Source organism: Sphingosinicella sp., assembly GCF_041916975.1.
GTDB lineage: Bacteria > Pseudomonadota > Alphaproteobacteria > Sphingomonadales > Sphingomonadaceae > Sphingosinicella.
Genome location: NZ_JAYRYK010000001.1, coordinates 561923 through 619593 on the forward strand (window position 1 = coordinate 561923; position 57671 = coordinate 619593).

The following is a 57671-nucleotide window of genomic DNA, read 5'->3' on the forward strand; positions in this document are numbered from 1 at the left end:
CATCGAGGTCAGCGAGCGCCGGATCCGTGGGGCAAGGATCGTAAGAAATCCCCGGTCGGCTGACGGCCGCGCCATAGTAACCGTTGCAGAAGTCCTGGAACTTCGCGTTGAGATAAGCAGCATAGGCATTCAGTGTGAGGTTGTCGTTCACGCGCCCGCTGAGTTCGAGTTCAGCGCCATAGTTCTTCGCCGCACCTGCATTGATCGTTTCGACAATGCTCTGAGCGTTAACAAACCCGACCTGAAGATCGGTGTAATCGTAGTAGAAAACCGCACCGCTCAACAGGATGCGGTTGTCAGCAAGCTGCTGCTTGAAGCCAGCTTCATAGTTCCACACGAACTCGGGATCGATCACAGAGTTCGCGCTGCCCACGTTGATGACGCCGGATTTGAAACCACGGGTGACCGTGCCGTAAATCAGTGTTTCGTCTGCCGGGCGCCACTCGACGAGCAGTTTCGGTGTCACTGCGCCCCAGCCCTTTTTCCTATCGGTGGGAATATCGATCCCCGCTGCCTCGAACGTGAACTGTCCGACACCCTTGCGCCGTTCATAGCTGTAGCGCGCACCAGCTGTGACACGCAGCTCGGGCGTCAGGTCGAACGCCGCCTGTGCGAAAACTCCATAGGACTTGGTGTCCACCGTGCCACGCTGGAAGTAATTGCCATCATCGAAGGTATCGGCCGGGAGCCCAAAGAGGAGGCCAAGATTAATCGTTGGCACCTTGACTTCGCCGTACAACTCCTCCTCAAAATACATTGCACCAGCGAGAATATCGAGCCCGCCGCTCTTGTAGTTCAGCAGAAGCTCCTGACTGAACGATGTTGCATCTTCCACGTAGTTGTTCTGACCGTACATCCAGACGTCCGAAACGTCGAGATCAGTCCGATTGAAGCGTTTGAAATCGCGATATGCCGTGATTGACTTCAGATTGAAATCGCCGGAATTCCATTCGATGAGGCCGGTATAATTCTCACCGTTCCGCGTGTTGATCGGATCTTCATCCGAATAAATATTGCGGAGGTTCGGCTTCTCACCGCGCGCTGCGTAGTAATCGAAGATGGTTTCGCCGCCCAGCAGCTTGTGCGGCAACGAATCGGCAGGAACGATGGTCGGGCCGAAATAGTGGAAGGCGTAATTGTTGTCGTCTTCCTCATAGTGCTCGACGATCAGCGAGGCCGTGAGTTCGGACGACAGGCGCGCTTCCAGGATGCCGCGAACCGCATAAGCTTCGCGATTATCGACATCCGAGCCCGTGAACAGGTTCTTGCCGTATCCGTCGCGATCCTCCTTCTTGCCGGAAACACGGAACAACAGCTTGTCCGGCACAATCGGACCGCCGACCGCGCCTTCCAGCGTGATCGCATCGTAATTGCCATAAGTGCCACGGATGTAGCCCGAGAAATCCTCGGTCGGCTTCGCCGTGATGAGATTGATCGCGCCGCCCGTCGCGCCACGTCCGTACAGCGTGCCCTGCGGTCCGCGCAGCACTTCGATCTGTGCAAGATCGTAAAAACCCGCGAGCTGTGCCGCCGGCCGCGAGATCATCGCCCCATCCTGCAGGAATGCAACAGCACCGTCGGCACCAAGATCGATACTGGTCATGCCGATGCCGCGGATGAAGGTGCGGTTCACTCCGAACTGGTCTCCGATCGAGACGTTTGGCACAGAGGATTGCAAGTCCCCGATGTCCTGTATGCCACCCGGTCCAAGATCCTGAGAGGAAATGGCCGAAACCGCCGCCGCCGTATCGGCGAGCGACGTGTTCTGACGCGTTGCCGTGATGACGATTTCCGAGCCCTGCGGCTCGTCGACGCTATCCGCGCCGCCGGCCTGCTGCGCTAAAGCGAGGCCGGAGAACGACGCCGTCGCCAGAAGGCTCACACCGAACACAAATACACATGAGTTCCGTCGCATAATAACACCTCCCCGATCGTCTTATGACTTATGTTGGCAATGAATATACTTATGAGTAGTTTTTTGCAAGCACCTTCGGCGTGCTGAGGGTTTCGCGCGTCATACGGAACAAACGTCCGAAAACGGCCATTATTTTTGAATATTTCGCCGGGCTGGCATACCTTGGCCAGCACACCACATACTGTTGAGTATGCATTTAGAATGCGCGCGTTGACGTGGCGTCAGCCGTTACCCACCCGATCTTCTTTGAAATTGAAATCGGCCGGATTCGCTGTTCGGGTCATCCGCCAGAAGGCATCGTTTCGCCACGGCGTGATCGCAACAATACGGCCCCGCGCGTTCCGATACCAGTTTTCCGTACCTGGATGCGTCCACACAAGCTTTTCGTGCGCAGCGTCCACACGGTCAGAATAGTTGGTATAAACCTGCTCCCTGACGTCGACAGCCACAGCATTCTGCCGAACCATTTCCTCAACGATTCGCAGTGCGTAGTGCGTCTGGTTCTCGATCGAGCGGATCATGCTGCCACCATGACCGGACCCGACATTCGGCCCAAGCAGGATGAAAAAGTTCGGAAAACCGGCAACCACAGTACCGAGATAGGCCGCAGCGTTATCACCATCCCAAAAGTCGCGCAAAACGCGGCCACCGCGACCGACAACATCGTAAGAGCCCAGGACATTGGCCGCCTGGAAGCCGGTAGCGAGGATCAGCACGTCCGCTGACACCCCCTCCCCACTGTCGGCAACAAGCCTATCACCGTGAATTTCCGCAAGCCGTTCCGGGATAAGGCGAACGTTCTTCCGGCGAAGCGTTCGGTACCAGCCATTATCGAGTAGCATGCGCTTTGCGAACGGCGGGTAATCGGGCAAAACATGCGGTAGCAGGTCCTGCCGATCGCCAAGTTCTTCCATTACGTAGCGGGTGAAATACTCGCGGTGGCCATCATTGATCGCGTTGACCGCACGTTCGGGGTGCTCCCACGCCGGATCACGGAACAACGTGCCATGCACACGGTCGTTGAACGTCCAGGACAGACGCTGCTCGTACCAGGCCCGATACAGAGGCACGATTTGCAGCAGGTAGCGAACACCATCTGGCACGGACTTCCTGAACTGCGGAAATGGCGCCGCCCATTGCTTCGAGCGCGCGAAAATCGTGAGTTCGGAGACACTTTCCGCGATCGCAGGCACAACCTGCATGGCAGATGCGCCGTTACCCACAACCGCAACGCGCTTTCCCGTCACGTCCAGATCTTCCGGCCAATCGGACGTGTGCACAACGCGCCCAGCGAAGCTTTCGAGTCCTGGAATCTTGGGCACCAGCGGAATATTTAGTATGCCGACCGCGCTGAATACGAGATCGGCGTAATGCTGCTCCGTACGGCCATCCTTGTCGGTTACGGACACCTTCCAGCGATTTTCACTTTCGATCCATTCAGCCTTCTCAACCGTCGCCTCGAAGCTGACGCGATCATGGAGTCCATATTCAATAGCAGTTTCAATGAGGTAGTTGGAAATCTCATCCCGAAGCGGGAAGTATTTGGACCAGTCAGCTCCGCGGAACGAGAAAGTGTAGGTGAGGTTCGGCGTGTCGACACCGCAACCTGGATAGCGGTTTTCCCACCATGTACCGCCGAACTGCGTGTTCTTCTCGAAGATCCTACATTCTATACCCATCTCGGCGAGCTTTATTGCTGCGCATATTCCGGAAACGCCCGCGCCGATCACGATCGCACTCAAAGGCCGCTGGGGCCGAGGCTGCGACACCTCTCCTTCAAGCTTCATCGTCGATGCGATGACATCGCCATATTCATCCGGCACATCTTCGGTCATGGCGACACTCAGCATGTGCGCAAGCTGAGTGTTGGAAGGGCGAGGCAGAACAAGCTCCCTCCCTTTCAGCCAAGCCACTATCGCCGCATAGGCCGCATCTCGAATTTGCCGCTGAAGGGCATCTGAAAGCCCTGCCGAATCATTGTCATCAAGGCCTTTGCCGCGCTTCGGTGCAAACGGCGCATCCAACCATTTGGCATCGCCGGTCATCTGGAAGAGACACATGAGAAGAGAAGGAATATTTCCCTCGTCGACACCCTCACGAAGCTTGGCATAGTCGATGTCCATGCCCGTCGAAGGCCTGTCAGCCATCTTTTTCAACGCCTTTTCCTCTCGCGGAGCCGCCATCATAGGTGGCAATAATACGAATTTAATATACTTTCCAGTATAATTTTTGCCAACGCGTGCGGCGCGGCATAGACTCAGTGGAATACCAATTGGTATATTTAACTTAGAAGCACGCAGATTCTGCGCTCCGTATGCGGGATCGCACGACCGATGATGACATGGCTATTTAGGAAACAATCATCTGCGGCACGCGCCTTGGATGATGCATGCCCGGCACGACCTCTCCGTCGCTCGGCCACACAAACTGAAACATGTTAGCGAAGCAGACAATTGGTGGACGAAAATGAATGTCCACGGACGGTCTCTGGTGCCCCGGTCGGACTCGAACTTACCTCTGAACGGCGCAGAAAATCAACAAACTTACATATATGCAAATTAACGATACCATGACCGATACCAAGGGACTTTTTATCAAAATGGTTCGAGTCCCAAAGGCTCCAGTTCATCAACTCACATCGCTGATTCGTTACCCCCTTACATTGGGCCCTCCTTGATGATTCGATATGATCGAGTGCTGTTTCTGCGCGATAAGAACGTCTTTTATAAATCAAATAATTATGATATTTGATCGATAGAAAGGCGTGCTATCGATCATGCTTTGGAACTGGCAACAACCCGACTGGCCAAACTTCGCCTACGATGTGAAGCGCCTGAGAAGCCGTGAGGACAAGTTTCTGAAGGGCGCGGGTATCCTGGTCGGCGTCATGGCTCATCTCGATTCCGATGATCGTCAGAACCTTTCCATCGAACTGATGGCACAGGAAGCTGTCGACAGCTCTGCCATCGAGGGCGAGATCCTCGATCGCGCTAGCGTGCAATCATCTGTTGCGAAGCACCTGGGCATCAAGGCCGACCATCGCCGCGCCAATGCCGCCGAGGCGGGCGCTGCAGAACTCATGGCGAACCTCTTCTACAGCTATCGCGAGCCGATCAGCGACGCCATGTTGTTCCATTGGCATGCCTTGCTCCTGAACGGCAGGCGGGACCTCGCCGACATAGGCCGATATCGAACACATGCGGACCCCATGCAGATCGTCTCGGGAGCCATTCACGCGCCGAAGGTGCATTTCGAGGCTCCACTATCGCAAGCGGTGCCAGCCGAGATGGAGGCATTCATTGCCTGGTTCAATGATACCGGGCCAACCGGCCCTTCACCGGCGAGCGCATTAACGCGAGCGGGTATTGCTCATCTATGGTTCGAGTCCATTCACCCCTTCGAAGATGGTAACGGGCGCATCGGCCGCGCTATTGCGGAAAAGGCCTTGGCCCAAGGGCTTGATGCGCCCGCTATCACCGCTTTCGCAGAAACCGTCCAACGCCATCGCAGGGATTATTATACCCAGCTTCAACGCGCGAGTCTGTCAAACCGGATCGACGATTGGCTTGAATGGTTCTCCGACATCGTGCTTGCGGCCCAACAGCGCACACTTGATCGGGTTCATTTCCTTCTGGCCAAGGCGAAGCTGCTCGGCCGCCTGCGCGGCGGGATCAACGCACGGCAGGAGAAGGCCCTACTCCGAATGTTCGTCGAAGGCCCAGATGGATTCAGGGGTGGCTTAAGCGCGTCAAACTATCGAACGATTACCGACGCAACATCCGCCACAGCAACACGCGATCTCGCACAGTTGGTGGAACAAAAGGCCCTGCTCAAGAAAGGAGAGCTGAAGCACACGAGATATTACCTGAACCTTGACGAGCGATCATAAAGTTTGATGGCTGCTATTCTGGCACGTTACGGTGAGAAAGCCGAAGCCTGTGCATTTTGGTAGCATCCAGAATCTACAACCGTAACAGCTTTCAGGATTAATCTATTGGAGACCGTCCGTAGCAAGCGCGCAAGAAGCTGAACCATGCCGGAACACCTGCGGTCAGGTGGGTTTCCAACGGGATGATCTCTGTCGACACTTGCAAGCCCGGCAACGGATGAAGCGTGGTTTGTGAAAGGAGTTCGGTTGTGCTGCGAGCCACGAGCCATTGGTAGATGGTTGGCTGTGTGAGTTCACGCGCTGCGATCGTGACGTGCAGTCGCCGACCAGAATAGTCCTCTTTTGAATCGACAGCCTGTTGGTACAGCTTGAAGATCTGGCTGTTTTCGATGATGCCCGGACTGCCCGCGCCTATGCGCTTGAAGAGGTCCGACCGCTTGATCGCGACATAGGCCGCAAACAGCCCGCCATAGGAATCGCCCCAGAGACCGACGTCATTCTCATCCATTCTGAACGTGGCCGCCAACGCCGGATGAAGCTCGCCTTCCAGAAAACCGAGGAATTTGTCGGCGGCGGGCTTGCCAAACATGGCAAGATATCGGTCGCCCTTCTCCTTGGGCAGCAGCCCGGCCTGGACCGAATACTCCACCGCCTGAAGCATTGCTTCCGGAATGGGTTCATCCGGTGGGAGCAGATCGCGAACACGCAGCCACTGCCAATCCTGACTTTCCGCGTTGGAATAGCCGACCGAGACGAGGATGAAAGGAACCAAGGGCGATAGGCTGTCGCTCGGCATGGCCTGATGAAAGGGCGCCGTCGCCGGGAAAAAGAGATTTCCATCGACTTGATAGACCACCGGGAAACTCTGTGCCTTGTCGGCGTCATACTGCGCTGGAAGCGTGACCCATGCGGAAAAACGTACGCCGGCTATTCTGGAATCAATCTCGAAATAGCGGGTCGACGGAAATAGAGAGCCGAAGGAAGGCGCGGACTCGGCAAGTTCGACTGAGTTATCCATGCATTTCTCTTTCATCCTGTTTTGACTGGTAATCTCGATACTTACACCGTCGAGCGAGATTATTCCCTTCGGCGCGATTTGGCCAAATTTAAAGACCTTCCGGCAAGGTCTGCTCACCTTCTCGAAACAGCCGTCGGCGCATATTCTGGAGCGCCGCCCAGACGGCAAGGACGATCAGGGGCGCAGCAATCCCCAATAGCGAGGTCGGAGAAACGCCGCCCCAAACATGCTCGGCCGCCTTGACTGGATAAGAGATCAAACCCAGCAGATAATAGCTGATCGCGACCGCAGACAGGCCTTCCACCAGATGCTGGAGCCGCAATTGCATCCGCGCGCTCCGATCCATCGAAGCGAGCAGCCGTCCATTCTGATTTTCAATATTGGTTTCGATACGGGTGCGCAGCAGACCGGTGAACTGCCCGGCCCGCCCGTTCAAAAGCGCGAGACGTTGGGACACGGCAGCGCAGGTCCGTATGGCCGGGTTGAAACGCCGGCTCGTGAAATCCGTCAGCGACTGAAACCCCTTGACCGGCTGCGCCTTCAGTTCGTGCAAGCGATCGGCGACGATGACAGCATAGGCGGCTGTCGCGCTCATGCGGAACTCCGTCTCGGCTGTGATCGAAAGCAACTCCTCGCTGTGCGTCGTAAGTGCCTTCAGCAAGTCATCGTCACGCTGATCACCAGTGAGCAGAACCCGCCCCGTTTCGGCGAGCGCCCGTTCGATCTCGTCGAGCCGCGCCCAGGTCGTCCGTGCCACGGGCAGACCGAGCAAGGCAAGATTACGATAATTGCCCAGTTCCTGAAGCCGCTGAACACAGCTCGCCAGTTCAACGGGGGGCAAACCGTTGGCCGCGATCACGAGCCGCCCATAGCCATCTTTGTGGATCCGGAAATCGCTCCAGATGCGCGCGCCATCGGCCACATGGCAGGAAACGAGGTGCGATTGCGTGAAATCGGCAGTCTCGACAAAAGGCCCGGCAGCCTCGTCGCTCGCCACGACGATAAGGAGGGTCGCGCGGATGACATAACCCGGCGCTGTTTCCGCCCATTCGAGCGCAGCGGCGCCATCGATGCTATCGGGCCGCCCCCAGCCGATGCCCTGTGCGGCCGCCCCGGTCATCGTGACGGTAATCGTGCTCGCCTCGCTATGTCGCTCCCAGGATGCCCGGACATCGGACGACCAGCGACCTTCGCGATGCCGCTCGCCGGTTATCCCGTATAGGTCCGGAAGAGCCGCGAGCGACAATTGTTCATCTGCATTCTGGCTCTGCTCGACCGTCCGCACAAGCTGGATCACCTGTGCCGGCAGTTCGAAAGCCGGAAAACGCCGCAGGTGCATCTCGCCAACGATTTCTGGGCGTTGCGGATGCTCGATGAAACCGGGCGCTTGCGTCATATCAGGCGCGCCAAGGCCGGCCTCCAGCTACGCGCTCGAATACCCCGACGGGACGAACCCGTCGGAATTGAAGTCTCCATCGCCATGGCCAGGGCCAACGATCGGGTCGCATCTCAGAATGAGAAACGGAGTTCCGCGCCGACGGTGCGCGGCGTCAACGTATGCACACGCAGTGCCCCCGTCTGTCCAACGAGCAAGCCCGTTCCCACCGCGTCGAGTTGCCCCAGTGTATTGGTCAGATTGTCGACAAAAAGGGTCAACGTATAGTCGCCGAGCTTGACCCCGCCCCGCACGTTGATCGTGACAAAGTCATTGAGCGTCTGCCTCGTGGTAGGCTCGATCACCTCGTCGCGGAATATGATATCAGCGCGTCCGAAAGCGGAACTGCGATCTGACAAGGGAGCTTCGTAAGCAATACCTGTCGAGACCGTCCAAGGCGGTGCGAGCGGCAGGCGGTCGCCCTTGAACGCGTTCGCCTGCGGCGTGTCCTCGGCGACGCGCGCATCAAGATACCCCAGCGACAGGTCAACCGAAAGGCGCTCGGTCGGGCGAAGCGTAGCCGCGAGCTCGAAGCCTTCGATCTTCGAACCTCCGATATTTGCGCCGAGGTTGAAGCCGCACTGAGGAAGGAAAACGTTCTGCTGCTGATTCTTCCAGTCGATACGAAATGCCGCCGCGTCAAAGCTGAGGGCGCCGTTTCCGACGCTTCCCTTGGTACCGACCTCATAATGCCAGAGATTGTCGGATTCGAACGTTGCGGGCGCGCTCGTATAGCCCAGCGCCTGAATTTCGGCGTCGCACGATGAAGGGATCGCAATGATGTTGTTCGCACCGCCCCGACGGAAGCCCTTGCTGGCCGAACCGTAGAAGAGCAGATCGTCGCTGGGCTTATAGGCCAGGGCGAACCGGGGATTGATCCCGTCGTCGTCCGCCTTGAGATTGCTCGTGGGCGCTCCGAACAGACCCGCGCGTACATCGGTGTTCTTGAACTTATTCTTGAAGTACCGCGCACCCGCGGTGAAGGTCAATTCGCTCGTGATGTTCCAATCGATCTCAGCGAAAGCGCCGAATTCGCGGGTCTTCGATACACCATACTGATCGACCAGGATATCACTTGTCGCGTAGGGAAAGCCGAGTGCGTCATTGATTGCATCCGCTACGCCCGGCGAGTTCCAATAGAAGGTGCCGGTTTGACGGGTATGTTGATAAAACAGACCAGCCTGCCAATCGATCGCATGGCGGCCGATCGACGACAACCGCAACTCTTGCGTGAAAACGTCGCGATCGTTCTTGTAAATGTTCAGGCTCGGCGTGTTCCAGTCCGCCCCGAAGCTCACCAGCGTCGATTTCAGAAAGTAGGTCAAATCTTCAATATTGAGGACTTTGTACCACGTTCCCGATGTGTTGCTGGTAAGATTTGCAAAGTCGCCGAAGTCATAGCTGACCGTCAGCGAGGCATTTCTGAATTCGGCCTCGCTGGGTTCCGCCGCAAATCCGCCAGTGGTGAGAGGCCGGTCAAGCGCATCGCTGAGAGGCACATCCCAATCTGACCGCGCGTCCAGCTTGGCTTTCTCGTAGATATAGCCCGCAGTTATCCGCAGGTTACCGTCCGGTGAATAGACAAGCGAGGCGCGCCCACCGTAGGTTTTCTCATCATCCTCGTTCATCACGAGTCCGCCCGCAGGAATGGTCGCCGGATAAGGGGCGGGCACATTTTGCGCGCCGGGCAAACGATCGATCACGCCGTTTCGGAACACGCCATAACCAGCGACGCGCAACGCAAGCTGATCGGAGACGATCGGCAAATTTATCGCGGCGTCGCCGCGATAATTGAACCCGCCACCTTTGGTGTCCGACAGCTCGATCCCGCCGCTTGCCTCGAAATCGTTCAGGTCCGCCTTGCGCGTCTGGACCTTGATGAGACCACCCATGGCCCGGGCTCCGTACAACGTACCCTGCGGTCCCTTGAGAACTTCAATGCGCTCGATATCGAACAACTTGAGATTGACGCTGCCTACGGGCGTATCATCGATATAGAAGCTCACCGGCGGGTCGCTGAGGCCACCGCTCACGCCGCGGATAGAAAGCGTTACACCTTCTGTTCGACTACTGGTCGGGCCGCGAGTGCTGAATGCAAGTCCTGGCACGCGATTCGCATAGTCATCGAAGTTTTCCGCACCGATCGCCGTCAGTTGCTCGCCCCCAAGGACGCTGATGCTGATCGGAACGTCTTTCAGTCTTTCCTCGCGCTTACGCGCGGTAACAATGATGTCCTCCGTGTTGAATTGATCCAGCTCTGCAGCCAACGCGGGCGTCTGGGCGGCAGTCGATGCCGGCGCCGCGCCCTGGGCACTGGCAGTCGCCCCACCCCCAATTGCAATCGCACTTGTCGCGATCCACAAAGCACTTTTGCGACCCATCCCGGGCCGATCCGAATTCCGTTGCACGATAATTCCTCCCTCTCGCGCCCACGCCGGGGCGCGCCCTAAAAAATCCATCTACTGAAACGCTGCCTCGATGCCGCACGACACCAGGCAAGTTCCGGCCCCCAACCAAACGGATACCTTCCCCGACCGGGGATGGGCTTAGCGCGAAGCCGAGCCAATATTTGCAACCACGTATCGATTTTCTCGATGCTTACGGGGCATGATTTCCGTAAAGATAAATCATGGCGTCATTCATCGCCGGCATGAAAACAGACGTGTGCGTTTCTCCGTCATATACTTTCGACGCCCAAGTCAGGTCCGAAGACTTACTTCTATGCAATGCGCTCACAATTCGATTGAAGCTCCGGCCCATATCCTCGTAAAAATCCACACCCCCGGACATTTCCTTCGAGCCCATTGAAAGAAACATCCTGGTTGGATGAACCAGTTTCTCCTTCAAGCGCGCCTCGAATTGCGCAACATAGTCCGTTGACGTTGTGAACACGCCTGGGCTGCCGAGCCAATATCGATCAAAAAGCTTCGATTGGCGCAAGAATGCGTAGAATGTGAATGTTCCGCCGAAGGAGTCACCGACAATGCCGGCCGGCCTGTTCGTGGTATTGTATTTTGCCCTAATGAGAGGATCGAGCTCATTTTCAAGAAATTCTAGAAACTTGTCCGCACCGCCCGGAATGACTTTCGAGGCCTGTGCCAGACGCTTGTTCAGCGAAGGAGGAACAGAATCCTTCATCGTGTAATCCCGGGTTCGAGCATTTTCGGCGTCTACCGGATAGTCGACCCCAACCAGCAAGACAGGCTTGTAGCCGGGGTTGATCAAATCGACAGATTGCAGTGTGCAAATTGTTGCCGCCACCGCCAGCGCAAACGACCCATCTAGAACATAGACGACATCAAGTGGCGAGCCCTTCGCGTCAGTACGCAAGGGGTTTGATTTTGGATGGGACCAAACGCCGACAGCCATTTTGTCGCCGACCGCGCTGGATTGATATTCAAACGCCTCGCTATTCCGAAGGGGCCAGGGCGAGCCGGTACTCTTGAGTCCTCCGCCCGTTTTGGCATGGGCCGACGCGACACTCACTTGTGATGCGCCTATCATGGCGGCCGCAGTCAAACCGGATCCAAGAAACTCTCTTCTTTCCATCACAGCGCTCCCCCACCTCCCAAACTTTTTGGGAGCTCTTCTCCTGACGCCTCAGGCAGATGCCTTCACCCACACTCGTCCCGAGAACGCAGATCACTCTGCGCCGGACGATGCGAGCCAGCGACCGTTGCCTTTCCGAACGCGGATCTTGATAGAGACCCGATTATTCCCTGCAGGATACGATTATCAAAAAATCAGTTGATATGTCAACACACCTTTGTGCAGCCTGAAATGCCGCTTAGTGTTCGGCATCCGCCTTCATCGTGCGAGAAGCGAGAAGGAAGCAAATGCCCCCCGGCAACAGCGAAGCAAAGGCGCTCACCATCGCTATGCGCAAGCCCATTGCCGAGCCATAGGAGGCACCAAAGCCGTCGCTGAGCAGCCCGGTCAACACAGGTCCACCTCCCAGGCCGATCGAGTTCATCATGAAGTATAGCATCGCGATCGCCGTCGCCCGGCGCTGCGATCCACAAATGATGTGAATGCCGGCAAACATCGATGGGCCGGCGCTGAACAACACGCATCCACCGATCAGCGCAGCAATCACGAATATCGTGAGATTCTGTGTCAGCAACGCGGCGATATAGAAAGGCAAAGCCGCGATCAGCAGTCCTCCGGTCAGCAACGGCACTGCTGTGGGGCTGCGGCGCCCCAGTCTATCGGTGAGATAACCGCCAACCAATGCGCCGACGACCGCGGTCACCGTCGAGATCGTTCCGTAGACGGCACCAGCGCGCGCGAGCGGCAAATCAAAACTGCGTACAAGATGAGACAGGACAAAGATCAGCGCGCCGTAGCTCACGATGCCGAAGAACACGCCGCCTGCGACCTGCCAGCAGAAACTCGGCTTTCGAACAAGCGCCGCGAGTGATGGACCAAGCCGCTCTCGTTCCGGCCGATCTGTAGTTCGGGGCAGCATCTGGCGCGGCTCGCGCAGGATAAAATGGACGACGACCACGATGAGCAGGCTGGCGAGCCCGAACGTCACGAACATGGCACGCCAGCCGTAGTGGCTGGCGATCTGTGTCCCGCCGATCAGTGCCCCCGCATATCCGGCTACACCCGCCATGATGAAGATGCCAAGCGCCCTACCCCGCACCTCCGGCGGGAAATAATCGGCGATCAGGCTTTGCGAAGTCGGCAACGCCCCGGACTCTCCGCCGCCGACTGCGAGGCGAGCGAGAAACATCTGCGCAAAATTCTGGGCCGCGCCGCAGATCGCGGTCATGAGACTCCAGAATGTGATCGAGACCGCGATGATAAGCTTGCGATTGCCGCGATCAGCCAGCCGTGCGATCGGTAACCCCAAGGTCGCGTAGAACAGGGCAAACGCGGCGCCGGTCAGCAACCCCATCTCTGTATCGGTGGCCTGAAATTCGTCTTTGATCGGCTCGATCGCGACGCTCATGATCTGGCGATCGATATTGCTGACTGTCGAGACGAGGAACAATACGGCGAGCATCGTCCAGCGCCGCGTGGGCGAAAATAGCAGCCAGGGTTGTGCGATCGCGGGATCGCTGCTCGTGGGCACGTCTGCCATCAGTTTGGCGCGAAGATTTTGCCAGGATTGAAGATACCGGCAGGATCAAGCGCACGTTTGATCGCACGCATGAGATCGACGCCATCACCGAGCTCGTCGACGAGCGCTGCCTGCTTGCCGAGGCCGATGCCGTGCTCGCCGGTGCAGGTTCCATCCATTGTCAGCGCGCGTGCAACCAGGCGGGCGTTGAACGCCTCCACTTCCGCCCACTCATCGGGCGCGTCTGGATCGAGGGCGAAGCAGACGTGGAAATTGCCATCGCCGACATGCCCGCAAATCGTCGCCGGTACCGAGCAGGTCGAGAGATCGCGTTTCGTCTCCGATATGCATTCGGCGAGACGGCCAATCGGGACACAGACATCGGTCGCCCAGCCCGCCGAACCCGGACGCAGACCAAGCGTGGCATAATAGGCCTCATGCCGTGCCTTCCAGAGCCGCGATCGCTCTTCGGGAAGGGACGACCAGGAAAATGTGCCCCCACCATTGCTGGTGGCGAGCTCTTCAACTGTTGCAACCTGTTCGTCGACAGAGGCCTGCGATCCGTGGAATTCGAAGAACAATGTGGTTTTTTCAGGATAGCCTAGCTTGGACCAACGATTGACCGCGCGCATCTGAGCGTCATCAAGGATCTCGGCGCGTGCCAGTGGCACGCCGAGCTGGATCGCCTGGATCACGGTCGTCGCGGCGCCTTCAAGCGTTTCGAAGCTGCAGACGGCCGACGAGATCACCTCGGGAATCGGGTGAAGGCGAAGCGTCACCTCGGTGATGATCCCGAGCGTGCCTTCCGCGCCGACGAACAACCGCGTCAGATCATAGCCCGCTGCAGACTTTCGCGCGCGGCGGGCGGTGCGGATTTCGCGCCCGTCGGCGGTAACGACACGCAGGCCGAGCACCGCCTCGCGCATCGTACCGTAGCGGACGGCGTTCGTGCCCGAGGCCCGCGTTGATGCCATGCCGCCGATCGTCGCGTCGGCACCGGGATCGACGGGGAAGAACAGCCCCTGATCGCGAAGGTGATTGTTAAGCGCGATCCGGGTCACGCCAGCCTCAACGGTGACATCGAAATCATCTGCATTGATGCTGAGGATGCGATTCATCCGGCTCATGTCGAGAGAAATGCCGCCGGCGATCGGGAGCGCGTTGCCCTCGATCGAGGTACCAGCGCCATAGGCCGTGAGCTTGATATCGTGCGCTGCACATAGGCCGACGACGAAAACGACCTCGTCGGTATTTTCCACGAAAACGACCGCGTCCGGCAGGCACGATGCGAAGTGCGTCTCGCTATGGCCATGCTGTGAGCGGACCGCCTCTGAATAGCTCACGCGCTCGCCCAGTCGGTCATCGAGGGCGGCGCGCGCTGCGGCCGGTAATCTCGGACGCGGCGAAATCTCTCCGACAGTTTTCATTGGGTATTGCTCCAAGGGTGGCGGCGCTTCTCAGGTCATTCTGTTCTTTACGATCTCGCCGGCCCGCATAATCAGATCGAGCTTGTGACCATCAGCAGCGAGCAGTTCGATATCCTTCAACGGATCACCGTCTACCACAATGAGGTCCGCATGGGCCCCTGGACTTACGCAGCCCAACTTTCCTTCCTGCATCAGGATCTCCGCGCCCATCGACGTGGCCTGGCGCAGCATCTCGAGCGGCGTGAAGACTTCGGACCGAAGCGTGAACTCGCGGCATTGCTGGTCATAGGTGGAACCAAGCAGGTCGGTGCCGTAGCCCAGTTTCACGCCGGCATCGCGCATATGCTGGAGACCTTCGATTGCAAAATCCGCGGCGACCTTGAGCTTGGCCATGTTCTCGGCCCCCATTCCGAGCTTCGCGCCGACTTCCATATTGACGAAGATGACCGACATGGTGGGAACGACAAAAGCGCCCCGTTCGGCAACCCACCGTGCGGTCTCGGCATCGATCAAGGTTGCATGTTCGATGCAACGAACGCCGAACTCGACTGATCGGCGAATGGCGCTGACGGGATGGCAATGCGCAGACACATAGGTTCGACGCTCGGCGCATTCGTTGACGATCGCGCGGATTTCGTCTTCTCGAAACTGGTTCATCCACATCGGGTCGCTTGGTGACATCACCCCGCCCGACGCCGTAATCTTGATGCAATGGGCACCGCGGCGCAGTTCCTCGCGCGCAGCCTTTATGCATTCGTCAACGCCGTCGACAACGACACCGCCCCAGTTCATCGATCCGCAGGAACAATAGCCGTGGGTATGATGCTGTTCAGTGGGTGTCCTGTAATCGACATGACCGCCGGTCATCGACAGAACCTTACCGGCGTAAAAGAAGCGCGGCCCCCGGATGAGACCGTCCTGGATCGCGGACGCCAAGGGATAATCGCCGCCGCCAATGTCACGAACGGTGGTGAAGCCGCAATCGAGCGCATGGCCAAGCTTCTTGACCGCATAGGCCGTCCGGTATGGCGCATCGCGGCCGTCGACCACCTTGGCGTTCAAATCGGAGAAATAAGCATGGATGTGAAGATCGATCAGTCCGGGCATCAGTGTCTTGCCGGCGACATTGATCCGCCGAGCATCATCCGCTCTGATCGGGCGCTCGGAGACTTCGCGGATCGTTCCGTTTTCGATCAGCGCCGACATGCCTTCGGCGCAATCCGCAGACACGCCGTCAAATATCCGTGCATTTTCAAGAATGACTCGAGTCACGTTTCCCGCTGCGCCCTTGGCCGATCAGCCCGCTCCAAGGAGAGGCCGTCAGCAATTCTAAGACGCCTCCGATGCCATGAAATCAGTTGACATGTCAACTTGCATCGGTGCGGCGGAGGTCAGCAATGACTTATATGTACGCAGCGCGCACCTATGAATGGGTGAGTCGCCACTCCAGCTGCGTTCTCGTTGAGGGAGGTCGGGAGGACGGTCGATCACTCTTCCCAAAAATGCCCTTGCGCGACCAGTTTGTTCACGCTTTCGACATTCGTCAGGATTTTCCGCAGGCTTTTGAGAAATTGTCGATGCTCTTCGTCATCCAGGACGTTGAGCAGATGTTTTTCACGAGCGAACGTAAAGTGAGCGATCTGCTTGCATTGCGCCTCACCGGCTTCGGTCAATGTCAATATGTTACGGGCAGCATGGTTGGGATCTCGCTCCGAGGCTACCAGACCAAGTTCAACAAGGCGATTCGTTGCGCGGCTGATGGCAGCCTTGTCGATACCCAAATTCTTGGCGAGCTTATTTGCCGTGGTCCACGAAGTTGTACCTAAATGGAAAACGATGCGGGCTTCAGTCACGCTCAATCCCGTTCGCTTACGCAAGGCCGGGGCAGCGCCGGCAATAACGCGATTATACAGGAAACTGACGATCGCGAGCGCATGGGTGCCCAGTTCGTCGTCGGCAGCACTTTTGTGTTTTGCCTTCTTTTCTATTGCTGCCATGTCAACTCCCGGCGTGACATTGATGCTCGATAAAAGCTGATCGCGGCACATATGGTCAAGTGCGCTCCACGCAGTATAAGATCGGCAACGACCAGCCCTATCCAATCATATTCCTGGGCTCTCTGCTCAGGAACAGTCAACGGCACTTTCGAGGTCCGTCTGTTTAAAGTCCTCTCCGACATAAAGCAGCCGACATCCATGTTCCCTGGCGACCTCATACGCGAAGCAGTCACCAAAATTCAGCGCGGCAGGATGAATGCCCTTCCCCCATTGTTCATAGGCCTGGGCAACGCGCCGGGCCGAAGCCGGCGTTAGGCTGACAATCTCGAATCCGAGGCCGTCAATGAGCTGGGCAATCTCTTCACCGACATTGCGCCGCGCGCCGACAATCAACGCCTCTGCGACGGTCCCAGCCGAAATCAGCAGATGCTCTTCAGCTTCGAGGACCGCAGCACATGCGTCTGCCTCCGGCTCATTGAGCATGATCGCCATCAAAGCTGATGTGTCTACCGCGATCATTTGGGCAGACCATCATCACCATAAAGGAAATCCTGGCTCTGCGCAGCGCGGGGACCAGGAGCAGCCCTTTTCGCAGCAGACGCCCGAATGCTATCGAGGAGGGTTCTGCGGGACGTTGCAGTGGAAATCGGCCTGATCGGCACCAATCGCACGACGGCATGCCCGTGGCGCGTCAGTATGACTTCGTCTCCCGCTTCTGCGCGCTTCAGAAGATCGGTAAGCAACCCTTTTGCTTCCGTGACAGATACATGCATCGCGCGCGTCCTAGCATTTGAGACTCTAAAGATCGATTATTTAGACCATTTAATAGTCCATTTCAAGTGCCCGATACCTACCAGTCACCCAGATGGTGGTGCGGCAGCCCACTTCAGTCACCCGGCAGACGAGAATGGACGTCCAAGGGCCCGGTCGCACTAGAAGCTACTTTTGAAAGTCGAAGAAATCCAATCAACTACATGAATGTCAGTTGATGTTGCCATCACTGATACCAAGGCGCTTTTTTGCGCAACTGGTTGGAATTCCGATCAAGAAAACCAGACTGCTTCGAATCATTCGGAGCGATCAACGCAAAGAGTGCTGATCACTCCAGCGCAATAACCTGTCATGTTCATGCGCATTTATGGTGCTTTCAGGTTCCAAACCAAGGCAACGGCACCCCAACCATCATGTTTATGACGATGGCCAGCCGCGCGCTTGCGTCTCTAAGTTACCTCAACGGTCCCGCGGAAGGCCGATTGGGGGCAAGGCAAAGCCCATTTGCCAGCAAATGCGGAGGGGTAACACATGAAAGCGAAAACCGAAGTCGTGAAACGCAAGTATGCGTGGATGCGGAACACCGCCCTCACGGCAATCACAGTGACGACTTTCTACGGATGGTCCGAGGACGTTAAGGCGCAGACGACGGGAGCGGGTGAGGATCAGCTCTCTGGAGAGATCATCGTGACAGCGCGCAAGCGCGAGGAGCGTGCCATTGATGTTCCGGCTTCGCTGAATGTGTTTTCCGGTGAGGCGCTGGAATCCGCCGGTGTGAAATCCCTTGTGGATCTCCAATATCAAACACCGGGACTCAAAGTTGCCGTCGGCGGTAGTTCCGCGCGCATCTCGCTCCGAGGCGTCGGGACGAATATCGGATCAGGCGGCCCATCGGTCGCGGTGCATATGGACGGAATTTACATTCCAGACACGCGCTTTGCGCTTACAGAAACCTTCGACCTCGGACGCATCGAGGTGCTCAAGGGGCCGGAGGGCACACTTTACGGCCGCAACGCGACCGGAGGCGCCATCAATATCATATCGAAGGCCCCAGGCTCCGACTTCGCGGCGGACGGATACATCGGCTACGGAAGCAACAACCTTGTCACCCTGCAAGGCGGCGTCACCGTTCCTCTCGATGATCGCGGGGGCATACGCCTCAGCGGTCTATACGCAAATGATGACGGTTACACCACGAACATCCACCCTGCCGGCGGCGAGATTGATGCTCGTGGCTATCGCGGCATTCGTCTTCGCGGCCAATACGCGCTCACGGAAACCTTGACCGCCGACATCACGGCACAATACTCACATGATAAGAGCACGGTCGGATTTGGCTTCAGCAACAACCCTGACTCCCCGGTTTATGCCAGCATCGCGCCGCAGCGCGAAAGTCCGCGCAGAATCAGCAACGATACCCCGCCGGTATTCGATCAAAAAACCTGGCTTCTCTCGGGAACGCTATCGCTCGACCTGGGTGACGTCACTCTGAAGTCCTTGACCGGATTTCTCGATTATCAGTCTCTGGATATCAGCGACATTGATGGCAGCGGCGGCTTTATCGGGTACACTGTTGCCGATGCCGTCAATCGCTTTTTCTCCCAGGAGTTTCAAATTTCGGGCGGCCACGCAGGGGGCATTACCTGGACCGCCGGCGCCTATTACTCCCGACAGCGGATGTCCGGCAATGGATACGAAATCGATAGCGACTATCCACTCGATGACCCTTATCTCTACACCGATCAGACACTGACGATACGCAGTCGAAGCAAGGCCGTTTTCGGCGAAGTAACCGTGCCTCTCAACGACCGCACATCGTTCCTTGCAGGCGCACGTTACACTGACGAAAAACAGTGGGGCGAAAGCATATTCGATGCCCCGCTCTTCATCCCTGCACCGATTGCAACCGATGCGACGACGAAGGGGGACGCTTTCACACCGAAGCTTCTTGTTGAATTTTTGCCCTATGACGGGGGTAGACTTTACGCAAGCGTAACGCGCGGTTTCAAGAGCGGCGGCGTCAACCTTGCCACCATCGCGGAGACTTACAAGCCAGAACGAATCTGGGCCTATGAGATCGGCACAAAAAACAGCCTGGCGAACGGTCTTGCCGAATTCAGCCTCGCAGGTTTCTATTATGACTACACCGACCTCCAGCTTCGCACGCGCCTCTTTACGCCGACTGGCATTATCACGCGGATTACGAACGCTGCCAAAGCTTCGATCTACGGCATTGAAGCTGCCGCCACGGTCCGCCCGGCCCAGGGTCTGACCCTCGACTTTAACGGTGCCTATCTCGATACTGAATTGAAGAACTACATCTCGCCGGTCACTGATGCTGAAATCTCGGGCCTTCCCATGCCGCTGACACCCAAATGGAGTTTCACGGCAGGCGCCCAATACAAAGCAACTATCGGGAATTCCGGCTCAGTCACTGCACGCGCGGAAGTTACTTACCAGTCCGAGGTCAATTTTCCTCAGTTTACGGACTTCGAACGCGAGCGGCAGGCAGGCTACGCGCTCGTCAACGCAAACCTGCGTTACGACTTCCCGGGTGACCAGGTGTATGTAGCCTTGATTGGTCGAAACCTTACCAATACGCTCTACAAGACCCAGCGGTTCTTCTATGCGGGCTTTGCAGACACCGAGTTCTTCGGCACACCTCGAATTATCGAGGCGCGCGTCGGATTCCTGTTCTAGTACGAAAGACACAAAAATGATCAGGGCGAGACCCTTCAACTATCCGTATGATGGCAACCTCGACCCAGAGAAAACCGCTCTTCTTGTCATCGATCTGCAAATCGATTTTCTTTCTCCGAACGGCTACTTTGCGCGCAAAGGCTACGATCCCGCCCGCTTGCGTACCATCATTCCCACTGTACAACGGCTGGTCCAAGCCGTCCGGGAAGCCGGTTGCCGCATTATTTGGACACGTCAGGGATATCGCGCAGATGTAGCCGATGCCTCACCCTACGATATCTGGCGTGCACAGCGCGCCGGGATAAACCTGGCAGGGGGAAGTCGTGGAGCAATGCTCCGGGATAGCGAAGGTTATGACCTAGTACCCGAATTCCAGCCTGCAAGTGACGATATCATCGTAGATAAGACCGCCAACGGCGCATTCTACCAGACAGACCTGGAAATGATTCTTCGCGCGCAGGGCATCACGCATCTGCTGTTCAGCGGCGTGACAACTGACGTCTGCGTTCACACGACGCTTCGCGAAGCTGTCGATCGCAAGTATCAGTGCCTGCTCGTCGCCGACGCTTGTGCCAGCGGCGATGCCTATGCGCATGATGCTGCGATCCACATGGTTACGGTTGAGGATGGAATCTTCGGCGTTGTTGCAAGTGCAGATGATGTCATCGAGGGCCTTAAATCGCGCATTCAGAAACCTGACAAAGCGGCGTGAACGCGTTCAATTTTATAACCAAGACGACCCACGGCAGCATCCGCAATCAAGTGCCGTCTTGGATAAGATCCAGGGAAGCACCTCGGATGCTTAGAAAGTATTGGCCGGCACGAGCGATAGCTATGCGGCTTGGCGCCAATGGCGCCACGTTTAGCCGCAACTTCAACGATTGTCTCGGTTAGAACGATGACAAAAGCTCTTCAACCAAGCGCATTTCAACGTTTTCTGCTCCCTGGATTCGCCTTCAAGGCAATTGTGATCGGTGGGGGCTATGCAACCGGGCGCGAACTGGCAGAGTTCTTCGTACCAAGCGGCCCATGGGGCGGTGTCGCCGCCATTGCGCTCTCGACAGTTCTTTGGAGTATAGTTTGCGCCATAACATTCGTTTTTGCGTGGCGTGCCCAAGCTTTCGACTATCGTCTATTTTTCAAGGCGATGCTCGGAAAAGGCTGGGTCGTGTTCGAGGTCGCCTACATTCTGCTCGTGGTTCTCGTGCTTTCCGTGTTCGGAGCCGCAGCGGGATCCTTGGGAGCCGCCATGTTCGGCATTGCGCCCACGTGGGGCACCCTTGCATTGATGGTGCTTATTGCTGCATTCGTCGGGCTCGGAAACACAGCTGTAGAGAGGCTATTCAGTTACGTCACCTTCATGATGTACGGCGTTTACGCCATTTTTGCCGTGCTCGCATTGAGCCGTTTCGGTGACGATATTCTTGTGAGCTTCGGGAACTCAATACCTCCCCGACAATGGGTCGAGGGAGGGCTTAAGTACTCGGGATACAACGTGGTCTGCGCCGTGGCTGTACTTGCAGTCCTTCGGCACCTCACAAGCAGCCGAGATGCGCTCATTGCAGGCCTTCTCGCGGGTCCACTGGCCATGCTTCCTGCCCTTATCTTCTTCGTCTGCATGATGGCGTTCTATCCGGGCATCGGGAATGAGGCGCTACCCTCTGACTTTATGCTGAGACGACTAGATGTTCCGGCATTTCATATCCTGTTCCAGATCATGATATTCGCAGCGATTCTGGAGAGTGGCGCCGGGACGGTACACTCGATCAATGAACGTGTGAGCAACGTCTGGTCGTCAAGGCGAGGGACAGAGCTGTCACATGGGGCGCGGTTTGGAGTCGGCATTGTGCTGCTGACCCTCTGCATGTTCATTGCTGATCGCTTTGGGCTCGTCACTCTCATTTCCGAAGGCTACGGCGCACTCTCATATGCCTTTCTCGCGATTTACGTTCTCCCTGTTCTGACGATTGGGCTTTGGCGGATATTGAGGTCCCCTCACCTCTCCGATCAGGTCTCAATCGAAAGATAGCGAGTCTCAACTGCGCTTCACGGCGATCTTATGGGCGAATTTCGATTGGGCGTCTGACGGGGCGGCCGGGCATTGCGCTTCGGTCGAGTTGGCCGTCGATAATGACGGGCGTTCCTGCAACGATCACCCATCGCATCCCGATTGAGGGCTGGGCAGGTGCCGCAAACGTCGCCTTGTCGGAGATCACGTTCGGATCAAATACAATAACGTCCGCATCAGCGCCGGGACGAATCCGGCCTTTGCGCACCATTTGGGGAACGCTGGGTTCGAGAATGCGCGCCGGAACCAATGTTATCCTCCTTATGGCTTCCGGTAGACTCACCAACTTTCGTTCCCGGCTGTATTCGCGAATGAAGCGCGAGAAAGTCCCCGCACTGCGCGGATGAGAGAAGGCATTCTCCGGCATCGGCCAAATATCGCCTGAGACAATGCGCCCATCGACCATCCAAGGCATCGCGTCCGATGCGACCGCACCGCCGGGATAAAGGACCGCGAGATCGAGCATACGCTGGTCATCGGCCGAGTTATCAGGTCGCAGGTATTTGTAGACAATGATCGCTCCAGGATCAGTACTCTGAAGATGCTTGAAACTTGCCTCATCGAGTCTCTTTCCGGCATGCTCGAAATCCTCGTAGCGTACGCCCCCCAGCCGCTTTTGCCAGTCAGGTCCCCGAAACATCGCAGCGCCCACCACGGTTGAGGCGGCAGAGTACGGATAGGCTTCCACCGTCAGTGGAACTGCACGCTCTTGTGCCCCCCTCACGAGTTCGACGATTTTAGGCACATCGCGCAACGCGGTACTGTTGAAGTGGCTTATATGCATATGGGCGCCTGTTGATGCCGCAACGGCCACCATTTCTTCGTAGGCCTCGAAGGAGCTGTGAGGCTCTTCAGTGCTGGCAAAGCGTACATGCGTGAAAGTGGGAACGTTGTGGGCAGCGGCAAGCTTGTTCAACATGTAATATTCCCTGCGGCCGCTGGGTGGTGAATAGCCCACATTAAAGCCAATACCGAGCGCGCCTTGCCCGATCGCCTCCTCCATAAGTGCCGACATACTGCTGATCTCTTTTTCACTGGCGATTCTGCTCGACCAGTTCGGAAGGTGGGCAGCATCCTGAAAGGCTTTTATGGAGGGCACCAGCTTGGCGCCGTCCATCACCGCCTGCCGGGCCTGAACCCAGGAAGCGGACGCGCCAAAATTTATCGGACGTCCCTCGTGGGCCGTCTCTTCGTAATATCGGTCGATCGGCAACATGCCGAGCTCAAGTTCCAGAGCCGTTGTTACGCCGTCGAAAGCCTGCATGCGGGCGCCGGGCAACTGCTGGGCGTGGGAATGTATATCGATGAAACCCGGCGCCACCACCAATCCCGTGCCGTCGATCGAACGCTTGCCCTTGATGGCAGCCGTCGTCACTGCAACGATCGAACCGTTATGGATCGCGACGTTCCGCTCGGCATCAAGTCCGCTTTCAGGATCGATAACGCGACCATGCAAGATAACGAGATCATACGACATATCCTGCTCGGCCGGACCGCTTCCCGTTGTCGCCACGACGATAGATAACAGGCTTACATAACGTAGTATTCTTTTCGTCGTCATTGTTTCAATTCCCTACCATGCAGTCCTTGGGAGTCTTGACGAGGAAGGAGTCTACCCACCTGCACCCCGATCAGGCGGGGCGCGAGCCTTGCCCGGAGAGTACGTACATCAACGCATTTCCCCTAAGGCTCTTCGCAATTTGGCCTCCGGGAATTGTCACCTGATAACAGCGAAAAGCGCAATCCGCGGCTGAGATAGGCAGGGATAACCGACATATGTCCCTCACCAGAGAACTCGTCCAGACGTACGCACAGCGCAGCATCGTCTACGGTGTCCAGTGTATCTGCGATTGCATTGGCACCATCGACCATGGATGCGTTGCGAACGAAGCCATGGTTATATGCCGATAGTTCGTCAGCATCCTTCGGTGTTGTGGATGCACGGATCGCGCGGTCTTCGAATGGCTCGACGGACTGCTCAAGAAGTCCAACAGTTACGAGGAGCCTTCGCTTACTTCGGCCGTCGGTATCCTGAATGATACCTCGAGCCTTGCGGAGGAGCAGGCGATTACTCCACCAAACAGAAGGGCTTGCCGCCACATATGTGTTGAAAGCATCCGGTGCGGAAAACAAAGTATCGAGGACAAAAAGTCCCCCGAATGAGTGACCGAACAAGGCTTGGCGATTTCGATCAATCGCAACGCGTCTTTCCACCTCAGGCTTAACAGATTCCACGAGGAATTTACGAAAATGTTCGGCGCCTCCGGTGGGACCGTAGGGCGGATCAAAGCGGCTTGCCGGCAGACTGCTCCTATCAGTATCGGATGGCGTCAAATCGAATGTTCGCGCCAATGTATCGGGTTTCGGATACCCAACACCGACAATCACGGCCGGACCAAGCGAGAACGCCTGTGCCCGAGCGGTATCTACCAAGGTCGCGAACGCCGTGTCGGGGTCGAGCACATAAATGACAGGAAAGCCTGTTTCCGGCTTTTTGGCGAACGGAAAGGCAATGGAGACACGATAGATCTGTCCGCGCTCGGATTTCAAATCAAACTGCTGCACATTTTCGAGCGTATACGGCTCGCTTTGACCTACATCAGCTGCCGCGTGCGCCTGTCCAGAAAATACAAGGCAGAGGACAATCCCTGTGGCACGAAGGCCGTGCATCTTCCGCAGCAGCAGCATCAGTGCCTATCGATCTTCTGGAAATCCGGTATGCATCTATGCGACCGAGGGAGGGAACATTGCATCTCCCAATCGATACGTGACAATGACTGTCCAACTGTCGAGGCCAGACCTTCCCAGGCTCGCTCTCTCGAGTTCGAATTTTGCACTGTATCGTCTCCCTCCCCGACGCCAATGACGCACTCTTGAGGGATACGGCGTGTTTTCAAAATTGCCCACCGTCACGAATGTGACGGGGGGAGCCTGGGTGCGGGAAGCACAGATATGAGAGCTAAATCAATCCGACAGGCTTCTCAGGAAGCGATTGAAAAGCTGTGCCTGAGAGTGAACCTTTAGCTTGGCATAAACATGGCGTTTATGATTTGCGACAGTTCCATTGTCGATGTTGAGGAGTGTAGCCATCGATTTTACCGAATGACCTTTTAGCATAAGCTCGACTGTATCGACCTCCCGGGGTGTGAGAACCCCTGACTCCATGGCCATGACTTGCGCTCTTAAATCAAATTGTGCGGTCGCAGACGCTTGCGAACCCGACGGTTGTGTCAACAAGCGAAAATGGGTTTTAACGTAAGCAGAAACCGCGGGCTCAAGCAGTTTCAGCACGGCAGAATCTCTTGGCGAAAATTCGTTGCCGCCCCCTTCTCTCTCCACAAAAATGTGAACTGATCGTCGCTCGTCAGGCATAACGATATAACGAAATTCATCGATCACATTCGTGAACTTGTAGAATCTTCGATAATACTCAGACTTAGGAAATGCCTCAGGCATAATATCGCGCATACGATAGAGCCCACAACCCTTCTGGGTCGTCACTTGATAGAAGGGATCCAGTGTGTAAAGGCCTCGGATATAGTCGGCCATGCTATGGCGCATCTCGATCACGCCATGGTTGGAATAAAGCACCTGAGGCTCTGTCCCGAGTTCGAATACATAAACGATGAAATTCGTATATGGACAAAGAGCCTGCAACTCTCTGTCTAATATGTTAAGTCCGTTTGGCGTATCTACGGCTGAGAGAAGGCGCGAAACGGAAGTAGCCGCGGCGCCGACAAGACCTTCCCAAGCACTCACAATATTATGGGAGTCGATCAACTCGCCATCGCCAACGCTTGTGCCCTCACCTGTCATATCCATGACATAGCTTGCCAGCGAGAACTCGGCTAGTGTCCGCGACGTCAGGCTTGCATTGTGTCTCGACGCTGCGGCCGCTTCCGAGCCGAAGGGCTTTTCCTATGGCAATCAAAACATTTTACCTCGCTTTCGTCCGCGTTTTCCTGGGGCTATTAATATTAGCGCCTATGCTGGTCGCATCGGCAGCGAGTTCCTCCGCCGAAAACTTGCGCGCTACGACCTCGCGCCTGCTTGCATTCGGCGTACGCATTCAAGCCCCGACTTCCTGGCGCGTTATTGACAGGGCAGTTGCGACGATTGAAGCGCCTGAGGGAGATACGGTCGTCACCATCACGCAGACAACCTCCCGTTCGGCGATCGAGGCACTTAGAAGCGCAGCGACAAAATTGCCTCCTGTAACAGCTCGCGCGATAGCGACAGTTATTCCTCTGCCACCCAAAGGCGGGTGGATAGGGCGAACAGAATTCACATTTTCCCTATCTCCCGCCGAACGACGCACCGCAAAAGCGATCGTCTTTCAAGGCGCGCGATCGTGGACCATCGTGGTTTTGGACGGCTCGGACGCAACGATTAGCAAAAGAAGTGCGGAAATCGATGAAATACTCGATGGCCTTCAAACAGCGGACTATCAGGAAGAGAATCTGGCTGGGATTAAGGCCCACCCTTTTAAAGCCGCTCGAGTCCACATGCTCAAGGCTTTCGTCAAGGAAGCAATGGTCGCGCTGGATGTACCCGGCGTTGCGCTCTCTGTCATAAGCGACGGCAAAATCGTTTTTGAAGGCGGGCTTGGTGTCGAGAGCATTGAAACAAAGCAACCCGTAGACGCCGATACGCTCTTCATGATCGCATCGAATACTAAGCCGCTTACCACCCTCATGCTTGCGTCACTGGTAGCGACAGGCGATCTCGCCTGGGATGAGCCGGTTGTTGATATATTGCCGTCGTTCAGGCTAGGCGACGAGGCCACGACCAAACGCGTTCTCGTAAGGCATCTTGTCTGCGCCTGCACGGGCCTTCCACGTAAGGATTACGGCTGGATATTCAAAGGCGGTCCGGACACGCCGGCGACAGATACGTTCTCTCAGCTTGCAAACACCAAGCCGACGAGCGACTTTGGCAAGGTCTTTCAATACAGCAACCTGATGGCTTCCGCCGGCGGCTATATCGGTGGCCACAGACTGTACCCGGACCTGGAATTCGGCGCCGCATACGACAGAGCCATGCAAGAGCGCGTATTCGCCCCCCTTGGCATGACGAGCACGACATTTTCAACAGAACGCGCGCTGGCTTCGAAGCATGCAAGTCCACATGGATTGGATGCCGAAGGACACTCCGCCGTTTCAAGCCTCGGGCTGAACACAGCAATTACGCCCTATCGTCCGGCTGGCGGCGCGTGGTCTAACGTTCGCGATATGACGCGATACGTCCTGGCTGAACTTTCTCTGGGCAAAGCGTATGATGGTCGTCAGGTTATTGCTGCTGATGCGGTCAAAGCCCGCAGGGATCGCATCGTCCCCAGCGGCAGGGGCATGTGGTACGGAATCGGGCTCGAGGAGATCGATGTTTCCGGCATTGCCGTTTACAATCACGGCGGCAGCCTGCCGGGCTATACATCCAATATATTTTTCATTCCCTCTGCGAATGTAGGCGCTGTTATTCTCACGAACTCCTCTTCGGGAGGCTTACTGCTAGAACCAACCATGCGTCGGCTTATTGAGTTGCTCTATGATAGCCGACCAGAAGCAGCGGCAGAGATTGCCAGCGCTGCAACGAAATTAAAATCTCGGCACAGCAGTCATCAGTCCATCACTGTTCCAGCGGACCCAAATCTGGCAGGGCTCCTTGCTCAGCGATACGAAAACGCTGATCTTGGATCCATTAATGTCGTTCGCAGAGAGGGTAAAACGATATTTGATTTTGGAGCCTGGTCATCTGAGGTCGGCACAAAAAAGAACCCCGATGGAACCATCCTATTTAAAACTATAGACCCAGGCGTGGATCGCTTCGATTTCATTCTACACGCGACAGAATCAATTAAAACACTTTCAATATTCGAAGGGCAACATCAGTATAAATATATGCAAAAGCCATAATCATAATCTAAATTAGAAAAATGACCATTAGTCATAAAAATGGTTATAATTTAGAAATTTATTATTACATTTTATTTATGAAATTCTGTAATTATAAAATAACATTTCTTAAATTTACAAACGGCAAGTCGGCATACCTCACGTGATATGACAACGACGCAACCGCTTCGCACACGAATGGACAAATGTGGACGCTTATGGACATCGAGCCCGGTCGGACTCGAAGTTAGAATTTATCTGATTGATTTTAAACGACAACCTTTAAGCCCTTTCAAGCGATACCATGACCGATACCAAGGGACTTTTTCGCGGAATGGTTCGAGTCTGAAAGCGGGAATCTATGGCTATATTTGGACAGCGATTCGCCGTTCGAATGACGTCAGCCGGAGCGCGTTGTGAAGGACTCACTCTGCGTCTTTCAAACCTCGCCTGAGAATATCGGCCGCCTGTTTCAGCCACGTTGCTTTTATGACTCTCTCCGCCGTTGGAGAAAGGTTGGCTGCGGTATTCGCCACCGCTAGCAGCAGCCCGCCGGCAACAACCACTGTCGTAGCTTTCTTCGCGCCGTTGCGAGCGCCCTCCGTTACCGCCCACAACGCATTGGCAAATTCCGATATTATTTTTGCCAGTAGGTTTTCCAGAGTTCGTATCACACCGAATAGAGCTCTGCGACCAGCGAGCTTTGGATTTTTCAGTGCTTCTAAAATCAGCTCTAGAGATTTTGGGACTTCCGGATCAACAAGTCCTCGGGCTGCCCTCAGCGCCGGAAGTATTGCCTTCCCGATGTCATAAGTCCGGGCAATATCTTCGTTCTCAATCTCGGCTTTGGCAGCATTTTCCGTGAACCTATGCCATTCGGGGAACTGTGCGACATACAAACCGATCGCGACATTTAAACCTTGAAAGCGTGCCGCGGCTACATCTGGAATTTCCTCAGAAAGTCGAGAAAATAAATAATCGCACGTAAAATTGACAATCCCTAGCCTAATTACGTCCGCACCCGACGCAATGATATCATGGACCTCCTTGACAACATCAATAAGACGAGGGTCGCAGTTCGATTCAGAAAGAAGCTTAGCCAGAGAAGAAGCATTCTCTTCCAGAGCAGAACGTGCTGCTATAATACTTTTCTTGTCTTCATTATTCAGCCTTCCGGGCTGTTTTTTAATACGTAATACACTATTTCGCACTTCAAACTGGAGTGGCCCAGCTTTCTGCTCAGGCGTTATCTCATCCAACTGTTGCGCAGAATTTTCATCGCCCGCCGCGGGCGTGAGTGGAAATTCACCCTCCGGCTCCTCGTTAGCAGCTTTCGACACAACTTTTTTGGGCCGGTTAACTGTGGCAAAAGCGTCAAAACCACCAATTTGGCTATCCAGTGACTCTTTAAAGGTTCTACGATTCCCGCTTCGATCCTTATATATTCTGCTTGAAATATGACTTTTAAAATAACTGTTTTCTCGGACAAGCTTTAGTTCAGCTATCACAGAATCAAGATTATCAAAGACATAATTGAGATCGCTCCGATCATGAGTCTTCTCAAGGAGCCGAAAAAGGCGTTCGCTAGCAGCCTTAACTGCTCGCCCTTCCCCAGATTCTGGCCAATACTTAATACCGTCCAGCGCCGCATTTCCGATATTTTGACCGAGATGCTGTAGATCAAGACACGTCACGCGCGTCCAAGTATGCAGATTTGTTGCCATTTAGCGCGCTATACTGGCAAGGTGGAGGGCTGGTGACAAGCGCAAACTAAAGGCCATTCCATCAAATGGCCATCATGAAAAACTAGGTTGCTTTATTGCAAAATCCCCAGTGCATTTCCTCTTACTACGGGCCAGCAAGAGGGTAAGGCAGTTATCCGCTAACTTTCTTCTCTACCCCTTCCAGAAACCCCTCTAGCCCCTTGATCGGTACAAGCGTCATGCTCCCCACCTTGATCGTGGGTATGTCCCCGGCCTTGATGAGTTCGTAGAGCTTCGACCGCCCGATCCCGGTTATCCGGCAGGCCTCGGGGATGCGCACGGTGATCGGGTGCGGGGCGGGGTCGATGCTCACGGCCTGTCCTCTCCAAGCAGGCGCTGCCGCTTGCCCTTGCCGCCGAGCCGCCGCTCGACAAGTTCGAGGAACGCATCGATGCGCTCGCCTCCGAGGCGCTGCACATCGTCATCGAACGGCGGATGATGCGCGACGAGCGTGAGCTGGTGCTGGATGAACAGCGCCAGCATCTCGGTGATGACGTCGATGCCGTGTTTGTTGGCGTCGGCGTATGTGGCAAGCCGGTCGAGCTTGGGGCCGAACCGGGCGTCGAGCTCGCGCGTAGCCTTGCGATCGATCCAGGCGCGCAGCGCATCGGTGAGGATCTGCGTCTTCGACGCGCCGGGCTTTTTCGCGAGCGTGTGCAGCTGCTCGGTGAGGTCATCGGGAAGGTAGAACTGGTGCCGCGTCTTCATGGGAACGAGTATCGCGCCGCTTCGCGCGGGCGCATACGGCCTCGCCGCCGTCACGAACCGCCTTTCGGCCGCCAAGCTTGGCACCGATCCTTACATGCCGATCGAGAGCCCCCGGCTGCGCTTGATCGTCCAGCTGATGCCGCTTTCGCGCACGATGCCGGAGACCTGCTTTCCGATGCCGCGTTCGAGCACGGGGCGCCAGGGCACCAGCGCGAACTCGCGGCTCTTCTCGATGATACTGTATTTGTGGTCGCCGACCATGACGCTGCGCCCCACCTTGCCCTCGATGTGGTCGCGGGTGCGGGCCGGTGTGTGGGAAAGGCCCAGCTCGGACGACAGCTGCACGGCGACGCGGCCGAGCTCGCGCTGCCGGAGCGCGGCAAGCGCGCCGGGCGCCAGCGTGAACACCTCGCCCTCGACGTGCCCCAGCCCATCGCGTTCCAGCCAGAGCATCCGCTGCCTGAGCGCCGCGCGCACCTCCGCGCCGAACCCGCGTCCGAGCGCTTCGGGGGCGCGTGACGCGAGCTCCCGGTCGAGCCACGTCTCGCCGTCGTGGCCGGGCAGCTGTTCGAGCGGCTTTGACGATAGCACCTCGATGGTGACGGGCCGGTCGCTCGCGAGCGCCGCCTCGTAGGCTTGCGCCCTGCTCAGGTGATCCTCGGCGATGATCCACGTGCCGTCGGGCTCGCGGCTGACCCCGCCCGTCTTGCGCCGCATAGCTTCGAGCCGCCGCACATGCGCCTCGGCAAAGTCTTCGGTCGCGCGCGCGTCGTGCTTCAGGTGCAGGTCGATGCTGTACCGCCCGCCGCTCGCGGCGGCGACCTCGGCGACGGCGCGGTCTGCATCGCGCACCCCGAACCGCGTCGGCACTACGCGCACGATGCTGCCGTGCCCGGTCTCGGTGCTCACCTGACCGATGTCGACATAGTGAACCTCGCCGCCAAGCCCGTCGACGATGAGGTACTGCCGGTCGGCGTGCTCGTCGGAGAGCCCGCGCGCGAGGACCTTGCCGACGACAGTTTCCATGGTCGCCGGCTCGTGGATGCGCTGCTCGGCCGGAGACCTTGCCAAGCAGTGGGCCGTGAGCTGTCGCTGCATCGTGCGGATGATGTCACCCTTCTCGCCCATGCGGCGGAGTGTCGGCTCCAAGTTCTCATCAAGCTTCCACCAGCCGGGGCGCACCTCTTCGGCCAGGCGCAGCCGCGCGAGCTTGTGCAGCCGCCGCGTGCGCAGTGCCTGCTCGGTGCCGTCGCGGTGGCCGGGATGCACGAGACCGTCATCGCCGCGCGCATGCTCAAGCTTCCGGTCGAGACCCGTGTAGCGTTCGGCGTCCACCTGGCGCGTGGCCGTCGCGACGATCTCCTGCTCGGTTCTAGGTCCAAGATCGAGGCTGACGATCGCTTCGGCGCGGGTACGGATGCCGTGCGTGATATAGTCCCTGGCGATGATGAGGTCGTGGCCGCGTTCGTCCTTGCCGCGAACGATGACATGGCTGTGCGGATGGCCGGTGTTGAAGTGATCGACCGCGACCCAGTCGAGCCTGGTGCCCAGATCCTCTTCCATGTCGGTCATCAGCCGCCGCACGACCGGCTTCAGGTCTTCGTATTTGTCGCCGTCCTCGGGGGCGACGATGAGCCGGAACTGATGACGGTCGCCCGCCGAGCGTTCGAGGAAGGCCTTCCCCGAGACGCCATCCGCCTCGGCGCCGTACAGCCGTCCCTTCTCGCCCTCGCGCGTCGTGCCGTCGCGCTCGAGATAGCGCACGTGCGCACGCGCCGCCGACATCCCCTTGCCGAGCTTCACGATGCGCGCCTTGACGACGACGCGGCGATGGCTCGCGCCACGCGTCCGCAGCACGCTTGCGACGCCGCCGCCGCGCCCGATGCGTGCGCCAGTAAACTTTGAGCCTGACCGGCCCCGCCTCGCCCTGCGTCCCGTAAGCGCAGCCGCCTTCGCGAGCCGCGTGCGCATCGGCGGGGTTCCGATGCGCCCGAGCCAGAGTTCGAAGTCGTCGCCGCCTGCCATCCGCCTGTCTCCGGCATCAAAAGCCAGGATGAGGGCGAACCCGGACGATCCGGTCAAGAACCTCCAAAGACCCTCGCGCTATAAGCCAGTATTGCTGCGGCTTTCCGCGCAATCTGTCTCGCACGTGGAGGGCTGGGTGCAAAACCACCTCTAATAAAAACGATGTGCAGACAACGACTTGCCGCCCAAAGGGAGGCACGGTTTTCTATCTTGCCGTGCCTCCCTTCTGCCCTTCGCGCCCCATGCTGCCACCACCCGTCCGCAGCCCTATGGACGGGTATGGACCCCGATGGTTACGCGCGGACCTAAACTCGAGCATTTTGCCGGTGCCGTGGGGTATCTCGGCAGGATTGGATGGGCACGGACGCGACGCTTTGCGCGCTTTCCGCCAAAGTTTGCGCAAGTCCCGCCGAACCTTGCGGATTGCTGCACAGCATAACGCAGCACGAAGCGTGGCGATTCGTGTGTTTGGGCACGCTTTTTTGAACGCCCGAACGCGCTCGCGACATGTTCGTTTGACAGCGATTCCGCAGGCCGTCAGACGGGCTTTCCACAACGATATTGGAGCTCAGACATGAACAATGCCGACCTCGCCGAAGCGCTTGCCGAGACGCTGGGGACCACGAAGACCGATGCGCGCAAGGCCGTCGATGCGGTGTTCGCCGCGATCACCGACGCCGCCGCCAAGGGCGAGGAAGTATCGCTGAACGGCTTCGGCAAGTTCAAGGTGAAGGCCTCACCGGCGCGCGAAGGCCGCAACCCGGCGACCGGCGCGGCGATGACGATCGCGGCCTCGAACAAGCTCACATTCAGCCCCGCCAAGGCGGTCAAGGACCGGCTGAACGGCTAAGGCCGACACGGCTTTCGAGACTTGGCCGCCAGCATCCGGGGGCAGTTGGATGCTGGCGGCCGCACCGGAAGTCGGTGGAGGAAAGCGGAACGACGGGACATCAGTCCGGTTCCGTCGCCTGACATCGAACAAGAAAACGCCGGCCCCAAAAGGCCGGCGTTCAGTTCATGAAAGGGGGAATAATGGCGCCCAGCCTATGGCGCCGGATACGGCGCGGCAACTTCGTCCTTCCGGCAGTTCAGGCGGCGCGTTCGAGCTCGCCCAAACGCTTCAGGCAAAGCTCCTCGATGAGGCCCCGCAGCACCTCGACGCGGCTGCCGATCCAGTCCAGTTCCTCGGCGGTGATACGGTAATGCCGCGAGTAGCGCGCCTTCACATAGGCCGCGCGCAGCAGCTCGTAGCAGCGCCGCTCGAACTTGGTCGAGCCTGGCCATACTTCGCGAAGCCGGGGCTCCAGCGCCTCGGTCTGCGACCGCAGCCGGTTCAGGTTGTGCGTCTTCGGGCTGTACAGGGTGCGGACGAGAAAGAGTGTGTGATAGTAACGTTCGGTGGCCTGATGGATAAGGAACGCAGCTTCTTTGAGCATGGCCTTATCAATCGCATCATGCGCTAATGCATCGAAGTTTTCGGCACTTTTGAACCACTCTTCGTAATAGTCCTCCGTCTCCTTAAGCGCTTCGGCGGGGGTCAGTTTGCGCGGCGTTTCGAACGGATGGCCGGGCTCCTCGAACAGCACGATGCCGTCCTTGACGATGTCGGCAAAGAAGTACCGCCCGAGCTTGAGCTGGTCGTTCACGTCGTCGAGGCTGTGGTAGATCACGCTGACGGGCGTCCTGACCTTGCCCTCGCCGACCTCGGCAAGCAGCCGGTCCTCTGTCTTCAGCCAGAACTCGGGAACGTCGGTCAGGTCTTCGTGATCGACGACGACAAGGATGTCGTAGTCGGAGAAGTAGCGGCCGACCGGGTCTTCCACCCAGTCGCCGCGCGCGTAGCTGCCGAACAGGATGATCTTGAGCAGCTTGCCGTCGCGGAAGCGCGGTGCGCGCCGTTCGGCGACCGCCTCGGCGAACCCTTCGCGCAGCAGCGCGACGACGCGCGCAAGCTCGCGCCACTTGCTCTCGGGCAGCGCAATACCGGGATCGTCAATGCTCTTCATCACACACAGACTCGCTTCTAATCAGCGCCTTGCCAAGCACAATCACACGCAGCAACCACCTCTTCCCCAATAGCCGCACGCGGCGGCAGAGCGGGGTGGGCGGCGGAGCGCCCACAGGTCGGCCCCAAGGGCCGGGCTGCACCCGAAGGGCTGGAACGGGAGTGGAAGACCCGCGTCAGCGGGTTGCAGGACCGGCACGGCCGGACCAAAGGCATAGCGACCCGCACACACCGCGCGGGAGCCAGATCAGACACGTTTCGAACCGCCAAAGCGGGACGGCACTATATTGGAGTACGTACTTTATGACCGCCTCCCACCAGATTTCCGTCATTCGATGCCCATCGCAGGCTCCGAAAAACGTGCGCTGAACGGCCACCATCCTCATGGCTGTGGATAGGGACACTTGGGACTGTCCAAAGTTGGGCTGACAATCTGAAAGCGGACTTTCATTCACTTAGTCTGACACAAACGCGCCTTCGCTGTTGCATTATATTCTCCGCCAGTCAGTTTCGCGGACTGTGTCCGCGCTACTTTCCCTCAGCTTTCGCGGCCGCACTAGCATCGCCGGGCATTTCGTTAATTACCGGTGGGAGCTCTCCTATTCTGCGCACGAGCTCGGTCTGGGTTGCCGTCAGCCGCTCTGTCTGCATTTGCAGCGCCGCTTGGCGCGTCTCTACCCCCGCATTCTGGCTATTGATAGACATGACCGAAATGCACAAAGCCACGACCGAAACGAACGCCGCCAGGATCGTCGCGGCCAGCGTGGCTTTGGCAATCTTGAGACTTTGCTTGGCGGCCGTGAAGGACTTATCCGCGCCCGCGCTGAAATCAGTCACCGCAGCGGAAGCTGTGGCATTCAAGGTGCGTTGCATCTCTGCGGTAGCCGCCGCCAGATCACGCATTTGGCCGATTTGGCTCGCAACTTCGCCCAATATCTCATTCGTGTCATGGATCGGATTGCGCGGTAACTCCGGAATCCGCAGAGTTGCAGGCTCTGGCCGCATTGAATCGAGCAGGTGCGATAGGGAACGGGACGCGCCCATATTGGCCACAAGGCTTGGACCGATGACCCCCTGCATACGCTCGCTGAGGCCATTCAACATGCCCTTAAGCCGCGCCTCCTTTGCGGCGAGCTCTGCACGAACGCCCCGCGCCAGAAACTCTTCGTCGCTCTCCTCCTTGCCCTGCTCCATCGGCACGCAGAGCTTGGCAAGATCAGTGCCATTCCCTTTCTCGTTTCGATCCTCGACAAACCAGTCGCGGTTCTTCGCGATGATGGCCCGCACAATGGTGTGCCGCGCATCGGCATCCAATGCGCCCACCTCTTCACGAGACAAAGGCGCGTCATCACCGGTGCAAATCAGTGCGACGATCACCAAGCTCGCCAGTTCATCTGCTGGCAGATCGCCCTCTTCATCCGCCGCGTCGAGATCGCGCAATGCACCGACACTCAGACTCCGCTGGAACAACTCGCCGTGCGGCGCGATTTCGCCAATAGAAACCTTCGGGATCTTCAGTTCAGGGAAAGATTTTCTCTCGGATTCCATGCAGTCGCGTCCCTATCGTCGATTATTCTGCCCTATTTTGACCAGCTGTTCCACTATAAGCCGCAACAGCTCTGACGCTATTGCAAAATAGGGGCATTTTGCCACAATTGGGTTATGGAAATCAGCCGTCGCCTTCGTAACCTGCTAATGGAATACCTGTCGGCAAATTCCGTCCTGCGTGAAATCGAAGATGAATTTGAAGCAGCCGCGGTGCCGCTCGGCCCTCCGCCCAAGCAAACTGGCCTGCAACAAGGCCAACGGCGCCAGATGGTTCAATCCTACTACAACGGCCTGGACTTCACCGCCCCCTCCGACATTCGTAAATTCCTTACCGTCGTAGCCGTGTTCATGGGGAATCTTGAACGGGCGATAGGCGAGACCTACCCGTGGAGCAGCGCTGATGACACCTATCATCGCCAGCAGCTGGGAAAGTTCCAGCAGCAGCTAGCGCGCGATGGCTATGAATACCGTGCAGGCACCATCGTGCCCGTCACTGCCGCTGCAAGGCTTGCCGACGCCAAAGCGATCGCGGAGCAGTTCGATGCCGCCCACATCACCGACCAGATCAAGCGCATCGAGGCGTCAATCGACGCCGATCCCGCTTTGGCGATCGGCACCGCCAAGGAACTGGTCGAAAGCTGTTTCAAGACGATCCTACGCGAACGCCACATCACCTACGACAAGGAGGACCTCCCCCAGCTTGGCAAGAAGGCCTTCGCCGCCCTCAAACTCCTGCCCGATGACGTGCCGGATGCCGCCAAAGGAGCAAGGGCCATCAAGGTCCTCCTGAGCAACCTGGCGACAGTCGTGCAGGGATTGGCGGAAGTGCGCAGTCTCTATGGCACCGGCCATGGCCGCGACGGCAAGGTGCGCGGTGTCGGCTCGCGCCATGCGCGTCTTGCGGTCGGGGCCGCAAGTGCGCTTGTTACCTTTGCCTTTCAGACGCACCTGGAAGCCACCAGTGAGAATGGGCGCAATTGATTCAACCTCTCTCTGCCGCTCGCTAGGTCGTCAATCCAGCGGCACGCGCCGGCCGCCCTTTCGTTGAGAATGGCAGCCATCCCACGAGACAATCCGAAAGCTGCCTGTCCCTGCGCAGCCGCCGTTTTACGCCCCTCCGAACTTCACCCTGATCACCTTTGCCCCGTCGCGAAGTTGATCGAGGTAATCCGACCAGTGCTGCATCATGCGGATGCGCTCTTCCCAGTATTCGCCGCGCGTGTAGGCGCGGCGGACACCATTGTTCTCCATGTGGGCGAGTTGCCGCTCGATGGCATCGGCGTTCCAGATGCTCATCTCATTAAGTAGCGTAGCCGCCATCGCCCGGAACCCGTGAGCCGTCATCTCATCGTGGGCGTAGCCAAGACGCCTTAGCGCCGTGTTCACAGTGTTCTCAGACATCGGGCGCCGTGGCGTATGAAACGACGGAAACACATAGCGGCCGTGCCCGGTGAGCGGCTTCAGTTGGTCGAGAAGTACCAGCACCTGCCGCGAAAGCGGCACCCGGTGCGGACGGCGCATCTTCATCTTTTCGGCCGGAACTACCCACAACGCCCTGTCGAAGTCGAATTCCGGCCACTCGGCCTGACGTAGTTCACCCGGACGCACAAACACGTGCGCGGACATTTCCAACGCGATTTTCGTGATGGTGTGACCGTTATATCCGGCAATGGCCCGCAACAGACCACCCGCCTCTGCCGGGTCGGTAATGGCGGCGTGGTGTTTGACTTTCGGTGTTACCAGCGCCCCGCGCAGGTCCGCGGCGACGTCCCGGTCGGCTCTCGCCGTGGCGATGGCGTAGCGGAACACGCGGCTGATGATGCTGCGCATCCGTTTGGCGCTCTCGTAATGTTTCGCAGCCTCTATGCGCCGGAGGACCATAAGCACCTCCTGCGCACCGATCTCCGTGATAGGGCGGTTGGCGAGCGTCGCGTACGCCTTGTCGAGGAGCCAGCGGATTTTCGCCAGCGTGAGGCTTGAAAGGCCTTCGCGTTCGTTCTTGAGGTACCATTCCTCGGCAATCGCCCGGAACGTGTTGCTAGCCGCAAGCTCCGCGCGCATCTGCTCCAGCTTCCGCTCCTCGGACGGATCGAGCCCGGCCGCGAGGATGCGCCGGGCCTCGTCGCGCTTCACGCGCGCTTCGGCGAGGCTGAGCAAAGGCCACTCACCAAAGGATAGTGTCTTCTGCCGCCCCATATATACGTAGTTCATCCGCCAGAGGCGGGTGCCGCTCGGCTTTACGAGTAGATAGAGACCGTGCCCGTCGCCGAGCTTGTAGGGTGTGTCACGCGGTTTCGCGTTGCGGATCGCCAGCGCTGAGAGTCGCATGGTACCTCCTTCAGGAGGGCAACTCGATACCACGAAAAATACCATGGTATCGTCGTGGTATCGGGCGAATTTGCCCGATTAAGTGCGGACACCATAGCAAAAATAATACAGGAAAAAGCCACTTGGCGGACGAAAATGGACGTCTACGGACGGTCTCTGGTGCCCCCGGTCGGACTCGAACCGACACTTCTTGCGAAACTCGATTTTGAGTCGAGCGCGTCTACCAATTCCGCCACAGGGGCCAGGCGGAATGCCACTAGCCGAAAGCGGCGGGCTTGCCAATTGTTCGCTGCGGGTTCAGGTGATCGGCATGACGAAACCCCCTCGCCGCTTCGGTCCGCCGCGCCGTCCATCAAAAGCCGGCGGCCCTGCCCGCCCGCCATCGGACGGCAAACCCCAGCGTCCGCGCCGCCCGGCGGACCACGACCGCGTTTCCGATGGTCCGCGCACTGCGGAACGCGCCGGCGAACGCGGTACCGGACGGCCCGTCCGTGAACGCACGCCCCGTGAACGTACACCTCTGGAACGCGGCGCCAATGAACGGACGGGAAAGCCTGGCGATCGTGGCCCGCGCCCAGGCCGCCGGTTCGAGGCCGATGATCGGCCCTCCCGTCGCGCGGATGGACGCCCTTCGCGGCGTACGGATGAGCGCCCGATGCGTCGCTCCGAAAGCTCTGCGACGCCGGCCGCGCATCGTCCGGGTGCGCCGCAGCGCATTGCCAAGCTGCTCGCGCGCGCAGGCGTGGGCTCGCGCCGCGATATCGAACGGATGATTGCGGAAGGGCGCGTTTCGGTGGCGGGCACGGTGCTCACCTCGCCCGCGCTCAACCTCACCTCGCTCGCCGAGGTCACGTTGGACGGGAACCCCGTCGCCGCCGCGAGCGCGACGCGCCTCTATTTCTTCCACAAGCCGACCGGCTGCCTGACGACCGCGCGTGACCCCAAGGGCCGCGCCACGATTTACGACCTGCTGCCCAAGGATTTGCCCCGCCTCGTCACCATCGGCCGCCTCGACATGAACACCGAAGGCCTGCTGCTGCTCACCAACGATGGCGAACTCAAGCGCGCGATGGAATTGCCGGCGAACGCGCTGATACGCCGTTATCGCGTGCGCGTGTTCGGCAGCGTGAATGCCCGCTCGCTCGAAGCGCTTGCGGAAGGTGTCACCATCGAAGGCGTGCGCTACGGATCGATTAATGCCGATATCGAGCACAAGTCGGGCGCCTATGCGTGGCTCGTGATCACGATCACCGAAGGCAAGAATCGCGAGGTCCGCAAGGTGCTGGAGCATCTCGGCCTCAAGGTCGCGCGGCTGATCCGCGTCAGCTACGGCCCGTTCGAACTGGGCGAACTTCCGGTGCGCGGCGTTGAGCAGGTGCCCGACGACATCGTTTCGCGGTTCCGGAGCCGCCTTCCCGGCAAATGAGGATCATTGCCGGCGCATGGCGCGGCCGCCCGCTCGTCGCGCCCGCGGGCGCCGAAACACGCCCCACGGCCGATCGGACGCGCGAAACCTTGTTCTCGATGCTGACGAGCCGCCTCGGCACGTTCGAGGGCCTGCGCGTCGCCGACCTGTTCGCTGGCACGGGCGCGCTAGGGCTTGAAGCCCTGTCGCGCGGCGCAGCGCACGCGACGTTCATCGAGACGGACCGCGCCGCGCTCGCCGCGCTCAAGACCAATATCACCAAGCTCGGCGCCGCCGATCGCACCGACGTGCTGGCGCGAAGCGCGGATACGCCGGGCACAGCCGTTGCACCGCACGATCTCGTGCTCCTTGACCCACCCTACGGCAAGGGTCTCGCGGAACAGGCGCTCGCAGCATTGCGACAGGGCGGCTGGCTCGCCCCCGGCGCATGGATCAGCGTGGAAACCAGCCGCGACGAATCACTGGGACCGGAAGGCTATGCCGTGGATGCAGTGCGAAACGTCGGCAAGGCCTGCCTCCATTTGCTCCGGCCGCTGTAACCCGTCCTACTGCTCCTCGGCCGGTTTCTTCTTCCCGAACAATTTGCCGATGCCCTTGCCGAGCGCAGTGCCGAGTTCATCCTCCACGCTCTTCTGCGGCGCGGCTTCGGCGGGCGCCTCGCCTTCCGCGATGGCCGGCGCCTGCTGCTTCTTGCCGCCGATAAGTGTGCCGAGATCGAGTTTGTCGCCGCCCACCGCCGCCTTGATGCCAACGAGTGCGATGCGCTTGCCGAACCACGTTTGCAGCGGCCCGAGCGAGTATTTCACCTCCGGCACCGGCAGCGGGCCCTTGATGGTGGCCGGAATCGCAGGCGCATCCTTGTGGCTGCCGAGGCGGATCGTGGCGACGCTGTCCGCATACCACGCGCCCATGTCGACATAGCCCTTCGCGGTCACACTGCCGCCGTCCATATCGCTCGTCACCGTGTCGATATTGAAGCGGCCGCCCTTACCGGTCGCGTCGATGGCAAGCGTACGATACTGCGTTTCGCCGCCTTTCAGCGCCGTACCCGCGAAACGGGCGAAACTGTCGAGCGAGCGCAGATCGTTCAGTTCCTCGTCGAGCGCCTTCAGGTTCACCTTGCGGATCACGCCGTTCGTCGCGGCCAGCCTAACCGGCCCGGCAAGGGAGGACATCAGCGCCTTCTGCGAACGGCCGCGCGCGGTGACGTTCGCGGTCATGTCGAACGTGCCGGTCGCGGGCGCGCTCGCCATCGCGGCCTTAAGGGACGGCTCCACCGGCACACCGCTCAGCGCGACCTTCAGCGCCATGCCCTGCGCGTCGCCCGATGTGAGCGTACCGGAGGCTGTGAAGGTGCCACCATAGAGGCCACCCTTCAAGCCTTCGATATTCAGCGTCCCGCCCTTGCTGAAGAGCGCGAGCGAAGGCTTCTCGAGCACATAGGCATCGTAGTTCGCCCGCTCCGCCGTCAGCGCGATACGGCCATCGAAATTCCGGATCCAGTCGAACGACAGCGGCTCCGAAGACCAGCGCGCGCCCTTTCCGCTTGCCGCCTCCGCCGCGCCCGTGCCGTCGTCGCCCATCAGCGCGAGCACGGGCACGACGCCCGCTTTCAGCACGGCGTTCACCACCGGCACCGAACCGCCCGTGTTGACGGACGCGTCACCCGAAAGCGTCATTCCGCCGATCTTGCCCGCAATGCCGGTGATCTTCGCAACGTCGCCCGCGCCTGCGATCTGCATCCCGAGATCGAGAGGCCCGAGCTTCGCCCCACGCGGCTCGTCCTGAAGTCGTGCGAGCACCACGCCCGCCTCCGGCGCCTTCGCCGAGGCCGCAAGCTGGTAGGCAACGTCCGGCTCCGTCCGCACCCAGCCGTTGAGCCCGATTTCCGCGCCCGCATAGGTGACCGCGCCGCCGACATCGAGCTTCGACATCGGCCCTTTCACCGTGATCGCACCCTTCACGCCCTCGCCCGCAAGGCCGAGCGCGAGGTCGGCGCGGCGGTCGGCGGAGAGCTTGTCGATGCTGCCTTTCGCCGTGATCCCGAAGCCGAGCGCCTCCTGCACCACCGCCTGCGCCAGCGTCACCTTGTCGGCGGCGTAGCTGCCCTTGGCCGCGATGCCGCCGTAGCGGTTACCGCCCATCAGCAGTTCGCCGAGTCGCACATCGAAATTCACGGTGCGCGCGAAAGCATCGCCCGCCTTGGCGCTCGTCGATGGCTTGGAAACCACGCGATCCCAGTTCAGCCCTTGCAGGCCGAGCGTCACGTCGATCGGCAGCGTTTCTCCCAGCGGGTAGTGAACCTTGCCGGCGACCGATTTGCCATCCAGCGTTCCGCGCAGGTCGCCGAGGGTGACGGCATCGTCGCGATATTCGATCGTGCCGCCGAGCGTCGCGGGCGGCAGCGACGTGTAGCCGTCCGTGCCGAACGCCGCGAGCGTCTGCGCCGGGCGCGGCAGGCTTGTGCCGAAGCGGCCCCGGAAGCGCGGATCGCCATCCGCTGCATCAAGGATACCGCGCAAAACAGCGCTGCCCCCACCCGCGAGCGCGAGCCTTGTATCGCCGAGCGTCACCACACGGTTCGCGAGCTTCACCGGCGCATTCACCGCGCCAAGCTGCATCGTGTCGTAACGCGCATCGTTCACGCGCACGAGCACATCGGCGTCGATCGTCTCGGGAAGCTCGAACGGCTCCTTGTTATCGTCCTTCTTTTCGCCCGATATCCAATCCGCCGCGTTCAGCGCATCGATGATCAACCGGCCGCTGATCGCGGTGCGCGCGCCGCGCTCCACATCGAACGCACCGCCGAATTTCGATCCCGCCACGGTTCCGCTGACATCGGCGAAGCGAAGCTGGTCCGCCGTACCCTCGATCGACGCCTTGAGCTGTACGGGCTTGGCGTAGGCGAGCGCCTTGGACGCCTCTTCGCCGCTGAACGCCGCAAGCAGGTCTCCCAGCTTTTCGCCACTGACGGTGAGCCTACCCGAAACCGGCGTCGCGGCATCGCCCTCGGCCTCGCCGATCCGGCCCGCAAAGGCGATCGTCCCCGCCTTCGCGAGCGTCGCGTCGAGCTTGAGGCCGCCCTGCTCGTAGGCCGCCTTCAGCGTCACCGGCATCGCGCCGTACCGGAGCGAACCCTCCACCGTGTACGGCCCAGCCGCGCTTGCGATGGCGACGTTCATGTCGATATCGTCCACCCGCGTCGGCTCGCCCTCGGGCGACTGCATGATGAACGTGCCCTTCTCGATGCGGAAATCCTCGATCGAGAGTTCCCCCCCCGACGATTCCGCGTCCTCCTTGGCGGGATCGGACCAGTTGCTGGTGCCGTCGGCATAGCTGATGATGCGCACGACGGGCGTTTCGAGCGCGATATACTTCACCTCCGCCCGCTTCGAGAGCAGCGGCAGGAAGGCGACAGCGGCGGAGAGCTTTTCCGCCTTCACCAGCGGCTCGCGGCTCGGCCCGAAGCCGGTGACGGTGAGGCCTTCGGCAGAAAGGCGCGGGCTCGGCAGCAGTGAAAAGCCGATGTCGCCCGCCACCTCCACATCATAGCCGGTTGCTTCTTCCACGGCCGTAACAAGCTGCGGCTTGAACCAGTTCCAGTCGATGAAATACGGCACGATCGCAACAACCGCCGCCGTTCCCGCCACCGCTCCGAACCCGATCCACGTCTTCCGCATTGCGCTTCCGTTCACAAAATGTTCTTCACGCTGGCCAAGGCAGCACCATAGAGACTATCACAGCGCATGATGAGTGTATCCGTTCCGACCTCGACCCGCGATGAACCGCCCTATCTCAGCGGCCTGAACGCGCCGCAGCGTGACGCCGTGCTAACGACGGAAGGCCCCGTGCTGATGCTGGCGGGCGCGGGAACGGGGAAAACGCGCGCGCTCACGTCGCGCCTTGCGCACATCATCTACACGCAGCGCGCGTGGCCATCCGAAATCCTCGCCGTCACCTTCACCAACAAGGCGGCGCGCGAGATGCGCGAGCGGATGCACAGCGTGATTGGGGATGTGTCGGAGGGGCTGGGCTGGCTCGGCACCTTCCATGCCGTCGCCGCGAAGATGCTGCGCCGCCACGCCGAGCTTGTCGGGCTCAAATCGAACTTCTCGATCCTCGACACCGACGACCAGATTCGTCTCTTGAAGCAGATCATCACCGCCGCCGATCTCGACGAAAAGCGCTGGCCGGCGCGGCAGTTCGCCGGGGTGATCGACAAGTGGAAGAACCGCGGCTGGACCCCGGAAACGCTCCCGAAGGATGAAGTATGGGCATTCGCGGACGGCAAGGCAGGCACGCTCTACGCCGCCTACCAGGCGCGGCTCGTGGAGCTGAACGCCACCGATTTCGGCGATCTTCTGCTGCACATGCTCACGATCTTCGCGAAGCATCGCGACGTGCTGGAGCAGTACCAGACGCGTTTCCGCTACATCCTCGTCGACGAGTATCAGGACACCAACGTCTCGCAGTATCTCTGGCTGCGCCTGCTCGCGCAGAAGCACAAGAACATCTGCTGTGTGGGCGACGACGACCAGTCGATCTATTCGTGGCGCGGCGCGGAAGTCGCCAACATCCTGCGCTTCGAGCAGGATTTCCCGGGCGCCAAGGTGATCCGCCTCGAACAGAACTACCGCTCCACCGGCCACATCCTCGGCGCAGCCGGCGGCCTCATCGCGCAGAACGCCGACCGCCTCGGCAAGACGCTGTGGACCGAGGCGGACAGCGGCGAAAAGGTCCGCGTGCTCGGCGTGTGGGATGGCCCCGAAGAAGCCCGCCGCGTCGGCGAGGAGATCGAAAGCCTCCAGCGCCGCGGCGTCTCCGCCGACCACATCGCCATCCTCGTGCGCGCGCAGTATCAGATGCTGGAGTTCGAGGAGCGCTTTGTGCGCGTCGGCATCCCGTTCCGCATCATCGGCGGGCCCCGATTCTTCGCCCGCCTCGAAATCCGCGACGCCCTCGCCTATTTCCGTGTCGTCAGCCAGCCCGCCGACGACCTCGCCTTCGAGCGCATCGTCAACACGCCCAAGCGGGGCCTCGGCGACAAGAGCCTGCAGCGCCTCCACCAGTTCGCCGCCGCGGCTGGAATCTCTCTCTCCGTCGCCGCCTCGGACATCGCCGGCACCAGCGAGATTCCCCCGGCTGCGCGCAAGGCGCTCGCACAGCTTTCCGAGGATTTCCGCCGCTGGCGCGGGCATCTATCCGATAAGATGCCCCACCCGGAACTTGCCCGCATCATCATCGAGGAATCAGGCTATCTCGCCATGTGGCAGGCCGACCGCTCCACCGAGGCGCAGGGCCGCGTGGAGAACCTGCTCGAACTCACCCGCGCGATGGAAGAGTTCGAATCGATGGAGGCGTTCCTCGAGCACGTCAGCCTCGTGATGGACAACGAGGAGGCGCGCGACGAGCCCAAGGTCACGATCATGACGCTCCACGGAGCCAAGGGCCTCGAATTCGACCACGTCTTCCTCGTGGGCTGGGAGGAAGGCGTATTCCCCTCGCAGCGCTCGCTCGACGAAGGCGGGCTCAAGAGCCTCGAAGAAGAACGCCGCCTTGCCTACGTCGGGATCACGCGCGCGAAGCAGGAAGCGACGATCCTCCACGCCGCAAACCGCCGCGTCTACGGCCAGTGGACCTCGTCCATCCCCTCACGCTTCGTGAATGAACTCCCGCGCGAGCATATCGAGGCCGAAACCTCGCTCTCCGGCGGCGCCTCGCTCTGGCGCGCCGCGCTCGACGAGCGCGATCCCTTCGCGGACGTCCACCGCGCCACCCAGCGCGGCCACGGCCCTGGCTGGCAACGCGCCCAAACCTACGGCCGCCCCACCCGCGCCGCGACACAGATCGACGCGAAACCCGTCTCGGTCACCGTCGGCGCCGCCCCCCGCCGCGACCTCTCCGTGGGGATGCGCGTGTTCCACCAGAAATTCGGCGGCGGCACGATCAAGGGCATCGAGGGCAACAAGCTCGAAGTCGCGTTCGATCACGCGGGCGAAAAGCGTGTGCTGGACAGCTTTGTAGAGGTGCAGGGGTAGAGCCACTGCTCTCCAATGGCTCGACAGAAGACCACCCAGATCTGCGTATCAATTAAGCATTCTAAGAAGTGAGCGCAGTCTTTTCCAAAGCTCCGGCCAATACGGCCTAGGTGGCTCCATAGCGTCTCTTCCGTCTATAATCGAATACCATTCATCAGAGACACCTTTTAGGAATACTTCCCTTTCTTCTTTCGTAACGCGTATACCTTTGGAATTCGGCCACGCGTAATAGATGTAACCTCCATCAACCGCCTGAAAACTCCATTCAGCCGCCAGAGCCGTTTCATCAATTCTGTTCATCGGAAAAACTCGTTCCGCCACCAGTTCTCAAAACACCGCCTTCGCTTCAGCTTCCTTCATCATCGCCTTCCTCACCAGCGGGATCGGCGGCCCGCCATACCCAAGAAACTCGTCGTGGAACGCCTTCCACGCCTTGCGGCCGCCGCGTGATGCCGTCCAGTCCTCGCGGAGCTTGCGGATCAGCAGCTTGCCCATCGTGTAGTTGAGATAGGCGGGATCGTATGTGCCGCGCGCCGATTGCTGGCGGGCGTTGCCTTCGTCCTGATAGCACTGGTCGCGGAACATCTGGCGGGATTGCTCCACGCTCATGCCCCGCGCGTGCATCCCGATCGCGGAGAGGTAGCGGCAATCGCGCAGCAGCGCGTTCGAAAGCTGGCCGACATGTGTCGCGGGGTCGCCGTTCCCGAGCCCCGCTTCCCACATCATCTCCTCGGTGTAATGTGCCCAGCCTTCCGCGAAGGCATAGCCGACGAACACCTTGCCGAACTGCGATTTCGCGCGGTTCGCGTGCAGGAAATTGAGGAAATGCCCCGGCCAGACCTCGTGCACCGAGGTGAACAGCAGGTCGAGCTTGCCCGGCACGAACGCGTCCTGCACGTCTTTCGGCCACGAAGGATCGGGCGGCGAGATGTAGTAGACGGACGGCAGCCCTTTCTCATACGGCCCTGGGATATCGATGTAGGCGCTGTTCTGCCGGTTGAACGGCGGCGATTCCTCAACGAGCGCTTCCTCCGTCCCCGGAATGGTCACGAGATCGGCCTTCACCAGAAACGCCTTCAGGTCCGGAAGCTGGCGCCGCGCCTCCGCGACCGGGCCGTCCGCGGGTTTGTCGTTCGCGACGACTTCCATGCAGTCCGCGATGGATTTACCGGGCGCGAGCTTGTCGCACGCCGATTTCAGCGCGGCCTGATTGCGCTTCAGGTCCGCCTCGCCGATGCGTTCCAGTTCATCGAGGCTGATGTCGACGCCCTCGGTTTCGCGCACCATCGCCGCAAAGGTTTCCGCGCCCAGCACGAAATCCTCGGTCTGGCCGGCACGCTTGGTTTCCAGGAAGGCGGCAAGATCGCGCATCGCCTTCGCGCCCGTGCTGCTCGCCGCGTCCAGTTCCTTCTGAAGCGCTGCGTCCTTCACCTCCGCGAAGGCCATCTTCACGTCCTTCGCGAAATAATCGGCATAGCCGTTGAACGCCGCGAGACCGTAATCGATGTACGTGCGCGGCATCGGCCCCGTGAGGTTCGCCTTGATCTGCTCGGCGGCCTTGGGAAGCGCGTTCGCGTATTTCACGAACGCCTTCAGGCGCACGTCCGGTGCCGCATAGGGCCGCGCCACATAGACGTTCGGGTCGAGCCCGCCATCGGTGTAGAAGGCCGGATTGCGATAGGGCCAGCGCGCCGTTTCCAGCCAGAACAGGCTGCCACGCGTCACCGCGATCAGATAGTCGCGCTCGAAACGCTCGGCATCGGCGAGGCCGGCGGGATCGATCGCCTCCGCGTCGGCAAGCGCATCCTTCAGCCGCGCGATCTCCGCATCGATTCCCCCCTTCGACCAGTCCGGCAGGATACCGTCGTACTCATGCCGCCCCTGATAGACGGCGAAATAGGGATCGGCCTTGAAGGTCGCCTCGATATAGGCGTCGGAAAACGCCTTCCAGTCCGCCTTGGGCGGAGCTTTCGGCGCTGAATCGCAGGCGGCGACACCCATAAGAAGAAGCGGCAGAAGCGTGCGGAGTTTCATGGATCAACCCTCGGCAGGAACATTGTCGCGGCAGCATGGCGTCCCGGCGCGGCGCTGCCAAGCGCCGTTCGTCGAAACATTGCCACCCGCCCCCGCCCGGCCTATTCCCCGCGGGTATGACGACATGGAAACTCACATTCGCCTGCACGCGCGCCGAAGCCGATCTCTTCACCGGCGATGTGCCCGAACTCGCCGACTTCGATCCGCCCCCCGTCGTGATGACGAGCGAGCCGGATGAATCGAAGCCCGACGACTGGCAGCTCGACGTTTACACCGAAGAGCACCCGCCGCAGGCGCTGATCGAGGCGGTCTCCGCGCTGATGCCGAGCGCGAAAGGCGCGCATACGCTTGTCGAGCTGGCCGACGAGGATTGGGTAACGATGAGCCAGGCGGGGCTCGATCCGGTCGATGCCGGGCGCTTCTTCGTCCACACCGCGGCGGATGCGGAAAAACTGCCGCCGGGCCGCCTCGGCCTTCAGATCGAGGCGGGGCTTGCCTTCGGTACCGGTCAGCACGCGACGACGACGGGCTGCTTGCTGACGCTTGATGCGCTCGATTTCGCGCCGAAGAACGCGCTCGATCTCGGCACGGGAACGGCGATCCTTGCTCTCGCGATCGTCAAGGCGTGGCCGGAGGCGGTCGTCACCGCAAGCGACATTGATCCCGTCGCGATCAAGGTTTCGCGCGAGAATACCGAAGTGAACATGGTTAACATCGGCGAAGCCGCAGGCGAAATCGCGCTCTATGTGGCTGATGGGCTGGAAGATGCGGCGCTTGCCGCACGCGGGCCGTTCGATCTTGTCGTGGCGAATATTCTCGCCGGGCCGCTTATTGAAATGGCGCCGTCCATCGCGGCGGCGCTTGCGCCCGGCGGGACGTTAGTCCTCGCCGGGTTGCTCGCGGGTCAGGCCGAAGCGGTTGAAGCGGCGTACCGCGATTGCGGGGTCGCGCCGGCCTCCAGAACCGTCATCGGCGAGTGGCCGACCTTGCGGCTCCTCAAAGCCTGAGGCCCGTGGTTACGGGCGCCAGGCGTGGAACAGCTGCATGTCGCGGCCGCGCTCGCTGAAAAGTCCAGCAAGGCTGCGCGCTTCACGAAGCTTGGTCGGCTGCACCGTCTGCCCATCCTGCGGGAACGCCATCGTGGCGGCCTTTGCATATGCGTAGATCATGTAAGCCTCCTGCTGCCGCCCCTAGTGGCGACAGGGAGACATATGGTGCAGTGCAACATCAGTGAGTAGTCGATGAAATCTTCTACCGGCCATGCAACCAGTGCATAGCTCTTTCTAAACACCTGTTAAGACTTGGTGATCCGGACCATCTGTTCCTTGTAGCCGTTAATGAACGGGGAAGGCACGCGCAGCGGTTGTGCAACTGCTTCCACGTCGATGCCGCGCGCAAGCATTTCCTCGATCAGGATCGAAAGCTGCAATTCGGCGAGACGCGCACCAACGCAGCGGTGGATACCGTAACCGAACGACAGGTGCCGCCGTGCGTTTTCCCGGCCGAAGTCCACGCGGTCCGGATCTTCGAAGACTTCCGTGTCGCGGTTGGCGGAGATGTACCACATCACCACCTTGTCGCCCTTGCGGATGGTCTTGCCGCCAAGCTCCGTGCCCTCTTTCGCCGTGCGCCGCATGTGCGCGAGCGGCGTCTGCCAGCGGATGAGTTCGGAAACGGCATTGGGAACGAGGCTCCGGTCCGCCTTCAGCTTCGCCCATTCGCCGGGAAATTCGTTCATGATGCGGACGAGCCCGGTCATCGAGTTCCGCGTCGTGTCGTTGCCGCCCACGATCAGCAGCACGAGATTGCCGATGAATTCCTGCTCATCCATCTTCGACAAAGCTTCGGAATGGATCATCATCGAAAGCAGGTCCGGCGCGGGCGGCGCATTGAGGCGCGCCTGCCAAAGCCCGTGGAAATAAGCGCCCATCTCGTAAAGGATGCGCGTGCGCTCTTCCCGCATCGCCGGATCGGCCGCCGCCTGCACGTCGCCCGCCCAGTCCGACCACTTGGTGAGCAGCCGGCGGTCCTCCCACGGAAAATCAAACAGGATCGCAAGCATCTGCGTGGTGAGCTCGATCGAAACCCGGTCCACCCAGTCGAAGGTCTCGCCCACCGGCAGGCCGTCGAGCAGCGCTGCCGTCCGCGCACGGATCGGCCCGGCAAGCCGCTGCATCTCGCTCGGCGTGAAGGCAGGCGCCACGACGCGGCGCTCGGCGGTATGCTGCGGCCGGTCCATCGCGATGAACATCGGGAACTTCAGTTCCTGGTCGAGCGCGTCGAGCACGGTGATGCCGCCATACTCCCACGACGAGGAGTAAATGTCCGGCAGCGCCTCGACATGCACGATGTCCTTGTAGCGCGTCACCGACCAGTAGGGCGCGAACATCCCCTCCGTGCAATAATGCACCGGGTCTTCGGCGCGCAGCCGCGCGAACAGCGCGGGCCATGTCTGCTCGGTGAAATAGCGGTAGTCCGCCGGATCGATCGCGGCGAGATCGCTGCTTCCCGCCGCCACTTTGGTCGCCATGGCGAAGCCTCCCTTCCTCACCCCCGCAAACAGGAGAATGACGGAAAGGATGCGCGTCGTAACGCGCTCCAAAACGCTAGGATCGGGTCATCGTCACCATCTGCTTGCGGTAACCGTTCGCGAAGGGCGACGGAATCCGCATCGGCGCGTGGAGCGGCGTTACCTGCATCTCGCGGCTCAGCATCTCTTCGAGCAGGATGTAGAGCTGAAGCTCGGCAAGCCTGGCACCGACGCAGCGGTGGATGCCGAAGCCGAAGGCCATGTGGCGCCGCGCATTGGCGCGCGTCACGTCGAAGCGGTCCGCATCGGTGAAGACGGCCTCGTCGCGGTTCGCGCTGTTGTACCACAGCACGATCTTGTCATCCTTGCGGATGAGCTTGCCGCCGATCTCCGTGTCTTCCGTCGCCGTGCGCCGCATGTGCGACAACGGCGTCTGCCAGCGGATCAGTTCCGACACGGCGTTGACAACAAGGCCGCGGTCGGCATCCAGCAGCGGCCGGTTTTCGGGAAACTGATCGAGCGCGACGACGAGCCCGGTCATCGAATTGCGCGTCGTGTCGGTGCCGCCGATCACCAGCAGCATCAGGTTGCCGCAGAATTCCTGCGGCCGAAGATTGGACATCGCGTCCGAATGGATCATCCGCGACAGAAGATCGGGCGCGCGCCCGCTGTTCCGCCGTTCGGCCCACAGCCGCCCGAAATAGTCGACCATCTGTTGGAGCACGCGCTGGCGCTTGCGGCGCAGCGCCGGGCTCACCGCGGCGCGGAAATCGCCCGCCCAGTTCGCCCATGTCGCGAGCAGGCGGCGGTCTTCCCAGGGGAAATCGAACAGCGTCGCCAGCATTTGCGTCGTGAGTTCGGTCGAAACGCGGTCCACCCAATCGAACGCCTCGCCCACCGGCAGGCTGTCGAGCAGCGCCGCCGTGCGCGTGCGGATCGCTGCGGAATGGTCTGTGAGCGCGCTCGGGCTGAACGCGGGTGACACGGTGCGCCGCATCGCGGTGTGTTCGGGCCGGTCCATCGCGATGAACATCGGCAGCTGGATGTCGGGGTCGTTGTGCAGGATGGTGATGCCGCCGTGCGTCCACGACGACGAGAAAAGCTGCGGCAGCGCCTCGACATGCGCGATATCGGCGTGCCGCGTGACGGACCAGTACGGCCCATAGAAGCTGGCGGGACAGAAATGCACGGGATCGTCGCGCCGCAGGCGCGCGAACACCTCGGGCCAGCGGCCCTCGCCGTACAAGTCGTTCGCCGTAACATCGAGCGCACCTGACTCAGGATGCGTCGTGGCGACAGCCAAGCTTCTCATGTCCAACAGACCCCCGGTTCTGCCGAAACGCCAGCAGGTTACGGACTGTTTTTACCATGTCCATAAAAAAACGTCATCTATGTGACTGGCCCAGGGATGCGCGCACGTGCCGCAGGGCGTCAGCTTTGCCGGACGATTTCCAGCCATGCCGCCTCGTCGATCACCTCGATGCCGAGGTCAGCCGCCTTCTTCAGCTTCGACCCCGCGCCCGGCCCGGCGACGACGAGATCGGTTTTCGCCGACACCGATCCCGCGACCTTGGCGCCGAGCGCCTGCGCCTGCGCCTTCGCCTCGTCACGCGACAAGGCCTCAAGCGTGCCGGTGAACACCACCGTCTTGCCGCTGACGCGCGACTCCCGCGTCTCGAACACGACATCGGCGGGGGAAACTTCCGTCAGCAGGTCGGCAACCGCCTCGGCATTGTGCGGCTCGGCGAAGAAATCGACAAGCGCGAGCGCCACTTCCGGCCCGACGCCCGGCGTTTCGATGATCGCCGCAAGTTCTTTCGCCTCGCGCGCAAGAAACTTGTCCTCCGTCTCCCCGAGCACAGGCGAAAGCTCCGCGCGCCGCGCGAGCGCCCGGTCGATCATCTCGCGAAACGCGGCCCAGCTCCCATAGCGCCGCGCCAGATCGCGCGCCGTCACCTCGCCGACATGCCGGATGCCGAGCGCATTCAGGAACCGGTCGAGCGGAGGCGCACGCCGCGCGTCGATCGCGGCAACGAGGTTCGCAACCGACTGCTCGCCCCACCCGTCCCGCGTTTTCAGCGCGTCCGCGTGCGTGTGCAGCCGGAAGATATCCGCAGGCGATTGCAGCAATCCGTCGGCGAACAGCTCGACGATGCTCTTCTCGCCGAGCCCCTCGATATCAAGCGCCCGCCGCGACACGAAGTGTCGCAGGCGTTCGACACGCTGCGCAGGGCAGATGAGCCCGCCCGTGCAGCGATAATCCACCTCGCCCGGCTCCCGCTCCGCCGCCGATCCGCACTCGGGGCAGTGATCGGGGAACACGAACGGCGGACGATCCTCGTCCCGCGTGAGGTTCTCGACGATCTGCGGGATCACGTCGCCCGCGCGCTGGATACGCACCCGGTCGCCGGGCCGCGCACCCAGCCGCCCGATCTCGTCGGCGTTGTGAAGCGTGACGTTGGACACGATGACGCCGCCCACGCCCACCGGCACAAGTCGGCCAACCGGCGTCAATTTGCCCGTGCGCCCCACCTGGATGTCGATCGCTTCCAGCGTGGTCTCCGCCTGCTCGGCGGGGAACTTGTGCGCCAGCCCCCAGCGCGGCGCACGTGCGACGAAGCCGAGCCGTTCCTGCCAATCCAGCCGGTTCACCTTGTAGACGACGCCGTCGATATCGTAGCCGAGATCGGCGCGCGCGTGCTCGATCCGGCGGTAGTGATCGAGCGCACCCTCCGCGCCGTCCACCAGCGCGAGCAGCGGATCGACCGGGATGCCCCAGCCCGCAATCGCCTGCATCACCGCCATCTGCATGTCGGCGGGGAGCGCCGTCACCTCCCCCCAGCCGTGCGCGAGAAAGCGCAGCGGCCGCGCCGCCGTGATCGTGGCATCCTTCTGCCGCAGCGAGCCCGCCGCCGCGTTGCGGGGGTTGGCGAAGATCTTGCCACCCGCCCGTTCCTGCTCCGCGTTCAGCGCAAGGAAATCGGCCTTCGACATGTAGACCTCGCCGCGCACCTCGAACACGGGTGTGTCGATCGGCAGGCGCTGCGGAATGTCGGCGATGGTGCGGACGTTCGTGGTCACGTCCTCGCCGACGCTGCCGTCTCCGCGCGTCGCTGCCTGCACGAAGACGCCGCGCTCGTAGCGCAGCGAGCACGAAAGCCCATCGATCTTGGGTTCGGCCGTGAGCGCCACGGGCTCCTCCGGCCCAAGCCGCAGATAACGTCGGATGCGCCCGACGAAATCCTCGACCTCCTCAGCACTGAACGCATTGTCGAGGCTCAGCATCGGCTTCGCGTGCGTCACCTTCGCGAACGCGCCCGCAGGCGCCGCGCCCACGCTCCGCGACGGACTGTCGGCACGCACGAGTTGGGGGAATGCAGCCTCGATCGCTTCATTGCGCTTTTCCAGCGCGTCGAATTCCGCGTCGCTGATCTCCGGGTCGTCGTGCTCGTAATAGGCGCGCCGATGCCGGGCGATCTCTTGCGCCAGATGTTCGAGTTCCGCCGCCGCTTCGGCCTCGGTCAGGTCTTTAATACGCTTCACGCCAGCAATCTCTCCGCCTGCGCCCGCGCCTCATCGGTGATCTCGGCGCCCGAGAGCATCCGCGCGATCTCCTCACGCCGCGCCTCGGCATCCAGTCGAACGACCGCTGTACGCGCCGCGTTCCCGTCCGAAGCCTTCTCGATGCGGAACTGCTGCGCCGCGCGCGCCGCAACCTGCGGGCTATGCGTCACCACCAGCACCTGCGCGCCCTCGGCAAGTCGCGCCAGCCGCTCGCCGATCGCGCTCGCCGTCGCACCGCCGACACCCCTGTCGATCTCGTCGAAGATCAAGGTGCCCTGCCCACGCGTTTCGGAAAGCGCCACTTTCAGCGCCAGCATGAAGCGCGAAAGCTCGCCACCGCTGGCGATCTTCATGAGCGGCCCGAACGGCGCGCCGGGGTTCGTCGAAATCTCGAACTCGGCGCGGTCGGTTCCGGCCTCCGACCACTGCGTCTCGGGCAGCGTTTCCACCACTGTGCGAAACTTCGCAGCTTCCAGCTTCAGCGGCGGCAACTCCGCGGCCATCGCGCGATCAAGCCGTTCCGCAGCAGCCCGCCGTGCCGTGCCGAGCGCGTCGGCAGCCTTGATGAACGCCTCCCGCGCGCGCGCGACCTTGCGCTCCAGCCCCGCAAGCCCCGCCTCGCCCGCCGCGATCGCCGCCGCGCGCGCCTCGAACTCGGCGGCAAGATCGGCGAGCCGATCGGGCTCCACACGGTGCTTGCGCGCGACGCCGCGCAGCTCGAACAGTCGGCTTTCCGAAGCATCGAGCTCAGCCGGGTCGAACCACAGCGCATCGCGTGCGGCGCGAAGGTGATCCTCCGCTTCTCCCGCCTCGACGAGCGCCCGGTCGAGCGCCGCGAGCATCTCGCCAAGCAGAGGATGCTCGCCAGCCACCCGGTCCAGCCGCCGCGCCGCAGTGCGCAGGCGTGCAAGGCCGCCATCGCTGCCGTCGAGATCGCCGCTGATCGCGTCCAGGTCTTCGACAAGCTTCTGGCCCTTCAGCATGTCGCTGCGCCGCGCCGCGAGCGTTTCCTCTTCGCCGGGTTCGGGCCTCAGCGCACGCAGCTCCGCAACGGCGTGCTCCAGAAACTCCCGGTCGCGTTCGTCGCGCTCCACGGTCTCCCGCGCCGTCGCAAGCGCCGCTTCCGCATCCCGCCACGCCCGGTAGGCCTCACCGCAGGCGCCCGTATCGATGCCCGCGAAAGCATCGAGGAGCGCCCGGTGCCCCTTCGGATTGAGCAGTCCCCGCTCGTCATGCTGGCCGTGGATTTCAATGAGCGTGCCGCCGACGTCGCGAAGAAGCTGCGCACTCACGGACTGGTCGTTCACGAATGCCCGGCTGCCGCCGTCGCTGCGCACGATCCGGCGCAGCACGATCTCCTGCCCTTCGGTCTCGATACCCTGCTCGCCGAGCAGCGCGAACGCCTCGTGGTCTGCGCCCACGCTGAACACCGCCGTCACCTGCGCCTGCCCCGCCCCCGCGCGCACAAGGCCCGTGTCGCCACGCGCGCCGAGCGCGAGGCCGAGACTGTCGAGCAGGATGGATTTGCCCGCGCCGGTCTCGCCGGTCAGCACGCCGAGGCCTTCGCCGAAATCGAGCGAAAGCTGTTCGATAAGGACGACGTTGCGGATTTCCAGCGCGGCCAGCACGCCAGCCGCCTCAGCCGGTGGTGTAGCGTTCGACGAGCGCGAAGCTGCGCTCGTACCACTTCGATCCGGGATAGTTGTACCCGAGCGCCGCCGCCGTCTTCCGCGCCTCGTCGCGCAGGCCGAGCGCGAGATAGACCTCCACGAGCCGGTGCAGCGCCTCCGGCGTGTGGCTCGTCACGTCATACTTGTCGACGACGTTGCGGAAGCGCGAGGCAGCCGCGATGAACTGGCGGCGCTGCTGGTAGAAGCGGCCGATTTCCATTTCCTTGCCGGCGAGGTGGTCGCGGGCAAGATCCATCTTCATCCGCGCATCGGACGCATAGGGCGAATCGGGGAAGCGGCGCGTCACCTCGGTAAGCGCGGAAAGCGCCTGATCGGTGATCTTCTGATCGCGCTGCACATTGGCGATCTGCTCGTAATAGCTGATCGCGATCAGGTAGTAGGCGTAGGCCGCATCCTTGTTGCCGGGGTGCAGCGACAGGAAGCGCTGCGAAGACAGGATCGCCTGCTGATAATCCTTCGCCAGATAGTACGAAAAACCGCTCATCAGCTGGGCGCGGCGCGCCCATGTCGAATAGGGGTGCTGGCGCTCCACCTCGTCGAAGATCAGCGCCGCCTGCTTGTAGCGTCCCTTGTTCAGCGTATCCTTGCCGAAGTTGTAGAGCGTCTCGACGTCGCGCGCGATGTAGCTGCGATCGGAGACGTTCGGCCCCTTCTTGCCGGCACAGGCCGACAGCGCGAGGCCGGCGGCAACGAGGAGCAGGAGGGCACGGCCGGTCGCGCGACCGGTACGGGACGAAGCTGTCATGCGGCACTCCTTAACCGGTCGCGAACGGTGCGCCAAGCGCTGATGGGTTGGCAGGCGCGGGATACTGACGCTATCAGCATGACGCCGTGCTGAACGTCCTCACCTTCTCCTCGCTGTACCCCAACGCCGTGCAGCCGAATTTCGGCGGATTCGTCGAGCGACAGACAGCACGCCTCGCCGCGCGCGGCGATGTGGACCTGAAAGTTCTCGCGCCCGTCGGCATGTTCCTGCCGGTCGGTCCTTACGCGGCGCTCACGCGCGTGCCGGGACAGGGCGAGCATAACGGCATCCCGGTTTTCTGGCCGCGTTTTCCGCTGCTCCCCGCTGTCGGCTGGCGTTTCAACCCCGCGCTTGCGTACCGGGCCGGGCGGAACGTGCTCCTCGATCTCATCGCCGACGGCTTCTGCCCCGATGTGATCGATTGCGAGTTTTTCTGGCCGGATGGCCCCGCCGCCGTGCGGCTGGGCCGCGCGTTCGGAATTCCGGTCTCCATCAAGGCGCGGGGGTCGGACATCCGCCTTTGGGGCCAGCGCCCTGCCGCGCGGAAGATGATGGTGGATGCCGCGAATGCGGCGGACGGCCTGCTCGCGGTCTCCGAATCGCTGAAGGCCGACATGGTCGCGATCGGAATGCCTAAAGAGAAGATTCGCGTGCACCGCACGGGCATCGAGCTTGATCGTTTTCGCCCCGTGGACCGCGCGGCCGCGAAGGCGTCGGTCGGCGTTTCGGGGCCGCTGCTGCTCGCCGTCGGCAACCTCGTCGCGCTCAAACGTTTCGACCTCGTGATCGGAGCGGCCGAGCTGCTGCCCGATGCCACGCTGTTCATCGCAGGCGAAGGGCGCGAACGGCGAAAACTGGAAGCGATGATCGCCGAACGCGGCCTCTCTCAGCGCGTCCGGCTGCTCGGCGGGGTGCACCACGCCGACATGCCCGCCCTGATGGCCGCGGCAGATGTGTTCGTTCATGCCTCATCGAGCGAGGGCCTCGCCAACGTGTGGGTCGAAGCGCTCGCAAGCGGCACGCCCGTCGTCACCGCGAACGTCGGCGCCGCCGCCGAAGTCGTGGACCGCGCCGAAGCCGGAACGCT

At 60.4% G+C, this 57671-nt stretch carries 41 protein-coding genes, 1 tRNA gene and 1 pseudogene (2 of these 43 running past the window's edge); 12 read left to right on the forward strand and 31 right to left on the reverse strand.

Translation table 11 applies throughout. The features are described from left to right. Together ACE3TJ_RS02715 and ACE3TJ_RS02720 are read right to left on the reverse strand one after the other, a co-directional pair. Nucleotides 1-1915 carry the 5' portion of a TonB-dependent receptor gene (locus tag ACE3TJ_RS02715; protein ID WP_374593603.1) on the reverse strand. It extends 350 nt beyond the left edge of the window, so 1915 of the gene's 2265 nt are visible here — the first part of the coding sequence; the start codon lies at nucleotides 1913-1915; its stop codon lies off the left edge, out of view. Between the two features lie 221 nt (nucleotides 1916-2136). Then, complete coding sequence (locus ACE3TJ_RS02720) at nucleotides 2137-4062, reverse strand: flavin-containing monooxygenase (protein ID WP_374599281.1); 1926 nt, start codon at nucleotides 4060-4062, stop codon at nucleotides 2137-2139. 629 nt (nucleotides 4063-4691) lie between these two features. Here ACE3TJ_RS02720 and ACE3TJ_RS02725 point away from each other — a divergent pair. Continuing rightward, on the forward strand, nucleotides 4692-5804 hold the full coding sequence (locus tag ACE3TJ_RS02725) for a Fic family protein (RefSeq protein WP_374593604.1): 1113 nt from the start codon (nucleotides 4692-4694) through the stop codon (nucleotides 5802-5804). 97 nt (nucleotides 5805-5901) lie between these two features. Here the strand turns inward: ACE3TJ_RS02725 and ACE3TJ_RS02730 are convergent, their stop codons facing one another. From ACE3TJ_RS02730 to ACE3TJ_RS02775, 10 genes are all read right to left on the reverse strand, one after another. Then, a complete protein-coding gene (locus ACE3TJ_RS02730) occupies nucleotides 5902-6822 on the reverse strand; it encodes an alpha/beta hydrolase (RefSeq protein WP_374593606.1) in 921 nt (306 codons plus the stop codon). A gap of 88 nt (nucleotides 6823-6910) precedes the next feature. Continuing rightward, complete coding sequence (locus tag ACE3TJ_RS02735; RefSeq protein ID WP_374593608.1) at nucleotides 6911-8218, reverse strand: DUF3422 domain-containing protein; 1308 nt, start codon at nucleotides 8216-8218, stop codon at nucleotides 6911-6913. Nucleotides 8219-8331: 113 nt separating this feature from the next. Further along, complete coding sequence (locus ACE3TJ_RS02740; RefSeq protein ID WP_374593610.1) at nucleotides 8332-10638, reverse strand: TonB-dependent receptor; 2307 nt, start codon at nucleotides 10636-10638, stop codon at nucleotides 8332-8334. A gap of 217 nt (nucleotides 10639-10855) precedes the next feature. Then, a complete protein-coding gene (locus ACE3TJ_RS02745; protein WP_374593612.1) occupies nucleotides 10856-11806 on the reverse strand; it encodes an alpha/beta hydrolase in 951 nt (316 codons plus the stop codon). A gap of 238 nt (nucleotides 11807-12044) precedes the next feature. After that, nucleotides 12045-13346 carry a spinster family MFS transporter gene (locus tag ACE3TJ_RS02750; protein ID WP_374593614.1) on the reverse strand — a complete coding sequence of 434 codons (1302 nt, stop codon included), beginning with the start codon at nucleotides 13344-13346 and terminating at the stop codon, nucleotides 12045-12047. Continuing rightward, on the reverse strand, nucleotides 13346-14752 hold the full coding sequence (locus tag ACE3TJ_RS02755; protein ID WP_374593616.1) for an FAD-binding oxidoreductase: 1407 nt from the start codon (nucleotides 14750-14752) through the stop codon (nucleotides 13346-13348). Before ACE3TJ_RS02755 ends, ACE3TJ_RS02750 begins: the two co-directional genes overlap by 1 nt. Nucleotides 14753-14782: 30 nt before the next feature. Further along, entirely contained in the window at nucleotides 14783-15958 is a 1176-nt protein-coding gene (locus tag ACE3TJ_RS02760; RefSeq protein WP_374593618.1) for an amidohydrolase family protein, read from the reverse strand. Nucleotides 15959-16239: 281 nt separating this feature from the next. After that, nucleotides 16240-16800, reverse strand: coding sequence for a MarR family winged helix-turn-helix transcriptional regulator (locus ACE3TJ_RS02765; protein ID WP_374593620.1), 561 nt, complete (start codon nucleotides 16798-16800; stop codon nucleotides 16240-16242). Between the two features lie 75 nt (nucleotides 16801-16875). Beyond that, a complete protein-coding gene (locus ACE3TJ_RS02770; protein WP_374593622.1) occupies nucleotides 16876-17268 on the reverse strand; it encodes a type II toxin-antitoxin system VapC family toxin in 393 nt (130 codons plus the stop codon). Continuing rightward, a complete protein-coding gene (locus ACE3TJ_RS02775; RefSeq protein WP_374593624.1) occupies nucleotides 17265-17522 on the reverse strand; it encodes a type II toxin-antitoxin system Phd/YefM family antitoxin in 258 nt (85 codons plus the stop codon). Before ACE3TJ_RS02775 ends, ACE3TJ_RS02770 begins: the two co-directional genes overlap by 4 nt. A 529-nt stretch (nucleotides 17523-18051) precedes the next feature. Between ACE3TJ_RS02775 and ACE3TJ_RS02780 the strand changes: the two genes are divergently transcribed. The 3 genes from ACE3TJ_RS02780 to ACE3TJ_RS02790 all read left to right on the forward strand — a co-directional run bounded on the left by ACE3TJ_RS02780 (nucleotide 18052) and on the right by ACE3TJ_RS02790 (nucleotide 22249). Continuing rightward, entirely contained in the window at nucleotides 18052-20220 is a 2169-nt protein-coding gene (locus tag ACE3TJ_RS02780) for a TonB-dependent receptor (RefSeq protein WP_374593626.1), read from the forward strand. Nucleotides 20221-20236: 16 nt separating this feature from the next. Then, nucleotides 20237-20932, forward strand: coding sequence for a cysteine hydrolase family protein (locus ACE3TJ_RS02785; protein WP_374593628.1), 696 nt, complete (start codon nucleotides 20237-20239; stop codon nucleotides 20930-20932). 186 nt (nucleotides 20933-21118) lie between these two features. Beyond that, nucleotides 21119-22249 (forward strand): hypothetical protein, encoded by a 1131-nt coding sequence (locus ACE3TJ_RS02790; RefSeq protein ID WP_374593630.1) that lies wholly within the window; start codon nucleotides 21119-21121, stop codon nucleotides 22247-22249. Between the two features lie 28 nt (nucleotides 22250-22277). On the opposite strand, the gene ACE3TJ_RS02795 is transcribed toward ACE3TJ_RS02790, so the two are convergent. The 3 genes from ACE3TJ_RS02795 to ACE3TJ_RS02805 form a co-directional block, all read right to left on the reverse strand. Continuing rightward, nucleotides 22278-23849 carry an amidohydrolase family protein gene (locus ACE3TJ_RS02795; protein WP_374593632.1) on the reverse strand — a complete coding sequence of 524 codons (1572 nt, stop codon included), beginning with the start codon at nucleotides 23847-23849 and terminating at the stop codon, nucleotides 22278-22280. Between the two features lie 122 nt (nucleotides 23850-23971). After that, nucleotides 23972-24976, reverse strand: coding sequence for an alpha/beta hydrolase (locus ACE3TJ_RS02800; RefSeq protein ID WP_374593634.1), 1005 nt, complete (start codon nucleotides 24974-24976; stop codon nucleotides 23972-23974). Nucleotides 24977-25252: 276 nt separating this feature from the next. Then, complete coding sequence (locus ACE3TJ_RS02805; RefSeq protein ID WP_374593636.1) at nucleotides 25253-26110, reverse strand: helix-turn-helix transcriptional regulator; 858 nt, start codon at nucleotides 26108-26110, stop codon at nucleotides 25253-25255. A gap of 98 nt (nucleotides 26111-26208) precedes the next feature. Here ACE3TJ_RS02805 and ACE3TJ_RS02810 point away from each other — a divergent pair, with 98 nt between their 5' ends. Next, nucleotides 26209-28200 (forward strand): serine hydrolase domain-containing protein, encoded by a 1992-nt coding sequence (locus ACE3TJ_RS02810; RefSeq protein WP_374593638.1) that lies wholly within the window; start codon nucleotides 26209-26211, stop codon nucleotides 28198-28200. 404 nt (nucleotides 28201-28604) lie between these two features. Here the strand turns inward: ACE3TJ_RS02810 and ACE3TJ_RS02815 are convergent, their stop codons facing one another. From ACE3TJ_RS02815 to rlxS, 4 genes are all read right to left on the reverse strand, one after another. Then, nucleotides 28605-29903, reverse strand: coding sequence for a hypothetical protein (locus ACE3TJ_RS02815; RefSeq protein ID WP_374593640.1), 1299 nt, complete (start codon nucleotides 29901-29903; stop codon nucleotides 28605-28607). Nucleotides 29904-30054: 151 nt separating this feature from the next. Continuing rightward, entirely contained in the window at nucleotides 30055-30255 is a 201-nt protein-coding gene (locus ACE3TJ_RS02820; protein WP_374593642.1) for a helix-turn-helix domain-containing protein, read from the reverse strand. After that, complete coding sequence (locus tag ACE3TJ_RS02825) at nucleotides 30252-30725, reverse strand: ribbon-helix-helix protein, CopG family (protein WP_374593644.1); 474 nt, start codon at nucleotides 30723-30725, stop codon at nucleotides 30252-30254. The genes ACE3TJ_RS02820 and ACE3TJ_RS02825 overlap by 4 nt, the downstream gene beginning before the upstream one ends. Before the next feature lie 15 nt (nucleotides 30726-30740). Further along, on the reverse strand, nucleotides 30741-32675 hold the full coding sequence (gene rlxS / locus ACE3TJ_RS02830; RefSeq protein ID WP_374593646.1) for a relaxase/mobilization nuclease RlxS: 1935 nt from the start codon (nucleotides 32673-32675) through the stop codon (nucleotides 30741-30743). A 547-nt stretch (nucleotides 32676-33222) separates the two neighbouring features. Here rlxS and ACE3TJ_RS02835 point away from each other — a divergent pair. Continuing rightward, nucleotides 33223-33525 (forward strand): annotated as a pseudogene (locus tag ACE3TJ_RS02835) (HU family DNA-binding protein); the annotation flags it as partial. A gap of 238 nt (nucleotides 33526-33763) precedes the next feature. Here the strand turns inward: ACE3TJ_RS02835 and ACE3TJ_RS02840 are convergent. Continuing rightward, the gene (locus ACE3TJ_RS02840; protein WP_374593648.1) at nucleotides 33764-34681 is read right to left on the reverse strand and encodes a HEPN domain-containing protein; all 918 of its coding nucleotides are present in this window, start codon (nucleotides 34679-34681) and stop codon (nucleotides 33764-33766) included. 527 nt (nucleotides 34682-35208) lie between these two features. After that, complete coding sequence (locus tag ACE3TJ_RS02845) at nucleotides 35209-36228, reverse strand: hypothetical protein (protein ID WP_374593650.1); 1020 nt, start codon at nucleotides 36226-36228, stop codon at nucleotides 35209-35211. A 114-nt stretch (nucleotides 36229-36342) separates the two neighbouring features. Here ACE3TJ_RS02845 and ACE3TJ_RS02850 point away from each other — a divergent pair, with 114 nt between their 5' ends. Then, entirely contained in the window at nucleotides 36343-37209 is an 867-nt protein-coding gene (locus ACE3TJ_RS02850) for an abortive infection family protein (protein ID WP_374593652.1), read from the forward strand. A 126-nt stretch (nucleotides 37210-37335) separates the two neighbouring features. On the opposite strand, the gene ACE3TJ_RS02855 is transcribed toward ACE3TJ_RS02850, so the two are convergent. After that, nucleotides 37336-38556: a tyrosine-type recombinase/integrase gene (locus ACE3TJ_RS02855; RefSeq protein WP_374599283.1), complete on the reverse strand. Its 1221-nt coding sequence runs from the start codon at nucleotides 38554-38556 to the stop codon at nucleotides 37336-37338. 157 nt (nucleotides 38557-38713) lie between these two features. Next, nucleotides 38714-38798, reverse strand: a tRNA-Leu gene (locus ACE3TJ_RS02860). A gap of 413 nt (nucleotides 38799-39211) precedes the next feature. Here ACE3TJ_RS02860 and ACE3TJ_RS02865 point away from each other — a divergent pair. After that, entirely contained in the window at nucleotides 39212-39982 is a 771-nt protein-coding gene (locus tag ACE3TJ_RS02865; protein ID WP_374593654.1) for a pseudouridine synthase, read from the forward strand. Next, nucleotides 39979-40521 carry a 16S rRNA (guanine(966)-N(2))-methyltransferase RsmD gene (gene rsmD, locus ACE3TJ_RS02870; RefSeq protein ID WP_374593656.1) on the forward strand — a complete coding sequence of 181 codons (543 nt, stop codon included), beginning with the start codon at nucleotides 39979-39981 and terminating at the stop codon, nucleotides 40519-40521. Before ACE3TJ_RS02865 ends, rsmD begins: the two co-directional genes overlap by 4 nt. 6 nt (nucleotides 40522-40527) lie before the next feature. Here the strand turns inward: rsmD and ACE3TJ_RS02875 are convergent, their stop codons facing one another. Further along, nucleotides 40528-43677, reverse strand: coding sequence for an AsmA family protein (locus tag ACE3TJ_RS02875; RefSeq protein ID WP_374593658.1), 3150 nt, complete (start codon nucleotides 43675-43677; stop codon nucleotides 40528-40530). A gap of 54 nt (nucleotides 43678-43731) precedes the next feature. Here ACE3TJ_RS02875 and ACE3TJ_RS02880 point away from each other — a divergent pair, with 54 nt between their 5' ends. Beyond that, entirely contained in the window at nucleotides 43732-46020 is a 2289-nt protein-coding gene (locus tag ACE3TJ_RS02880) for an ATP-dependent helicase (RefSeq protein ID WP_374599285.1), read from the forward strand. 327 nt (nucleotides 46021-46347) lie between these two features. On the opposite strand, the gene ACE3TJ_RS02885 is transcribed toward ACE3TJ_RS02880, so the two are convergent. Then, a complete protein-coding gene (locus ACE3TJ_RS02885; RefSeq protein ID WP_374593660.1) occupies nucleotides 46348-48054 on the reverse strand; it encodes a DUF885 domain-containing protein in 1707 nt (568 codons plus the stop codon). A 116-nt stretch (nucleotides 48055-48170) separates the two neighbouring features. Between ACE3TJ_RS02885 and ACE3TJ_RS02890 the strand changes: the two genes are divergently transcribed. Continuing rightward, nucleotides 48171-49061, forward strand: a complete 891-nt coding sequence (locus ACE3TJ_RS02890) for a 50S ribosomal protein L11 methyltransferase (protein ID WP_374593662.1) — start codon at nucleotides 48171-48173, stop codon at nucleotides 49059-49061. Between the two features lie 9 nt (nucleotides 49062-49070). Here ACE3TJ_RS02890 and ACE3TJ_RS02895 read toward each other — a convergent pair whose 3' ends face one another. The 6 genes from ACE3TJ_RS02895 to ACE3TJ_RS02920 form a co-directional block, all read right to left on the reverse strand. After that, nucleotides 49071-49223, reverse strand: a complete 153-nt coding sequence (locus ACE3TJ_RS02895) for a hypothetical protein (protein ID WP_160119237.1) — start codon at nucleotides 49221-49223, stop codon at nucleotides 49071-49073. A 125-nt stretch (nucleotides 49224-49348) separates the two neighbouring features. Beyond that, nucleotides 49349-50584 carry a cytochrome P450 gene (locus tag ACE3TJ_RS02900; RefSeq protein WP_374593664.1) on the reverse strand — a complete coding sequence of 412 codons (1236 nt, stop codon included), beginning with the start codon at nucleotides 50582-50584 and terminating at the stop codon, nucleotides 49349-49351. A gap of 76 nt (nucleotides 50585-50660) precedes the next feature. After that, on the reverse strand, nucleotides 50661-51896 hold the full coding sequence (locus ACE3TJ_RS02905) for a cytochrome P450 (RefSeq protein ID WP_374593666.1): 1236 nt from the start codon (nucleotides 51894-51896) through the stop codon (nucleotides 50661-50663). A gap of 119 nt (nucleotides 51897-52015) precedes the next feature. Further along, entirely contained in the window at nucleotides 52016-54127 is a 2112-nt protein-coding gene (ligA, locus tag ACE3TJ_RS02910; protein WP_374593668.1) for an NAD-dependent DNA ligase LigA, read from the reverse strand. Further along, nucleotides 54124-55776 (reverse strand): DNA repair protein RecN, encoded by a 1653-nt coding sequence (gene recN, locus ACE3TJ_RS02915; protein WP_374593670.1) that lies wholly within the window; start codon nucleotides 55774-55776, stop codon nucleotides 54124-54126. The genes ligA and recN overlap by 4 nt, the downstream gene beginning before the upstream one ends. Before the next feature lie 10 nt (nucleotides 55777-55786). Continuing rightward, the gene (locus ACE3TJ_RS02920; RefSeq protein ID WP_374593672.1) at nucleotides 55787-56584 is read right to left on the reverse strand and encodes an outer membrane protein assembly factor BamD; all 798 of its coding nucleotides are present in this window, start codon (nucleotides 56582-56584) and stop codon (nucleotides 55787-55789) included. An 86-nt stretch (nucleotides 56585-56670) separates the two neighbouring features. Between ACE3TJ_RS02920 and ACE3TJ_RS02925 the strand changes: the two genes are divergently transcribed. Beyond that, a protein-coding gene (locus ACE3TJ_RS02925; RefSeq protein WP_374593674.1) for a glycosyltransferase crosses the window boundary here: on the forward strand, nucleotides 56671-57671 show its 5' portion. Its footprint extends 175 nt past the window's final position; only the first 1001 of its 1176 coding nucleotides appear in the window; its start codon is at nucleotides 56671-56673; its stop codon lies beyond the right edge, outside the window.

Coding starts and splice junctions, on each gene's coding strand:
- ACE3TJ_RS02740 (WP_374593610.1), bottom strand. CDS start 10,638: ATGGGTCGCAAAAGTGCTTTGTGGATCGCGACAAGTGCGATTGCAATT.
- ACE3TJ_RS02845 (WP_374593650.1), bottom strand. CDS start 36,228: ATGGAATCCGAGAGAAAATCTTTCCCTGAACTGAAGATCCCGAAGGTT.
- ACE3TJ_RS02765 (WP_374593620.1), bottom strand. CDS start 16,800: ATGTGCCGCGATCAGCTTTTATCGAGCATCAATGTCACGCCGGGAGTT.
- rsmD (WP_374593656.1), top strand. CDS start 39,979: ATGAGGATCATTGCCGGCGCATGGCGCGGCCGCCCGCTCGTCGCGCCC.
- ACE3TJ_RS02775 (WP_374593624.1), bottom strand. CDS start 17,522: ATGCATGTATCTGTCACGGAAGCAAAAGGGTTGCTTACCGATCTTCTG.
- ACE3TJ_RS02785 (WP_374593628.1), top strand. CDS start 20,237: ATGATCAGGGCGAGACCCTTCAACTATCCGTATGATGGCAACCTCGAC.
- ACE3TJ_RS02760 (WP_374593618.1), bottom strand. CDS start 15,958: ATGTCGGCGCTGATCGAAAACGGAACGATCCGCGAAGTCTCCGAGCGC.
- ACE3TJ_RS02865 (WP_374593654.1), top strand. CDS start 39,212: ATGCGTCGCTCCGAAAGCTCTGCGACGCCGGCCGCGCATCGTCCGGGT.
- ACE3TJ_RS02780 (WP_374593626.1), top strand. CDS start 18,052: ATGAAAGCGAAAACCGAAGTCGTGAAACGCAAGTATGCGTGGATGCGG.
- ACE3TJ_RS02735 (WP_374593608.1), bottom strand. CDS start 8,218: ATGACGCAAGCGCCCGGTTTCATCGAGCATCCGCAACGCCCAGAAATC.
- ACE3TJ_RS02905 (WP_374593666.1), bottom strand. CDS start 51,896: ATGAGAAGCTTGGCTGTCGCCACGACGCATCCTGAGTCAGGTGCGCTC.
- ACE3TJ_RS02855 (WP_374599283.1), bottom strand. CDS start 38,556: ATGCGACTCTCAGCGCTGGCGATCCGCAACGCGAAACCGCGTGACACA.
- ACE3TJ_RS02770 (WP_374593622.1), bottom strand. CDS start 17,268: ATGATCGCGGTAGACACATCAGCTTTGATGGCGATCATGCTCAATGAG.
- rlxS (WP_374593646.1), bottom strand. CDS start 32,675: ATGGCAGGCGGCGACGACTTCGAACTCTGGCTCGGGCGCATCGGAACC.
- ACE3TJ_RS02795 (WP_374593632.1), bottom strand. CDS start 23,849: ATGACGACGAAAAGAATACTACGTTATGTAAGCCTGTTATCTATCGTC.
- ACE3TJ_RS02840 (WP_374593648.1), bottom strand. CDS start 34,681: ATGAAGAGCATTGACGATCCCGGTATTGCGCTGCCCGAGAGCAAGTGG.
- ACE3TJ_RS02750 (WP_374593614.1), bottom strand. CDS start 13,346: ATGGCAGACGTGCCCACGAGCAGCGATCCCGCGATCGCACAACCCTGG.
- ACE3TJ_RS02895 (WP_160119237.1), bottom strand. CDS start 49,223: ATGATCTACGCATATGCAAAGGCCGCCACGATGGCGTTCCCGCAGGAT.
- ACE3TJ_RS02720 (WP_374599281.1), bottom strand. CDS start 4,062: ATGGCTGACAGGCCTTCGACGGGCATGGACATCGACTATGCCAAGCTT.
- ACE3TJ_RS02880 (WP_374599285.1), top strand. CDS start 43,732: ATGAGTGTATCCGTTCCGACCTCGACCCGCGATGAACCGCCCTATCTC.
- ACE3TJ_RS02730 (WP_374593606.1), bottom strand. CDS start 6,822: ATGGATAACTCAGTCGAACTTGCCGAGTCCGCGCCTTCCTTCGGCTCT.
- ACE3TJ_RS02920 (WP_374593672.1), bottom strand. CDS start 56,584: ATGACAGCTTCGTCCCGTACCGGTCGCGCGACCGGCCGTGCCCTCCTG.
- ACE3TJ_RS02815 (WP_374593640.1), bottom strand. CDS start 29,903: ATGGCAACAAATCTGCATACTTGGACGCGCGTGACGTGTCTTGATCTA.
- ACE3TJ_RS02805 (WP_374593636.1), bottom strand. CDS start 26,110: ATGGATATGACAGGTGAGGGCACAAGCGTTGGCGATGGCGAGTTGATC.
- ACE3TJ_RS02725 (WP_374593604.1), top strand. CDS start 4,692: ATGCTTTGGAACTGGCAACAACCCGACTGGCCAAACTTCGCCTACGAT.
- ACE3TJ_RS02790 (WP_374593630.1), top strand. CDS start 21,119: ATGACAAAAGCTCTTCAACCAAGCGCATTTCAACGTTTTCTGCTCCCT.
- ACE3TJ_RS02745 (WP_374593612.1), bottom strand. CDS start 11,806: ATGGAAAGAAGAGAGTTTCTTGGATCCGGTTTGACTGCGGCCGCCATG.
- ACE3TJ_RS02900 (WP_374593664.1), bottom strand. CDS start 50,584: ATGGCGACCAAAGTGGCGGCGGGAAGCAGCGATCTCGCCGCGATCGAT.
- ACE3TJ_RS02885 (WP_374593660.1), bottom strand. CDS start 48,054: ATGAAACTCCGCACGCTTCTGCCGCTTCTTCTTATGGGTGTCGCCGCC.
- ACE3TJ_RS02890 (WP_374593662.1), top strand. CDS start 48,171: ATGACGACATGGAAACTCACATTCGCCTGCACGCGCGCCGAAGCCGAT.
- ACE3TJ_RS02800 (WP_374593634.1), bottom strand. CDS start 24,976: ATGCTGCTGCTGCGGAAGATGCACGGCCTTCGTGCCACAGGGATTGTC.
- ACE3TJ_RS02810 (WP_374593638.1), top strand. CDS start 26,209: ATGGCAATCAAAACATTTTACCTCGCTTTCGTCCGCGTTTTCCTGGGG.
- ACE3TJ_RS02850 (WP_374593652.1), top strand. CDS start 36,343: ATGGAAATCAGCCGTCGCCTTCGTAACCTGCTAATGGAATACCTGTCG.
- ACE3TJ_RS02755 (WP_374593616.1), bottom strand. CDS start 14,752: ATGAAAACTGTCGGAGAGATTTCGCCGCGTCCGAGATTACCGGCCGCA.